49 protein-coding genes (1 of these 49 only partly in view) are annotated in these 57,671 nt (G+C 44.9%); 22 read left to right on the top strand and 27 right to left on the bottom strand.

Translation table 11 applies throughout. The features are described 5' to 3' along the window. A protein-coding gene (locus J7623_RS17615; protein WP_291922730.1) for a dienelactone hydrolase family protein crosses the window boundary here: on the top strand, positions 1-182 show its 3' portion. 610 nt of this gene lie to the left of the window's left edge; the window shows 182 of its 792 coding nt (coding positions 611-792); its start codon lies off the left edge, out of view; its stop codon occupies positions 180-182. Positions 183-235: 53 nt separating this feature from the next. Here J7623_RS17615 and recJ read toward each other — a convergent pair whose 3' ends face one another. Then, the gene (gene recJ, locus J7623_RS17620) at positions 236-1,948 is read right to left on the bottom strand and encodes a single-stranded-DNA-specific exonuclease RecJ (protein ID WP_291922732.1); all 1,713 of its coding nucleotides are present in this window, start codon (positions 1,946-1,948) and stop codon (positions 236-238) included. Between the two features lie 58 nt (positions 1,949-2,006). Then, positions 2,007-2,972, bottom strand: a complete 966-nt coding sequence (locus J7623_RS17625; RefSeq protein ID WP_291922734.1) for a polyprenyl synthetase family protein — start codon at positions 2,970-2,972, stop codon at positions 2,007-2,009. A gap of 313 nt (positions 2,973-3,285) precedes the next feature. Here J7623_RS17625 and J7623_RS17630 point away from each other — a divergent pair, with 313 nt between their 5' ends. The 3 genes from J7623_RS17630 (at position 3,286) to J7623_RS17640 (ending at position 8,934) form a co-directional block, all read left to right on the top strand. After that, on the top strand, positions 3,286-4,836 hold the full coding sequence (locus tag J7623_RS17630; RefSeq protein ID WP_291922737.1) for an OmpA family protein: 1,551 nt from the start codon (positions 3,286-3,288) through the stop codon (positions 4,834-4,836). A gap of 151 nt (positions 4,837-4,987) precedes the next feature. Next, positions 4,988-6,940 carry a KUP/HAK/KT family potassium transporter gene (locus J7623_RS17635; RefSeq protein ID WP_291922739.1) on the top strand — a complete coding sequence of 651 codons (1,953 nt, stop codon included), beginning with the start codon at positions 4,988-4,990 and terminating at the stop codon, positions 6,938-6,940. Between the two features lie 236 nt (positions 6,941-7,176). Next, a complete protein-coding gene (locus tag J7623_RS17640) occupies positions 7,177-8,934 on the top strand; it encodes a glycoside hydrolase domain-containing protein (protein WP_291922741.1) in 1,758 nt (585 codons plus the stop codon). A gap of 99 nt (positions 8,935-9,033) precedes the next feature. Here J7623_RS17640 and ftsZ read toward each other — a convergent pair whose 3' ends face one another. The 13 genes from ftsZ to mraZ all read right to left on the bottom strand — a co-directional run bounded on the left by ftsZ (position 9,034) and on the right by mraZ (position 25,808). Then, positions 9,034-10,881 carry a cell division protein FtsZ gene (gene ftsZ, locus J7623_RS17645; RefSeq protein WP_291922743.1) on the bottom strand — a complete coding sequence of 616 codons (1,848 nt, stop codon included), beginning with the start codon at positions 10,879-10,881 and terminating at the stop codon, positions 9,034-9,036. Between the two features lie 171 nt (positions 10,882-11,052). Continuing rightward, complete coding sequence (gene ftsA / locus J7623_RS17650; RefSeq protein WP_291922745.1) at positions 11,053-12,456, bottom strand: cell division protein FtsA; 1,404 nt, start codon at positions 12,454-12,456, stop codon at positions 11,053-11,055. Further along, positions 12,453-13,538, bottom strand: coding sequence for a hypothetical protein (locus J7623_RS17655; RefSeq protein ID WP_291922747.1), 1,086 nt, complete (start codon positions 13,536-13,538; stop codon positions 12,453-12,455). The genes ftsA and J7623_RS17655 overlap by 4 nt, the downstream gene beginning before the upstream one ends. Before the next feature lie 20 nt (positions 13,539-13,558). After that, the gene (gene murC, locus J7623_RS17660) at positions 13,559-14,914 is read right to left on the bottom strand and encodes a UDP-N-acetylmuramate--L-alanine ligase (protein WP_291922749.1); all 1,356 of its coding nucleotides are present in this window, start codon (positions 14,912-14,914) and stop codon (positions 13,559-13,561) included. Between the two features lie 18 nt (positions 14,915-14,932). Then, the gene (murG, locus tag J7623_RS17665; RefSeq protein ID WP_291922751.1) at positions 14,933-16,024 is read right to left on the bottom strand and encodes an undecaprenyldiphospho-muramoylpentapeptide beta-N-acetylglucosaminyltransferase; all 1,092 of its coding nucleotides are present in this window, start codon (positions 16,022-16,024) and stop codon (positions 14,933-14,935) included. Between the two features lie 40 nt (positions 16,025-16,064). Further along, positions 16,065-17,261, bottom strand: a complete 1,197-nt coding sequence (locus tag J7623_RS17670) for an FtsW/RodA/SpoVE family cell cycle protein (RefSeq protein ID WP_291922753.1) — start codon at positions 17,259-17,261, stop codon at positions 16,065-16,067. A gap of 89 nt (positions 17,262-17,350) precedes the next feature. Further along, complete coding sequence (murD, locus tag J7623_RS17675; RefSeq protein WP_291922755.1) at positions 17,351-18,691, bottom strand: UDP-N-acetylmuramoyl-L-alanine--D-glutamate ligase; 1,341 nt, start codon at positions 18,689-18,691, stop codon at positions 17,351-17,353. Between the two features lie 31 nt (positions 18,692-18,722). Further along, on the bottom strand, positions 18,723-19,982 hold the full coding sequence (gene mraY / locus J7623_RS17680; protein ID WP_291922757.1) for a phospho-N-acetylmuramoyl-pentapeptide-transferase: 1,260 nt from the start codon (positions 19,980-19,982) through the stop codon (positions 18,723-18,725). A gap of 89 nt (positions 19,983-20,071) precedes the next feature. Then, the gene (locus J7623_RS17685) at positions 20,072-21,538 is read right to left on the bottom strand and encodes a UDP-N-acetylmuramoyl-L-alanyl-D-glutamate--2,6-diaminopimelate ligase (protein WP_291922759.1); all 1,467 of its coding nucleotides are present in this window, start codon (positions 21,536-21,538) and stop codon (positions 20,072-20,074) included. Then, on the bottom strand, positions 21,539-23,647 hold the full coding sequence (locus J7623_RS17690; protein WP_291922761.1) for a penicillin-binding protein: 2,109 nt from the start codon (positions 23,645-23,647) through the stop codon (positions 21,539-21,541). A 286-nt stretch (positions 23,648-23,933) separates the two neighbouring features. Next, positions 23,934-24,314, bottom strand: a complete 381-nt coding sequence (locus tag J7623_RS17695) for an FtsL-like putative cell division protein (RefSeq protein WP_291922762.1) — start codon at positions 24,312-24,314, stop codon at positions 23,934-23,936. 102 nt (positions 24,315-24,416) lie between these two features. Then, positions 24,417-25,328, bottom strand: a complete 912-nt coding sequence (gene rsmH / locus J7623_RS17700) for a 16S rRNA (cytosine(1402)-N(4))-methyltransferase RsmH (protein ID WP_291922764.1) — start codon at positions 25,326-25,328, stop codon at positions 24,417-24,419. 12 nt (positions 25,329-25,340) lie between these two features. Beyond that, the gene (mraZ, locus tag J7623_RS17705) at positions 25,341-25,808 is read right to left on the bottom strand and encodes a division/cell wall cluster transcriptional repressor MraZ (RefSeq protein WP_291922766.1); all 468 of its coding nucleotides are present in this window, start codon (positions 25,806-25,808) and stop codon (positions 25,341-25,343) included. Between the two features lie 498 nt (positions 25,809-26,306). Between mraZ and bamD the strand changes: the two genes are divergently transcribed. The 10 genes from bamD (at position 26,307) to J7623_RS17755 (ending at position 35,484) form a co-directional block, all read left to right on the top strand. Further along, a complete protein-coding gene (gene bamD / locus J7623_RS17710; RefSeq protein WP_291922768.1) occupies positions 26,307-27,137 on the top strand; it encodes an outer membrane protein assembly factor BamD in 831 nt (276 codons plus the stop codon). Then, positions 27,106-27,447, top strand: coding sequence for a DNA-directed RNA polymerase subunit omega (locus J7623_RS17715; RefSeq protein ID WP_142683742.1), 342 nt, complete (start codon positions 27,106-27,108; stop codon positions 27,445-27,447). The genes bamD and J7623_RS17715 overlap by 32 nt, the downstream gene beginning before the upstream one ends. A 102-nt stretch (positions 27,448-27,549) precedes the next feature. Continuing rightward, the gene (coaBC, locus tag J7623_RS17720) at positions 27,550-28,773 is read left to right on the top strand and encodes a bifunctional phosphopantothenoylcysteine decarboxylase/phosphopantothenate--cysteine ligase CoaBC (protein ID WP_291922772.1); all 1,224 of its coding nucleotides are present in this window, start codon (positions 27,550-27,552) and stop codon (positions 28,771-28,773) included. Then, a complete protein-coding gene (locus J7623_RS17725; protein ID WP_291922774.1) occupies positions 28,766-29,695 on the top strand; it encodes a DUF4835 family protein in 930 nt (309 codons plus the stop codon). The genes coaBC and J7623_RS17725 overlap by 8 nt, the downstream gene beginning before the upstream one ends. Positions 29,696-29,711: 16 nt before the next feature. Continuing rightward, positions 29,712-30,200: a DUF4296 domain-containing protein gene (locus tag J7623_RS17730; RefSeq protein WP_291922777.1), complete on the top strand. Its 489-nt coding sequence runs from the start codon at positions 29,712-29,714 to the stop codon at positions 30,198-30,200. An 18-nt stretch (positions 30,201-30,218) separates the two neighbouring features. After that, a complete protein-coding gene (locus tag J7623_RS17735; protein WP_291922779.1) occupies positions 30,219-30,911 on the top strand; it encodes a CoA transferase subunit A in 693 nt (230 codons plus the stop codon). Positions 30,912-30,944: 33 nt separating this feature from the next. Next, positions 30,945-31,601, top strand: coding sequence for a 3-oxoacid CoA-transferase subunit B (locus tag J7623_RS17740; RefSeq protein ID WP_291922782.1), 657 nt, complete (start codon positions 30,945-30,947; stop codon positions 31,599-31,601). 150 nt (positions 31,602-31,751) lie between these two features. Then, a complete protein-coding gene (locus tag J7623_RS17745) occupies positions 31,752-33,137 on the top strand; it encodes a DUF5723 family protein (protein WP_291922784.1) in 1,386 nt (461 codons plus the stop codon). A 142-nt stretch (positions 33,138-33,279) separates the two neighbouring features. Continuing rightward, complete coding sequence (locus J7623_RS17750; protein WP_291922786.1) at positions 33,280-34,116, top strand: aminotransferase class IV; 837 nt, start codon at positions 33,280-33,282, stop codon at positions 34,114-34,116. Between the two features lie 57 nt (positions 34,117-34,173). Then, positions 34,174-35,484, top strand: a complete 1,311-nt coding sequence (locus J7623_RS17755) for a deoxyribodipyrimidine photo-lyase (protein WP_291922788.1) — start codon at positions 34,174-34,176, stop codon at positions 35,482-35,484. 54 nt (positions 35,485-35,538) lie between these two features. Here the strand turns inward: J7623_RS17755 and J7623_RS17760 are convergent, their stop codons facing one another. The 8 genes from J7623_RS17760 to mqnB all read right to left on the bottom strand — a co-directional run bounded on the left by J7623_RS17760 (position 35,539) and on the right by mqnB (position 45,645). Further along, complete coding sequence (locus tag J7623_RS17760) at positions 35,539-35,952, bottom strand: DUF4345 domain-containing protein (RefSeq protein WP_291922790.1); 414 nt, start codon at positions 35,950-35,952, stop codon at positions 35,539-35,541. Positions 35,953-36,168: 216 nt separating this feature from the next. Continuing rightward, complete coding sequence (locus J7623_RS17765; protein ID WP_291922792.1) at positions 36,169-37,317, bottom strand: TlpA disulfide reductase family protein; 1,149 nt, start codon at positions 37,315-37,317, stop codon at positions 36,169-36,171. A 6-nt stretch (positions 37,318-37,323) separates the two neighbouring features. After that, positions 37,324-38,781 carry a RagB/SusD family nutrient uptake outer membrane protein gene (locus J7623_RS17770; RefSeq protein ID WP_291922794.1) on the bottom strand — a complete coding sequence of 486 codons (1,458 nt, stop codon included), beginning with the start codon at positions 38,779-38,781 and terminating at the stop codon, positions 37,324-37,326. A 12-nt stretch (positions 38,782-38,793) separates the two neighbouring features. Beyond that, complete coding sequence (locus J7623_RS17775) at positions 38,794-42,285, bottom strand: SusC/RagA family TonB-linked outer membrane protein (protein WP_291922796.1); 3,492 nt, start codon at positions 42,283-42,285, stop codon at positions 38,794-38,796. Between the two features lie 95 nt (positions 42,286-42,380). Beyond that, positions 42,381-43,388 (bottom strand): FecR domain-containing protein, encoded by a 1,008-nt coding sequence (locus J7623_RS17780; protein ID WP_291922798.1) that lies wholly within the window; start codon positions 43,386-43,388, stop codon positions 42,381-42,383. A 123-nt stretch (positions 43,389-43,511) separates the two neighbouring features. Continuing rightward, entirely contained in the window at positions 43,512-44,120 is a 609-nt protein-coding gene (locus tag J7623_RS17785; protein WP_291922800.1) for a sigma-70 family RNA polymerase sigma factor, read from the bottom strand. Positions 44,121-44,151: 31 nt separating this feature from the next. Continuing rightward, positions 44,152-44,949, bottom strand: a complete 798-nt coding sequence (locus J7623_RS17790) for a 1,4-dihydroxy-6-naphthoate synthase (protein WP_291922802.1) — start codon at positions 44,947-44,949, stop codon at positions 44,152-44,154. A gap of 27 nt (positions 44,950-44,976) precedes the next feature. Beyond that, positions 44,977-45,645 (bottom strand): futalosine hydrolase, encoded by a 669-nt coding sequence (mqnB, locus tag J7623_RS17795; protein WP_291922804.1) that lies wholly within the window; start codon positions 45,643-45,645, stop codon positions 44,977-44,979. Positions 45,646-45,758: 113 nt separating this feature from the next. Here mqnB and J7623_RS17800 point away from each other — a divergent pair, with 113 nt between their 5' ends. The 3 genes from J7623_RS17800 (at position 45,759) to fabD (ending at position 47,845) form a co-directional block, all read left to right on the top strand. Continuing rightward, positions 45,759-46,172, top strand: coding sequence for a 6-carboxytetrahydropterin synthase (locus tag J7623_RS17800; protein WP_291922806.1), 414 nt, complete (start codon positions 45,759-45,761; stop codon positions 46,170-46,172). A 52-nt stretch (positions 46,173-46,224) separates the two neighbouring features. Further along, positions 46,225-46,812, top strand: a complete 588-nt coding sequence (folE, locus tag J7623_RS17805) for a GTP cyclohydrolase I FolE (protein WP_291922808.1) — start codon at positions 46,225-46,227, stop codon at positions 46,810-46,812. A 142-nt stretch (positions 46,813-46,954) separates the two neighbouring features. After that, entirely contained in the window at positions 46,955-47,845 is an 891-nt protein-coding gene (gene fabD / locus J7623_RS17810) for an ACP S-malonyltransferase (protein WP_291922810.1), read from the top strand. Positions 47,846-47,974: 129 nt separating this feature from the next. Here the strand turns inward: fabD and J7623_RS17815 are convergent, their stop codons facing one another. The 3 genes from J7623_RS17815 to J7623_RS17825 all read right to left on the bottom strand — a co-directional run bounded on the left by J7623_RS17815 (position 47,975) and on the right by J7623_RS17825 (position 50,514). Continuing rightward, positions 47,975-48,826, bottom strand: coding sequence for a GNAT family N-acetyltransferase (locus J7623_RS17815; RefSeq protein WP_291922812.1), 852 nt, complete (start codon positions 48,824-48,826; stop codon positions 47,975-47,977). 73 nt (positions 48,827-48,899) lie between these two features. Next, positions 48,900-49,367, bottom strand: a complete 468-nt coding sequence (locus J7623_RS17820) for a GNAT family N-acetyltransferase (RefSeq protein ID WP_291922814.1) — start codon at positions 49,365-49,367, stop codon at positions 48,900-48,902. A gap of 10 nt (positions 49,368-49,377) precedes the next feature. Further along, positions 49,378-50,514 carry a serine hydrolase gene (locus J7623_RS17825; protein WP_291922816.1) on the bottom strand — a complete coding sequence of 379 codons (1,137 nt, stop codon included), beginning with the start codon at positions 50,512-50,514 and terminating at the stop codon, positions 49,378-49,380. Between the two features lie 103 nt (positions 50,515-50,617). Here J7623_RS17825 and J7623_RS17830 point away from each other — a divergent pair, with 103 nt between their 5' ends. From J7623_RS17830 to J7623_RS17845, 4 genes are all read left to right on the top strand, one after another. Continuing rightward, positions 50,618-51,109 carry a DinB family protein gene (locus J7623_RS17830; protein ID WP_291922818.1) on the top strand — a complete coding sequence of 164 codons (492 nt, stop codon included), beginning with the start codon at positions 50,618-50,620 and terminating at the stop codon, positions 51,107-51,109. Between the two features lie 47 nt (positions 51,110-51,156). Further along, positions 51,157-51,852 (top strand): NUDIX domain-containing protein, encoded by a 696-nt coding sequence (locus J7623_RS17835; RefSeq protein WP_291922820.1) that lies wholly within the window; start codon positions 51,157-51,159, stop codon positions 51,850-51,852. Between the two features lie 75 nt (positions 51,853-51,927). Next, a complete protein-coding gene (locus J7623_RS17840) occupies positions 51,928-53,856 on the top strand; it encodes an ATP-binding protein (protein WP_291922822.1) in 1,929 nt (642 codons plus the stop codon). Between the two features lie 3 nt (positions 53,857-53,859). Next, positions 53,860-55,779: a hypothetical protein gene (locus J7623_RS17845; protein WP_291922823.1), complete on the top strand. Its 1,920-nt coding sequence runs from the start codon at positions 53,860-53,862 to the stop codon at positions 55,777-55,779. A gap of 72 nt (positions 55,780-55,851) precedes the next feature. Here the strand turns inward: J7623_RS17845 and J7623_RS17850 are convergent, their stop codons facing one another. Beyond that, positions 55,852-56,865 carry a beta-ketoacyl-ACP synthase III gene (locus J7623_RS17850; RefSeq protein ID WP_291922825.1) on the bottom strand — a complete coding sequence of 338 codons (1,014 nt, stop codon included), beginning with the start codon at positions 56,863-56,865 and terminating at the stop codon, positions 55,852-55,854. Between the two features lie 190 nt (positions 56,866-57,055). Here J7623_RS17850 and ruvA point away from each other — a divergent pair, with 190 nt between their 5' ends. Then, positions 57,056-57,643, top strand: a complete 588-nt coding sequence (ruvA, locus tag J7623_RS17855; protein ID WP_291922827.1) for a Holliday junction branch migration protein RuvA — start codon at positions 57,056-57,058, stop codon at positions 57,641-57,643. The last annotated feature ends 28 nt before the right edge of the window (positions 57,644-57,671 follow it).

A 57,671-nucleotide genomic window follows, 5' to 3' on the forward strand; every position in this document is an offset into this window, starting at 1 on the left:
TTTTTCATTGTGCGGATGACCCTACGGTTAATGTGAGCAATTCGCGTACGCTGGTAAATGCGCTAAAAGCGATGGGAAGCAATGTGCAGTATACAGAGTATCCTAATGGAGGTCACGATGCCTGGACGCGTACCTATGCTAACGCTGACGTATATACGTGGTTGTTGAAGCAACATAAATAGCGATTATTTTATGCAGTTGTTATAATGTGCTGTAATAAAATAGCTGTATGATATTAATTTTTGGAAGGCCGGATGTCAATTACTTTCAGTTGCAGAGAGGTTTGGCCGTTCCATTCATTTTCGTCCAGTGAAAACACCAGGTCAACTGGTTTTTTATCCGCCAGCAGCGGAAATTTTTCGGCCATGTAAAATCCGATACCGGACATAGTAGGGCCATATCTGCCCTGTTTTACTGAAAACTTGATATGCTCATCTTTTACAATTTTTGAATAGCCATTATCGACAAGGTTCCTGGCCAGGAAAACCGGGCGCAGATTTTCAGGTCCCAGTGGTTCAAATTGTTTGAGGATATTAAAAAACGCGGGCGTGATATCTGCAAATTGAATTTCAGAATCGATCACTATTTCAGGTACCAGCTGGTCCGGACGTATGCTGTTGGCTACTACTTCTTCGAAGCGCTCCTGGAATGCTTTCACATTTTCTGTTTTCAGCGTCATACCTGCGGCGTAAAAATGGCCGCCATAATTTTCGAGGAGGTCTTTACATTGATGAATAGCTTCGTATACATTGAAACCCATTACGGAACGGGCCGATCCGGCTACATGGTCATCGTTTGATTGAGTAAGGATAATAGTAGGGCGGTAATAATATTTATCAATGAGCCTGGAGGCTACGATGCCCACTACGCCTTTATGCCAGTGTGCCTGGTATAATACGGTGGATTTCCTTTTGGCGATATCGGCATCATTTTGCAACAGGGAGATGGCTTCCTGTGTAATGGTGTTGTCTATTTCTTTCCGGTCGAAATTATCGGCATGGAGTACTGCTGCGATAGCTGCGGCTTTTTCCACATCATTTTCAATAAAAAGATTCACTGCTTTCCTGGCATCATCCATTCTGCCGGCGGCATTTACGCGGGGGGCAATCACAAATACCAGGTTAGCGATGGTCAATTTTTCCTTTAAGGCACTGAGTGCAATCAGGGCTTTAATGCCAGGCAGCGGATCCTCATTTACTTTTACAAGGCCGTGAAACGCGAGTATCCGGTTTTCCCCGGTCATGGGTACAATATCCGCTGCAATGCTGGTAGCAACCAGGTCCAGGAATTTATTGGCTTCAGAAGCAGGTAGTCCTCTTTTTTGCGCAAAGGCACTGATCATCTTATATCCAATACCGCAGCCACTTAGTTCTTTGTAAGGATAGGGGCAGTCGGCTTGCTTAGGATTGAGAATGGCAACTGCCGGCGGTAATATGGCATCGGGAAGATGGTGATCGCAAATAATGAAGTCGATCCCCCATTCTTTGGCCACTGTAATATGATCGATGGATTTAATACCGCAGTCCAGTGCTATAATCAGGCTGAAGTCGTTGTCGCGGGCGTATTCAATACCCTGCATAGAAATGCCATATCCTTCCCGGTAGCGGTGTGGGATATAAAATTCGATATTATTGTAGAGCTTCTGTAGAAAAGCATACACAGTCGCAACAGCGGTACAGCCGTCTACATCATAATCTCCGTAAATCAGTATTTTCTCATGTTGGAAAAATGCCAGTTCAATACGGGAAATGGCTTTATCCATGTCTTTCATCAGCCAGGGATCATGGAGATCTTCAAGCGTTGGGCGAAAAAATTGCCGGGCAGCTTCAAAGTTGGTCACATTTCGTTGTACCAACAGCCGGCACAGCAACGGATGTATACGCAATGATGATTGAAGTAATTGTTCCTGATTTGGTTGATATGCCTTTACTGTCCAGCGTTTTTGCATTATTTTGTTTTAGTAAGCCTTTGGCTCTATCCGCATATTACATTATTTTTTATTCTTTCTAAAATGTTCTGTCGGTGGTGAATCTTACAAGCGATTCCAATCCTTTTCTGACGGCATTTTCAGGGAATTTATGTAAGATGGTAAGGGCTTCGTCGCGGTATTCAAACATTTTTTGCCTGGTGTAATCGATACCGCCGGATGATTTCACCAAACGGATGACTTCTTCTACGCGGTCTTTATCAGTATTATGATTTTTTACTATGTTAATAATTTTTCTCCTGGTTTCTGTGGAGGCATGTTCCAGGGTATAGATAAGGGGGAGGGTCATTTTTTTCTCCCGTATGTCGATGCCGGTAGGTTTACCGATTTTGGCAGAGCCATAATCGAACAGGTCATCTTTTATCTGGAAAGCGACGCCGACTTTTTCTCCGAACAGGCGCATCTGTTCAGTGGTATGTTCATCATTGCTGCTGCTCCACGCACCGGCGGCGCAGGCGGAAGCAAGTAATGACGCTGTTTTGCGGCGGATAATTTCAAAATAAATATCTTCTTTGATATTGAGTTTACGGGTTTTCTCAATCTGGAGTAATTCTCCTTCGCTCATTTCTTTCACGGCTTCAGATAAGATCTGTAAAGTCCGGAAGTCATTATTATTAAGCGACAGTAACAGTCCTTTTGACAGGAGGTAGTCGCCCACCAGGACGGCTATTTTATTTTTCCATAAAGCGTTGATAGAGAAGAGGCCCCTGCGTTCATTGGCATCGTCTACCACGTCGTCATGCACCAGGGTGGCGGTATGCAGCAATTCTACCAGCGCAGCGGCGCGGTAGGTACTTTCCTGGATATTGTCATTGAAAAGTTTTGCTGATAATAAAACAAACATGGGCCTGATCTGCTTGCCTTTGCGTTTCACAATGTAGTGCATGATCCTGTCCAGCAATGGCACATGACTTTTTACTGAATCTGCGAACTTACTCTCAAAATCCTGTAATTCTTTCCCTATCAGGTGTTTAATATCGTCCATGTATTAATAAAAAAGGATTGCTAAGCTAGGTTTTATAAATCACATTTTAACATTTTGGCCTTTAATTTGTATATGGAGTATAACATTCTTTTAACACGGCTTAAAGTTTCCTTTAACACAGGATATACATAAGTTTAACTTAACAGGATTTAAGGTATATAAATACTTTCATTTACGCTCTAGTTTTGAGGGACTTATCAATGAAAATAATATTGCAAGAAAAATTTGTATATTCATTTATGATATTTACCTTTGCTAGGTAAAAAACGGGTTATTAGTAAATTTTTAACAGTTTTTAATAAAAAAAACAATTATGGCAAGCAAAAAGTACTTATTACTGGCAGGCGCTGTGGGTTTACTATCAGCATCTTCTAGTTTTGCACAGGTTCAACCAACCGGCTACGATGCTCTGGATAGCACCAAAGTGTCTAGCAAGCGTATGGTACAACAAAATAACTTCACGAACCACCAATCAAATTTCCCGGCTAAACCGAGAGATATGTGGGAACTGGGTTTTAGCGGTGGTTTACACGTGATTGACGGAACTGTTCCTGCTCAACCAGGTTTTGGTGGCGGTATCTCCCTGAGAAAAGCACTGGGTCATACCTTCTCCCTGAGAGCTGAATACATCGGTTCTATCGATAAAGGCCAGGACTACAAACTGCGTCCAAACGTTCCAGCTGGTGGAATCAATCCATGGGCTGCTACCGCTGCTAAGAACGGTGGAATGATTGTTCCAAACTACAAATCTCAGAACCACCAACTGTCTTTGGACGTGCTGGCTTCTCTGAGCAACATCCTGTTCTACAGAGCTGAACCTAAAGTTAACTGGTACTTACTGGCTGGTTACTCTATCGTAATGGCTGACGTTGACGTTGACGCATTGGATGCAAACGGTAATGGTTATGACTATTCCGGTATTAACTTCGGTGCAAAACGTAGCGATATCCGCAAACAACTGAACAACCTGAGAGACAAGAAATATGAGCAAAATGCTCCTTCTCAGGGTAACAGAATTGCTATCGGACGTAAAGATGACAACCAATTACTCCGTCACGCTCTGGATCTCGGTACTGGTGTAGCGTTCAAAGTTTCTAAACGCTTCAACATCGGTCTGGAAGAAAAAATCACCATGCCATTTGATGCATACCTGGATGGATATCCTGGTCCTGGTGGTTCTACCAAAGATTTCTACTCTTACACCAGCTTACGTCTGAACTTCAACCTGGGTAACTCTTCTAAACGCGTACAGCCATTATGGTGGATCAACCCACTGGAATACGCTTACAGCGAGCTGAGCAACCCACGTCACATGAAGATCCCAGCTCCGGTTCTGCCTGATGCTGACGGTGATGGCGTAACTGACCAATTCGATCGCGAACCTAACACTCCAGCAGGTGCACCAGTTGATTCTCACGGTGTAGCTAAAGATACTGACGGTGATGGCGTTCCTGATTACAAAGACAAACAACTGATCACTCCAACTTACTGCCAACCAGTTGATGCTGATGGCGTTGGTAAATGCCCAGATCCAGAATGCTGCAAAAACCGTCCAGTAGAAGCTTGCAATAGCCTGGTTCTGCCTAGCGTTTCCTTCAAAGGTAGCTCTACCAAAGTTGGTAAAGATCAAGAAGCTATCCTGGCTTCTGTTGCTTCCAGCCTGAAATCTCATCCTTCTTGCAACGTACTGGTTACTGGCCACGCAGGTGCAAAAGGTAAGAAAGGTGGTGTTGATCTGAGCAGCCGTCGCGTTGATTCAGTAATCGACTACCTGGCTGACAAACAAGGTATCGACCGCGGTCGTTTCATCAAACAAAACACTCCTGGTGAGTCTGGCACTGTTGACTTAGCTCCAGCTAACTAATCAGTATCACTCATTAAGATGATAACTAAAAAGAATCCTCTCCCTTTTTCGGGAGAGGATTTTTTTTGCCCCGGATGCTCCATTAGAATTATTATTGGAGTGTCAATATTTACCCCTAATTTTGAAGGCTTTTTAACCAACTTATTATTACGTGGGAATAAACATTAACAAGGTCTCCCTGGCAGGTCTCGTAGTAGCACTTGGTATTATCTACGGCGACATCGGAACGTCTCCACTCTATGTTTTCAAGGCCATCGTAGGAGGAAACCCCATCAGCGACCTGCTCGTGATAGGCGGTATCTCTTGTATTATCTGGACACTTACCCTGCAAACCACCGTTAAATACGTTATCCTGACCCTCCGGGCAGATAATAAAGGAGAAGGTGGTATCTTTTCACTGTATGCATTGGTACGACGGCACGCCAGATGGACCGTTATTTTTGGTATGATCGGTGGCGCCGCACTGCTCGCAGATGGTATCATTACTCCTCCTATTACCGTTACCTCCGCCATTGAGGGGCTAAGAACGCTGGAAGTATTTAAAGATCTCGGCCAACTTACCATTGTAAAAATTGTATTGACCATCATCACGGGCCTCTTTGTTATGCAACAGTTCGGCACGGTGTCCATTGGTCGTATGTTTGGACCCATCATGGTATTATGGTTTTCTATGCTCGGTATCCTCGGTATTTCCCATATTGCCGACGACCTCAGCATCTTTAAAGCATTCAGCCCCCATTACGCTATTGAACTCTTAACCACTTATCCGAAAGGATTTCTCATATTAGGCGCTGTATTCCTGTGTACAACAGGGGCGGAAGCATTGTATTCTGACCTTGGTCACTGCGGTAGAGGAAACATCAGGGTATCCTGGATTTTCGTTAAATCCTGCCTTATTTTGAATTATTTGGGACAAGGCGCCTGGCTGCTCACGCAGAAAGGACAGATTATCCCGAAAGACCAGAACCCATTCTTTACCATTATGCCGGAATGGTTTATCATTTTTGGCGTATTAATAGCCACCCTGGCATCTGTAATAGCCAGCCAGGCATTGATATCTGGTTCCTTTACCCTCATATCTGAGGCCATGCGACTGAATTTATGGCCGAAAATGCGGGTAAACTACCCCACTGAAATGAGAGGACAGCTTTACATTCCTGGTATCAATACCATGCTGTTTGTAGGTTGTGCAGCTATCGTGCTGATTTTCCAGGAATCGTCCAATATGGAAGCTGCCTATGGATTATCTATCACTATCTGTATGCTCATGACTTCCTGCCTCTTTGCCTTTTATCTCTACACGAAAAGGGTCTGGGTGGGCTGGATATTATTATACCTGGTCGTCTATTTTACGATCGAATTTTCCTTCCTTTTCGCCAATATGGTGAAGTTTATGCATGGAGGGTATGTGACCGTAATTATAGCAGGCGCCTTATTCCTGGTGATGATCGTTTGGTTCAAATCCCGTAAAATCAAGAACCGTTACGTGGAATTTGTACGACTGGAAGATTACCTGCCTATTATCCAGGAATTAAGTAATGATACTTCTATCCCTAAATACGCTACCCACCTGGTATATATGAGTAGTGCCGATAATCCTAAGGAGATAGAACATAAAATCATTTATTCCATTCTCAATAAAAAGCCGAAACGGGCAGACATCTACTGGTTTGTTCACGTAGACGTAGTAGATGAGCCTTATTTGAGTGAATATTCCGTACAAACCATTATTCCAAACGAGGTGATACGTGTGGAATTCCGCCTTGGTTTCAAAGTGGAACAACGCATTAACCTGATGTTCAGAATGGTGGTGGAAGACATGGTACGCAACAAGGAAGTGAACATTACCAGCCGCTATGAATCACTAAGTAAAAACAATGTGGTGGGCGACTTCCAGTTTATTGTGATGGAGAAATTCCTGTCACATGACAACGATTTACCATTGTATGAAAGAATGATCATGAAGATGTACTTCTTCCTGAAAAAAATCAGTTTATCGGAAGAAAGAGGCTTTGGGCTGGACTCCAGTTATGTGACCATTGAGAAATATCCGCTGGTGGTAGCGCCTGTTACCAATCTGCAACTGAAGCGGATCGTACATTAACAGTAAGCATAAAGCATAAAGCGTAAAGCAAAAAGCTATTGAGGCGAATGATAGGAGCGGATGAGTATCTAGTGTACTCGCGCTTATCATTCGCCTCAATAGCTTTTTGCTTTCTGCTCTTTCCGTCTATCCTACAAATTGGATATTCCAGTTTTTTTTATAGATATTGGCAGATAAGGGGACCTGTTTCTGTAAGGGAATATTGATCCCGACTTCTGTAAAAAGCAAAATTTAGTATGGTGAACAAATTTTTTGGCGTGCTGGTAGTCCTGGCACTGCAACAAAACGTATGGGCGCAAACCAATCCTGCCGGGGATTACAGGGAATTGCCCGATCCAAAACCCGTTAATCAGGCCTCCTGGGATGCAGTTAAAGACACCCGGCTCCACGTAGCATTTGGAACTGCTGATACCCGTTATGAAAAACGAAATGCTCCTGATAACAGCCAAGCCACAGACTCCTGGAAAGCAACTGCCTGGAAAGGAGAACGTATTCACACCCAACTGGTGCTTTGGTCTACTGCGGCACAATCAGCGGTAACCGTGCAGGCGTCAGCGTTACAGGATGACAAAGGCCATCAGATTGGCGAGAACGCTATTACCACCGGATTTATAAGGTATGTAATGACGGACGGCCTGAATAAAGATGGCGGTGGCTGCGGATATCGCAAGCCTGGCGAATTTGATTCTTCCCTGGTTCCGGATGGTATTGATATCATTCATAGAAGAGATATCGCTGCCAAAAGCACACAGCCAGTTTGGCTGAGTATACAGGTGCCTGCCAATACGCCAGCCGGATTATATAAAGGCAGCGTAGCTGTAAAAAGCGGTACAGCCACTGTAAATATGCCTTACGAGGTAAAAGTGCTGGATCATACACTGCCAGCTCCGAAAGACTGGAGCTTTCATCTTGACCTCTGGCAAAGTCCTTATGCTATAGCGCGGGTATACGGCGTGAAACCGTGGAGTGAAGCCCATTTCAAGGCCATGAAGCCATACATCAAAATGCTGGCGGATGCCGGGCAGAAAGTGATTACAGCAACTATTATCTATGACCCATGGAATAGCCAAACAGAAGATATCTACGGTACCATGGTAAAATGGACCAGGAAGAAGAATGGTAGCTGGGTATATGATTACAGCATCTTTGATAAATGGGTACAGTACATGATGGATCAGGGCATCCATAAGGAGATCAACTGCTACAGCATGATTCCATGGAACCTGAAATTTTACTATTATGATGAAGCTACTGCAAAAGATACTTTTATTGTAGCGAAACCAGGTACCAGGGAATATACCGCTCACTGGCAACCTATGCTGAATGATTTTGTGAAGCATCTGAAAGCAAAGGGTTGGTTTAATATCACAGCAATAGCCATGGATGAAAGACCTATGGAAGATATGAAACAGGCCCTGGCCGTGATTCGTAAGGCTGATAAGGATTTCAAGGTATCGCTGGCTGGTTCTTACCACGCGCCGTTGGCCAATGAAATTCATGATTATTGTATTGCATTGAAGGAGTCTTTTCCTGAAGATGTGATGAAAGCACGCCTGGCGAAAGGGTTGCCTACTACTTTTTATACCTGTTGCACTGAGGGATTTCCGAATACTTTTACTTTCTCTCCGCCGGCGGAATCAGCCTTCATGGGTTGGCATGCGGCATTGAAAGGCTATACCGGTTATTTGCGCTGGGCATTTAACTGCTGGGTAGCAGCTCCATTGCAGGATTCCCGTTTCCGTACCTGGGCGGCAGGAGATACCTATTTCGTATATCCGGGACCGAGAACTTCTATTCGTTTTGAAAGATTGGTAGAAGGAATACAGGATTACGAGAAAATCAGGATATTGAAAGCGGAGTTTACCCGCACCAATAATTCCACTGCGCTAAACCAGTTAAACAGCATTTTGAAGCCATTTGAGGAAGAAACGCTCAAAAATACGCCAGCTGCGCAGGTATTGGGAGTGGCTCAACAAGCCTTGAATAATTTTTAACACAATTAGCAGTTGCTGCTCTTATTATCTGCAAAAAAAATCCTCCGGGGAACCGGAGGATTTTTTTTAACACAACTAAAAAACAATCAAATGTGTTCATCAATCGGGCTTTTTCCCATCTAAAAAAGTATTGATCGTATTGATTTCTGTATGGTTATTCTGGCCTGGCTCGCCGCTCACAGTGTAATTGGAGTAGAAGTGCTCAGCAGAGCCGGCACCGTTATCCAGGTTTACATTTCTACGCAGGTAAGCAGGTACATTTTCCAGTTCCGCGTTATTGTCCATGTTTTTCACATTGAAACTAATGCTGCGTAATTTGGCTACTCTTTCTGCCTGTTTGCGTTTCTGTTCTTCCAGGTCTTCATAAGCCTGTTGCATAGGCACTTCAGGAGGAGCAGGCGGTACATTTACAGCGCCTTCTTCTTCTTTATACACCATCTTCATTTCAGGAGAAGGAGTACCTGGTTCTACGTAAATATGAGACGGTCTTGTTAAATATCCGCCTGCAGCATTGCCAGCTTGTGGTTGAATGATATTTACATTCGGTTGTGGTGCATGTGCAGGAGGTATTTGTTGTACCGGCTGTTGAACAGGCTGCTGCTGCATTTGCTGTTGTTGCATTTGCTGCTGCATTTGTTGTTGGGCCTGTTGATATTGTTGTTGAATCTGCTGCTGGTCAGGTTGTTGTGGCTGTGCAGGTGGTACCTGTTGTATATTCAGCACATAGTTCTGACGGGCAGGAGCAATAGGCGCCTGTTGTTGTGGCTGTGGTGGTGTATAAGCTGTTACAGGTTCAGGATGGGTGATCACTGGTTCCATGAGACGAGGGGCCATCAGATCCTGTGGCTCCTGGAACAGCAGGCCCTGCGCCTGTTGTACGCCGCTCATTTTTTTTTCATCACCATCTTTACCTAACTGCATTACAATTTTAGGTTCTACGCGCTCCGGGCTGGAGGGTGTCATTTTTTGCTGTGTGATGGGTTTTTGTTCAAAACCGGTAGCAATGATGGTTACACCCAGTTGTCTGTCCAGTGTTTGATCGTAGCCTACACCAAGGATCACGTCGCAATCTTCTCCTGCCTGGCTTTGTACATAGGCCTGGATGATATCCATTTCATCCAGTGTATGTTCAAATTCACCTTCGGAAGAAGAGATGTTGATGAGGATCCATTTAGCACCGCGTATATCGTTATCATTCAGCAACGGAGAAGTTAAAGCGTCTTCGATAGCTCTTTGTGCACGGTTTTCGCCCTCAGCCAGTGCCGCACCGAGGATAGCCACGCCACCGTTACGCATAACGGTACAAACGTCGGCAAAGTCCACGTTGATCTGACCGGTAGAGTTGATTACATCTGTAATACACTTCGCGGCGGTAGCCAGTACGTTGTCTGCTTTTTCGAAGGCAGCCTTGAATTTCAGGTCACCGAATTTCTGGCGTAATTTATCATTGGAGATAATCAGCAGGGTATCTACATATTCTTTCAGGCGGGTCACACCTTCATCAGCCTGCAGCATCCTTTTCTTACCTTCATAGGAGAACGGTGTGGTAACGATACCCACCGTCAAAATACCCAGTTCCTTGCATATTTTGGCGATAATAGGAGCGCCACCGGTACCGGTACCACCGCCCATACCGGCAGTAATGAAGGCCATTTTGGTATTTACCTCCAGTATTTTTTTGATTTCTTCAAAGGATTCTTCTGTCGCCTGTTTTCCGATTTCCGGATTGGCACCGGCTCCCAGTCCCTGGGTCAGGTGTGGTCCCAACTGAATTTTGTTGGGAACAGGGCTATTAGCAATAGCTTGTGCATCCGTATTGCAAATAATGAAATTTACCCCGTCAATGCGCTGGCTATACATATGATTCACCGCATTACTTCCACCACCACCTATGCCGATGACTTTGATGATAGAAGATTTTTCCTTAGGAAGATCAAAATGTATCATGACTCTAAACTTTTATGGGTTAGTACGATAAATAATAATGAACTATTAAGAATTAAGTGCGTATATGCTTTACTGTTACTATGGTTCATTTGTCCTGTCATTATTAGTTTATCGGTTCTTAATTCTTATTTATTAACGTTTCGTTTTTGCAACAATTGCGCCATTTAACTTTTAAAGTTTTGCATCCTCTTCTTCCGTGAACATATCGATGATTTTTGTTTTCATCTTATCGAGGAAGTTTTTCAGTGAGGCGTTCCGTTCTTTCGCTTTCCTGTCCTGTATTTCCTGGCTGGTGGGGGCAGCTTCTTCTATCCAGTCGTCTGTTGGAGTTACTGACTGAGCAGCCTGTTCTTTGGCAAGATAGCTAGTATTAATTTTTACATAATTTTCTTCCAGTGCTTTACGATCATTTTCAAAATCATTATATCCTTTCAGGATCAGCCCTACGCAGGTTGCATACATAGGCTTGGTTAATTCGTCTATGTGGCCGCTTGCCAGGTGCTCATTGGGGAAACCTATACGGGCGCTTGCGCCGGTAGTATATTCTGTTAACTGTATGAGATGTTTCAGTTGAGATCCGCCACCAGTCAGGATAATACCGCCATTCAGCATTTTATTATCCATACCGATTTGTTTGAGATGATATACTACGAAATCGAGTATTTCACTCATGCGCGCCTGTATGATGTGCGCCAGGTTCTTCACTGAAATCTCTTTTGGGCTCTGACCTCTTAATCCCGGAATGGTGATATAGGCATTGCTTTTTGCTTCATCTGCCAGTGCATAACCAAATTGCACTTTCATCTGTTCTGCCTGTGTTTTTAATACCCCCAGTCCGTTTTTAATGTCGTTGGTAATGTTTTCACCGCCATAAGGGATTACTGCAGTATGTTTGAGGATACCTTCGTAAAACACTGCCAGGTCAGTGGTACCACCACCAATATCAACAATGGCTACACCTGCTTCAAAGTCCATGTCGCACATAACAGCGGCAGCGGAGGCCAGTGGTTGTAATACCAGGTCACGGATTTTGAGGCCTGATTTTTCCACGCTGCGGTTAATGTTACGGATGGCGTTTTTGTCGCCGGTAATGATGTGGAAGTTGGCGCCCACCTTCACCCCAGACATACCAATAGGGTAGGTGATATTCTGCAAACTATCCACAATATATTGCTGCGGGATCACATCGATGATCTGATCGCTCGCGGGAATAACTGTTTTATACTGATCGTTGATCAGCTGGTCAATATCTTTCTGGGATATTTCTGCATCGGTGTCGTTACGCACAATGTCGCCGCGGGTTTGCAAACTTTTGATATGATGACCGGCTATACCAACATATACTTCGTTAATCTCCAGGTTGGGGTTGGATGCATAACAATTTTCGAGTGCTTGCCTGATCGCTTTTATGGTTTGGTCTATGTTCAGCACCATACCGTGCTGCACACCAAACGATGTAGCTTTACCGAATCCCAGGATTTCCAGTTTCCCGTATTCATTCTTCCGTCCTGCTATGGCAGCAATCTTCGTAGTACCTATGTCGAGTCCTACAATGATGGGAGCTTCCTGATTCATGGCGTTGTTTGTTTTTTTGATGTGTTAACAGATTTATTCCCTGGCTTATACACTGCTTTAGGTTGTTGTTTGGCTGGCGCAGCTACTTTCTCTTTTTTCTTCTCTTTCACGGGCTGCGGCTTAGCCTTTGGTTTTGCTGCGGGTTTCGGTTTTTCAACCGGTTTGGCAGCTACTGCATGTTCCGGTTTTACTGGCGCCGGTGCACTTGCAGTGGAGTCTTCTGTGTCTGAAATAGGTGGCTCATCTGCTCCGGCCAGTTTCAAACTATCTGTTTTGAGCACTGGCTGTAAAGGCGCTACACCATCTTTACGGGTACATACGACTTCGTCGTCAAAAGCGATGTTGATCCGTGTATAGTTATTCCAGCCCACTTTATTCAATCCTTCTTTGTAAAAAGCCAATAGCTTGGTAAATTTTTTATCGATATCTATTCCTTCTCCAAAAGCAATCACCTGGTCTCCCAGTTTAGGTATAAACTCAAATCTCCGGTCTTCCGTGATCATCAGTTGTTCCACCTGCGCCATCCAGAAAGGGTCATTACCGATATACGTTCCCATATCTACGATTTGCGCGGATAAAAGGCTGTCAGCTTTTTGCAGCTTTTCTGCATCTGTAGGAAAGCCGGTGAATACGGGTACCCTGGCGGCGTAGCGACTGGACACCGGAATATGTTCTCCTGCCGCATCCAGGTAAAAGCTATTACCGGAAAAGGTAAACACCCTTGCTACCGGCTCACGTTGTGTTATTTTGACGTTCAGTCGTTGTCCGTTATCAAAATAAATTTCCGCGTTCTTTACCCATGGATCCTGATCTACGAGTGCTTCCAGTTTGGAGATGTTGATCTCGCCGATACGTTTACCGATCGGGTTCAGACTTTTGTCTTTCGTGAGCAGGGATTTGATGTCTTTGGATTCAATAAAAAAATTATCGTCTTTCCCTTCAAATTTCACCTGGATACTCTTGCATTTACCAGCGTCTTTATCCTGTATAGCCGCTACCAGCAATACTACAAAGCCAGAAAGCGCCATTCCCCAGAGGAGAGCGATGCCCAGACGTTTTAATATTGTGGTGGTTTTAGACAAGTATTTTCAGCTTTATATTGTTATTGCTTTTTTAATAAATCTGCTATTGGTTCTCTGAACGTATCAATATCGCCTGCACCTGCGGTGATCAGCAATGACAATTCTTTACCACTGAGATATTCAAGTAACTTTTCCTTCGGAACGATGGTGACCGGCGTTGTCATCTTCTCTGCTATCATCTCACTGCTCACTCCTTCTATTGGCAGCTCACGTGCCGGGTAGATAGGGAGGAGAATCACTTCGTCTGCCAGGGAAAGACTTTCCGCAAAACCATCTGCCAGATCGCGGGTACGGGTAAATAAATGTGGCTGGAAAACAACTGTACATTTTCTACCCGGGAATAGCGCTTTAGCGCTGCTGATCAATGCGCGTAATTCTTCCGGATGGTGTGCATAATCATCTATATAAACAACTTTGTCAGTTTTTATTACATATTCAAACCTGCGTTTGATACCCTGGAAATTAGCCATGGCAGCTCGTATCTTATCAGCCCCAATTCCCAGCAGATGTGCTACGGTGATAGCAGCTACTGCATTCTCCACGTTGTGCATACCACCAATGTGCAGTGAAATATTGTCGATCATCCAATCCTGCTGCATCACGTCAAACTCGTATCCTCCGTTGTGCATGCGGATGTTAGCGGCATAGGCGTTGGCAGCATCGTTTTGTAAACTATACAACAACTTATTGGTAGCATTGAGTTCTTTATTCCGATGCAGGCCGAACTTAGCAATCAGCGTGCCATTGGGCTTAATATTGTGTGTATATTGAATAAAAGCTTCTTCCATTGCTTCCGGAGTACCGTATATGTCCAGGTGATCTGCATCCATGGCAGTCAGCACCGCTACATCCGGACTTAATTTCAGGAAGGACCGGTCGTATTCATCTGCTTCGATCACCGCAACCTGTCTGTCGCTGCTCCAGAAATTTTTATTATAGTTTACACTGATGCCTCCCAGGAAAGCATTACAGCCATATCCGCTATCGGTCAGCAGGTGGGCAATCATCGTAGAAACGGTGGTTTTACCATGTGTACCAGCTACGGTGATAGCGAACATTGCGCGGGTAATCTCCTGCAGTACGTCACTACGTTTTACTACTTCATATCCATTATCACGGTACCATTGTAATTCTGTATGACTGGCTGGTATCGCCGGCGTATACACTACCAGGTTCGCAGCTTTATCTACTTCGTTCACATCGTCTTTGTAATGAATTTGCATACCTTCTGCTTCCAGTTTGCTGGTAAGCGGGGTGGCAGTACGATCATAACCACTCACATGCACTCCTTTTTCATTAAAAAAGCGTGCAATGGCGCTCATGCCAATACCACCGATACCGATGAAATAAACTCTTTGTATGCTATTCAAATCCATATATGCTGCTAAAAAACACTAAATAATTTCCAATACTTGTTTTGCAATCACCATATCTGCATTGGGATTGCCCAGTTTACCGATATGATTTTCCAGTTGTTCCATCAACGCCCTGTTTTGCAGGAGGCTGAACAATACACTGCTTAATTGTGATTTTACTTCGTCATCCTTAATGATTAAACCGGCTTGTTTGTTCACCAGGTTCATGGCGTTGGAAGTTTGATGATCTTCCGCTGCAAAAGGATAAGGCACAAAGATCACAGGCTTTTTCACGACGCATAATTCTGCGATGGCCAATGCACCGGCTCTTGATAACACTACATCTGCGGCTTTGTAGGCGAAGTCCATCACGTTGATGAAATCGTATACTTTGATATGCGACTCATAAGGTGCTGCTGCTGCTTTTGCAGTTTCGTAATAGGGCTTTCCTGTTTGCCAGATGAGCTGTATGTCTTTATCCACGATGGTTTTCAGCAAAGGCTGCAATCCTTCATTAATGGATTTAGCCCCCAGGCTGCCGCCCACTGCAAAGATGGTTTGCTTGTCGGTGCGTAATCCAAAGTGATGCAGGGCATCTTCCCGGGTAACGGCCGATTGTGAAATATTGTTCCTGACAGGGTTTCCGGTCATTACCAGTTTATCTGCCGGGAAAAATTTTTCCATACCATCGTATGCTACGCAAATCTTCTTTGCTTTCCTGCCTAATATTTTATTCGTTTTACCTGCAAAGGAATTTTGTTCCTGTATCAGGGTCGGAATACCATTTTTTTGTGCCCGGTTCAGCATCGGGAAGCTGGCATATCCGCCTACGCCCACTACTGCATCCGGTTGAAAGTTCTCCAGGATGGCTTTTGCACGACGCAGGCTTTTCCATATTTTGAAAGGCAGCAAAATATTTTTGAAGATATTGCTGCGATTAAAACCTGCTATTTCCAGTCCTTCTATCGGATATCCTGCCTGTGGCACTTTCTCCATTTCCATTTTCCCGGTAGCACCTACAAATAAGATGTTGATGTCCGGTTGCAATTTTTTCAACGCGTTCGCGATCGCTATTGCCGGGAAGATATGTCCTCCGGTACCGCCGCCTGCTATGATCACTTTGCGTTGCATATACTAATACTAATTGCGATTGATGCTATATAAATACGTATTAAGCGACTGCAGCGTTTTCTGCATTCGCCATTACTCTTTCCAAACGTTCTTTTTCTGCCTGTTTTCCTTCCATTTCTTCCACATTCCTGGATACACTCAGGATAATACCGATGGCCATACTGGTAAATAAAACAGAAGACCCTCCCATACTCACCAGTGGTAGCGTAACCCCTGTAACCGGGAACAGATGCACGTTTACAGCCATATTGGTTAATGCCTGTATAACCAATGTTACACTGAGTCCTACTGCCAGGAATGCTCCAAAAGCATAAGGACATCGTTTATAAATGCGGATACTTCTCAACAACAAAATCATATATGCCGCCAAAATCAGGAACGCGCCAAACATGCCATATTCTTCAATGATGGTAGCATAGATATAATCGGAATAGGCGTGCGGCAGGAAGTTACGTTGTGTACTATTGCCCGGGCCTTTACCTAAAAAGCCACCGCCTGCAATGGCGATGTTAGCTTGTTGCACCTGGTAAGGCATTTCCGTATGATCACCATGTATGAAGTTGTCGATACGTTTTTCCCAGGTTTTGGTACGCATTTCCATACTGGTTACTTTCGCCACCAGGAATAACAACATCACCAACAGGGCCCCTGCTGCCACCATGGAAGCCAGGAACCGTAGTGGTACCCTGCCGATAAAGCAGAGCAACATACAACTGGCACCCAGTAACAGGGCGGTACTCATATTGGCCGGCATAATCAGTGCGCAGATAATGCCTACCGGTATGATGATGGGAAGAAATCCCTTTTTAAAATCTGTGATCAGGTTTTGACGCCTGGATAATTGCCTGCTTACATACATGAAGATGGCGAGTTTAGCCACATCCGATGTCTGGAAGGTAAGGTTGATGATTGGTAAACTGATCCATCTGCTGGCGTCATTGAGATGCCGGCCGAAGGCCAGGGTGTATATCAGTAATGGTATCGACAACAGGAAGCCTATCTGTGCCACACGGGAATAGATGGTATAATTCACGCGGTGGGCAAAGTAAATGATGACCAGTCCCATCGCCAGCACCGTAAGCTGCTTCAGGAGATAATACTCCGTATGGCCGCCCCGTTCGCGGTAGGCGAGAGAGCCGGTAGCACTATATACGGCAAGGAGGCTTACCAGCGATAGAAAGAATACTATCGTCCAGATAACCTTATCACCTTTTGTTCTATAGAGCAATCCAGTCATTTTTAGCTTTTAGCGTTTAGCAGTTAGCTATTAGCTTTCCTGCCGTTTGTTGTTAGTTTTTTGTTTTACCCATTTATTATGATCCCCTTTTACAAGGCTTTTACTTCATCTTTGAATTTTCGGCCCCTGTCTTCGTAATTTTTAAAAAGATCGAAGCTGGCGCAGGCCGGGGATAATAACACGATATCACCTTTGTTGGCCTGTTTAAAGGCTTCCTGTACGGCGTCATGCATGCTGGTGGTATTGATCATTACAGGCGTATCATTAGACAACGCTGCAAAGATGGGAGTATTGTCTACTCCCAGGCAAACGATGGCTTTTACCTTTTCTTTCACCAGGTCGCGGATGGCGTCATAGTCGTTACCTTTATCCACACCGCCCATGATCAGGACAATGGGTTTATCGAAGCTTTCCAGTGCAAACCAAACGGAGTTTACATTAGTAGCTTTACTATCGTTAATAAAATCGACACCTCTCACGCTCGTCACATATTCCATCCGGTGTTCGAGGCTTTCAAATGAGGTAAGGCTTTCCCGGATTTTTTCGTTTCTAATATCCATGGTTCTGCCTGCAATTGCTGCTGCCATCGAATTATACAGATTGTGTTTTCCCTTTAATGACAGGTCATACATTGACATGATAACCGGATCTCCGTTGACATCGATGTGCAACTGGTCGTTGGCAATAAAGCCGCCTTCTTTCAGTGGTTTCATGATGGTAAAAGGTATTGATGCTGAATAAATGGGTTGCTGCGCTAAATGTCGCATGATCTCAGGATCGTCCATGCAGTAGATGAAATAGTCTTCTGCTGTTTGATTCATGGCGATTCTGAATTTGGAGGCTACGTAGTTTTCCATTTTATAGTCGTAGCGATCCAGGTGATCAGGCGTGATGTTCAGCAGGATGGCCACATTGGGTTTAAAGTCCTTAATGTCATCCAGCTGGAAGCTGCTGATTTCAATCACATAATACTCCGCCGGTGCGGTTGCCACCTGCCTGGCATAGCTGATACCAATATTCCCCACCATGGCCACATTCAGTCCTGCGGTTTTGAAGATGTGGTAGGTGAGGGCAGTAGTGGTACTTTTGCCGTTGCTGCCGGTGATGGCAATAATCTTTTTACCTGTCGAGAAACGGTAGGCCAGCTCTATTTCGGAGATCACGGGTATGCCTTTTTCGCGTACCTTTTTCATCAGTTCCGACTTTTCAGGGATCCCGGGGCTCTTAACGATTTCGTTGGCCTCAAGGATAATATCCCAGGAATGATGTCCTTCTTCAAAAGAGATCTGGTTTACCGCCAGTTCCTGTTTATAGTTATCTTTTATTGTTCCTCCGTCAGATACAAATACATCATATCCCTGCTGTTTTCCCAGCAAGGCCGCGCCAATTCCACTTTCACCGGCTCCTAATATGATGAGTTTATGTGCCATTTCGTATATTCTTCTTTGTTAGTATAATTTATTATCTCATTTTCAGTGTCGCAATGGCTACTACCACACACATGATGGTAACAATCCAGAAGCGAACTGATATTTTACTTTCATGATAACCCACTTTCTGATAATGGTGGTGGAGGGGCGACATTTTCAGAATACGTCTGCCTTCACCATATTTCTTCTTGGTATATTTAAAGTAAGATACCTGCAGCATTACAGATAATAATTCTACCAGGAATACGCCACAGAAGATGGGTATCAGCAATTCTTTCCTTACAATAATAGCCAGGGAAGCGATAATGCCACCTAATGCCAGGCTACCGGTATCTCCCATAAACACTTGTGCCGGGTAAGCATTGTACCAGAGGAATCCGATACAGGCGCCTACAAATGCGGCGATGAATATGGACAGTTCACCCAGGTTGGGGATATACATGATGTTCAGGTACTCCGCAAACTGGATATTACCGGATACATAGGCAAAGATGCCGAGGCCTATCCCAATAATGCCTGAAACACCCGTTGCCAGCCCGTCCAGTCCATCCGTCAGATTAGCGCCATTAGATACCGCGGTAATAATGAAGATGACGATCAGTATATAAAGAACGAAAGTGTATTTCTCAGCACCCGGAATCCAGGAAATCAGTTTTGAATAATTGAATTCATGGTTCTTTACAAAAGGAATGGTGGTAATAGGAGTTTTTACATCCACAAACCGGTGTCCATCACGGGTTACACGTTCAGGATGGGTAGTGATTTGTCTTTCATAGGGAGCCAGTTTTTTTGCCCCCATTACTTCACGGGATACTACCACATCATTGTTGAAGTACAGGGTACAGCCAACAATGAGGCCCAGTCCTACCTGCCCCATGATTTTAAATTTTCCTGCCAGTCCCTCTTTATTCTTTTTAAATACTTTGATGTAGTCGTCCAGGAAACCAATGAGTCCCAACCATACAGTGGATAATAATATCAGCCAGATGTATACATTCGCTACCTGTGCAAACAATAAGGTCGGTATCACGATGGCGGAGAGAATGATCAGTCCACCCATAGTAGGGGTACCTTTTTTGGAGTTTTCTCCTTGCAGACCCAGTTCACGAATGGTTTCACCAATCTGTTTTTTCTGCAGAAACTTAATAATCCGTTTACCAAACAGCAATGAGATCACGAGCGACAGCAGTAATGCCATCGTTACACGGAAAGTGATATACTGAAACATACCACCGCCGATGACGCTGATCTTAAATTCTGTTTTCAGGTAATTTAAAAAATAATATAACATAAGTTTTAGTCGTAGCCCACCTGCTGCTGTTCAGTCAGACAAGCTTTTAAGTCATTGGATTATTAAGTATTTCAGTTTCAGTTTTAATTTTATTTCTCCATCAGCTTCATCATGTCCACCAGTACTTCTTTATCATCGAAATGATGTTTCACTCCTTTGATTTCCTGGTATTTTTCGTGTCCTTTACCGGCAACGAGGATAATATCTTCCGGGCCTGCGAGGGAAAGAGCAGTTTTAATTGCTTCTTTCCGGTCGGTAATAGACAGTACTTTCTTTTTCAGGTGAACAGGAATACCTGCTTCCATTTCATGGATAATGGCCACCGGGTCTTCCGAGCGGGGATTATCTGATGTCAGGATTACACGGTCACTGTTTTCCACGGCCACTTCTCCCATGATGGGGCGTTTGGTGGTGTCTCTGTCGCCGCCGCAGCCTACTACAGTGATGACGTGTTCGTTGCCTTTGCGCAGATTTTTGATGGTAGCCAGTACATTTTTCAACGCGTCTGGTGTATGTGCATAATCTACGATGGCGATAATTTGTTCCTTGTCAGAAACGATATAATCGAACCGGCCTTCTGCGCCTTGAATGTCGCTGAGGGCCTGTAGTACTTTTGCTTTATCGATGCCCAGTAATATGCCGGCGCCATAAACGGCCAGCAGGTTATAGGCATTGAATTCACCGATCAGGCGGAAATGGACTTCGGTATCACCTACGAGCATCACCAGTCCGGTGAGATTATTTTCCAGGATCTTTCCTTTGAAATCAGCCAGGGTGCGCAGGCTATAAGTAGCTTTTTTCGCTTTGGTATTTTGCAGCATCACCATACCTCTTTTATCATCGAGATTAGTGATAGCAAAAGCGTCTGCCGGCAGGTTGTCAAAGAATGATTTTTTCACCCGGATGTATTCATCAAATGTTTTGTGATAGTCCAGGTGGTCGTGGGTGATATTACTGAAGATGCCTCCCGCGAATTTTAATCCTGCTATACGTTGCTGGTGGATAGCGTGAGAACTTACTTCCATGAATACATAGAGGCAACCGTCTTTTACCATTTGCGCCAGCAGGGCATTAAGACTGATAGGATCCGGTGTGGTATGTGTAGCCGGTATAACGGTATCGCCTATCTGATTTTGAACTGTAGATAATAGTCCACAGTGATATCCCAGTTTGGTAAACAAACGGAACAGTAAGGTGGCGATGGTTGTTTTACCGTTAGTACCTGTAACGCCTACCAGTTGTACTTTATGTGACGGGTTATCATAGAAGTTGCCTGCCATGATACCGCTGCTGTTGGCGCTGTTGCTTACCTGTACATAACATACATTTTCTGTGCGTTGGTCAGGTAATGTTTCGCAGATTACAGCTACCGCACCTTGCGCAATTGCTTTATCGATGTAGGCGTGTCCGTCTACATGTACTCCTTTCACTGCAATGAAAGCATCGCCGGCTCCGATGGCACGGGAGTCGATGGCCAGGGCGTTGATGGCAATGTCTGTATTACCATGCACCGCCTGGATGCTTACATTATACAATATGTCTCGCAGCGTCTTCATCTAGCTCAGTTCTATTACGATAGTTTGTTCGTTTCCTAATTTTGTTCCGCCGGGGAGTGATTGTGTTTTCACTTTTCCGGCACCTTTTACCACTACTCTTAATCCTGCATTTTCGAGGAGGTAGAGTGCATCTTTCAATCCCATTCCGGTAACATCCGGTACAGCGCCTTTCATCTGTGTTACCTGTTGGAAGGCAATTTTACGATCTGTTACCTTCGCGCTTACCCAGCTGTTATTGGCTGGGGAGCTGTTTACCGGCAGCTGCAGGGTACCCAGGATTTGTTTCCATTCACTTCCTTTTCCATTTTTCAGGGCGAGGAGGGTATCCAGTTGCACGGTGGCCTGCATGGGTTTTTGTTTTTCCACTGCGATGGCATATAACTTATCTGCCACTTCTCTAAACACCGGACCCGCAACGCCTGCGCCGTAAAAGCGCAATGCATGCGGTTTATTTTTTATTACTACCACGCAGGTATACTGTGGATCTTTTGCCGGGAAATAGCCGGCAAAGGATGATTGGTAGATCTTGTCTGCATATCCGCGGTTGCCATTAGCCACGAGTGCGGTACCTGTTTTAGCAGCGAAAGCGTAGTAGGGGGTCCGCAATTTTTTCGCGGTACCATCTATGGGTACACCTTCGAGCATGGCCTGTACTTGTTTCAGCGTGTTTTGAGAACAGATGCTATCCATGAGTACAGTAGGCTCAAATTGTTTTACTACCTGGCCATATTCCTGTATGGAATTGACGAGGTAGGGTTTCATCATTTTACCGTTGTTTGCTACAGCGTTGTACAGCATGCAGGTTTGCAACGGGCTGATGAGCACTTCATATCCGAATGCCATCCATGGCAGGGATGTGTTGCTCCATGTTTTGGAAGCAGTGGTTTTAATTACTGGTCTTCCTTCGCCTATCAGGTCTATACCGGTGCTTTGATCGAGCCGCAATTTTTTCAAATGGGCGACAAAGTTATTCGGTTGCCGGTTATAAAACTGGTAGGCCAGTTTTGCCATTCCCACGTTTGAACTGAGTTCAAAGGCGTGTTTGATGGTTACATTTTGCGGGCCCGGGTGGGGTTCTGAATCGAAAACGGTTCTGCGTCCAACCTGCCAGCGGCCACCATCCATGTTGACCATGGAGTTCATGGTAGCGTATTTATCTTCCAGCACAGCGATAACGGTTGCCAGTTTAAAAGTGGAACCAGGTTCTGCTACCTGCAGTGCATAGTTCATATTTTCCCAGTAGCCGTTGCCATCGGGTTGTTTACCGAGATTGGCGATGGCTTTTATTTTGCCGGTTTTTACTTCCATGAGGATACAGGTACCTTGGTCTGCTTCATTTTCCACCATCATGTTCATGAGGGCTGTTTCCACAATATCCTGCATATTAACATCGATGGTAGTGACTACATCGCGACCGTTTTCCGGTTCAATATCGTAACCATCAACGGGAACGTAGGTACCTCCGGCAATGCGGCGCATCAGTCTTTTACCGGTAACGCCTTTCAGGTAATCGTTGTAGGTTCTTTCGAGGCCTACGCTTTGGGAATTTTCGCGGGCTAGTCCGATGGTTCTGTTGGCAAGCAGTTTAAAGGGGTTGATGCGCTTACTTTTGGATTCAGCGATCATGCCACCTTTATTTTTGCCGAGGCGAAACATGGGGAAGCTGCGTAGTTCCTGGTATTGATTAAAGGGAACGTCTCTTTTCAGCAGGAAGTAGCGATCCTTTGATTTATATCCTTCTCTCAGTAATTGTTTATAGGCGATTTTGGTGCGGTCACCAAATACTTCAGACAATTTGTAAGAGAGGGAGTCCAGGTTTTCTTCGAATACTTTTCCGTTTTTATCGCGGAGCCCATCGGCGGCGAAATCGATGCGGATATCGAAATAAGGAATGGAGGTCGACAGCATTCTGCCTTCTTCTGAGTAGATAGTACCTCTTTCCGCATCGAGGGCCACGTAGCCGGTGTGCAGGCTATCGGCCATGCTGCGCCAGTAGTTGCCTTGTACTTGCTGGATATAGAATACTTTTACCAGGATGGCTACGCCAAACAGCGCCATGCCTATCAGGCACAGATACACTCTCCACAATATATCCTTTTTTACATCCATTGTTTTAGCTGTCAGCTTTTAGCCATTAGCTTTTAGTTTGTTTTGCTTTAGCTGTCAGCTCTGGCTGTCAGCCTTTAATATTATCTTGTTTTCAGCTATTAGTTTCTACATCAATGCCCTCAACCAGGGGCGGCTAAGGGCTAAAAGCTAATTGCTAAAAGCATATTAGAAAGATACCTGACACTGGCTGCATTTGTATTTGAGATGCTTGCCATTGATTTGATTTACCAGCATCCCCGACCTGAGTTCTGGGTCAGGCGGGCAGCGTCAGGCATCAGTATTAAAATCATTTTTCTGCTTCCTTTTTCAGCACAATCTTTTGTGGAGGGGAGCTGAGTTGTTTAAGGCCCAGCGGCTCAACAGATTTGCTGACTTCACTCATTTTGCTGCGAAACATGAGCTCACTTTTCACATTGATGTACTCCCACTTCAGCTCTTTTATTTCTTTTCCAAGTTTGTTGATACGTCTGATTTTTTTTTCGGCGAGGTGACTATTAGCGATATAGATCAGGGCCAGGACAGCTAAGAAGCCGATGAAGGGCATGTTTTGTACCAACGCTCTGTAGTTGATGCGCAACCGCCATTCTTTTCGTTGTTCCGGGGGAAGGCTATTGGTTTCTTCCGCCGGGATTTCCTGGTTTGTTTCTATAGTTTCTTCCTGCAACACGCTCTATGCCTTTTTAAAAAATTGACAATATAAACCTGAACGCAAATCAAACAGATGTGTAAATAGGATAGGGTAGGATGTGGTGCGCGGTTTAAAGTCGCGTCACGCTAGTTTTTCGGCCACCCGCAGTTTTGCACTTCTGGATCTCCCATTGAGCTTTAATTCTGCATCGCTGGCGGTAACCGGTTTTTTTGTGATTAATCTGAACAATTTAGGGGGTGTTTCTTTCGCAAACGGATCTTCGGGTGCTTCTTCGAACCTTCCTGTCTTCATAAAATTTTTCACCATCCTGTCTTCCAGCGAGTGGAAGGTAATGATGGCGAGTTTGCCTCCCGGTTTAAGTACGTTGGTAGCTTGCTCCAGTAAATCTTTCAGAGCGCCCAGTTCATCATTTACCGCGATGCGCAAAGCCTGGAAAACCTGAGCCAGGTATTTTTGCGGATTGCCTTTTACGATGGGCTGGATCACGGATTTAAATTCTGCGATGGTGCGCAGGGGGTGTGTTTTACGTTGCTTTACAATTGTTTGTGCGAGGGTTTTGGCATTAGTGACTTCCCCATATTCCTGGAAAATCAGTTGTAACCTTGCTTCTCCCCAAGTAGCCAGCAATTGTGCGGCGGTAAATTCGGTTCTCGTGTCCATTCGCATGTCCAGATCGCCATCAAAGCGAATGCTGAATCCTCTTTCGGCGGTGTCAAACTGGTGCGATGATACGCCCAGATCTGCCAGTAATCCATCTACCTGTTCGGCTTTATGTAATTTTAAAAAGCGTTGCAGGTGACGGAAGTTTTGTTGTACAAAAGTTACGCGTTCGTCTATGATCCTGTTACGGTAAGCATCTTCATCCTGATCAAATACTATCAGCCGCCCTTTTTCACCCAGTTTCTCCAGTATGGCGCGTGAATGTCCTCCACCTCCAAACGTCGCATCTACATAAATCCCTTCCGGGTTAATCTGTAGCAGTTCCGTTGTTTCCTGTAGCAGAACGGGTAAATGATATTGTTGTTCGCCCATGTGCTCCCCTCTTTAAATTGAAATATTGTTATCTCCTCCTCCCATTACCTGTTGTGCCAGATCACTGAACGCTCCTGGTGAGAAATTTTCAAAGAACTCCTGGTATTTAGCTTTATCCCAGATCTCGATTTTATTGGATGCTGCTGCCAGCACAATATCTTTTTCCAGATTGGCGTAAGACAGCAGGTTTTTTGGTACCAACAGTCTTCCTGCACTGTCTAACTCCAGAATAGTGGCCCCGTTCAAAAAGTACCGCCTGAATTCCCTTACTTTTGGGTCAAAGTCATTCAACTTGCTGATACGTTCAAAAATTGGCTGCCATTCATTCATGGGATACAGGGACAAGCATTTTTCAAACCCTCGGTTAATCACAAACTGTCCTCCGGCCCCGTCTGATAACTGCTTTTTAAAACCAGCAGGTAACAGAAAGCGTCCTTTTGCGTCCAGCGTCGATTCATATTCACCGAGAAATCCTGTCATACCATGGGGCAAAGTCCTTGAAAATCCATTTTCTAACACAAAATAACACTTTTTCCCACTTTTTAACGAAAAAATGCTTTATAAATTTTTTCCACAGATGGGATTGCCTGCATAGGAGGCCATCTACCTTCGTTTATGCACCATTTCTGTGCATTCTTAAATTTTACATGTGGATAACATGTTTATATTGTCCGTTTAGATGTTTATATCGTGTGAGTTGCCTGTCGGACGGGTTATTCCGGAAAGGAGGGCCGGGTGGGAAAATGATTCGTTTTTTTATTTATGCGTTCGTTTTTTTTCTAATTTGAATCTTTTTCGCCCCCATTTTTGTGTTAGAAAGTTAATTTTCCACAACCAGGTGGAAAAATGTCAGCAACTCCGGTGGCCATGAAAAACCTCGCTTTCAGCGATTTAATTCCCTCTTTTGCAAAATTTTAACAGCAATCAACATCTCTCTGCCTTACATTTACATTTAATTCTTAATTTTGCCACTCTTTTATGCGGAAATTTTTATTGTACATCACTGTTCTTGCGGCAATCATAGCTACCTCCTGTAATAACCAGTTGCGTAGAATAGAGAAAAGCAACAACTTTGAAAAGAAGCTGGATTACGCCAACCAGCTGTTTAAAAAGAAAAAATACAATACAGCAATAACACTGTATACCGACCTGGTACAGGTGTATAAGGGTACAGACAAGTTTGAGCCAATGTATTATAATTTCGCATACTGCTCTTATTACGTAAAAGACTACGTTCAGGCGGCATTCCAGTTTAAGAATTACCTGGACCTGTTTCCTAACAGCCCAAGAGCCGTGGAGATTGACTATATGCAGGCCTACTGCTACTATAAGCAATCCCCGAAAGTATCCCTGGATCAGTCTAATACCATGAAGGCCATTGCTGCCATGCAAACCTTCATCAACAACTATCCAACCGCTGAAAAAGTGTCGGAAGCCAACCTGGTTATTGAGTTGTGCCGCCGTAAGCTGGAAAAGAAAGAATTTAACAGCGCCGAACTGTATTATAACCTGGGCTTCTTCAAAGCCGCCGGTATTGCCTTCAAAAACCTGATGCGCAACTACCCCGACTCTGATAAAAGCGATGGATACAAAGTAATGGCCATCAGATCTTATTATAATTATGCTAAAAACAGTATTCCGGAGAAACAAAAGGAGCGCTACGCCACCGTTTTAGACGAATACCTGGATTTCGCGGATCACTACCCGAACAGCAAATTGAAGGTTGATGCCGAAAAATTTTATACCTTAGCGCAAAACAACATTAAAACACTGGATAATGAGCAAATTAAAGCGAAGTCTAACCAGTAGCCTTAATCCCTGGGTAGAAACCAAAAATACTACCGACATTAAGAACAGAACTGGTAATTTATATGAGTCTATTGCCGTGATAGCCAAACGCGCCAATCAGATCAATATTTCCGTGAAAGAGGAGCTCCATTCCAAACTGGAAGAGTTTGCCAGTCATACTGACAACCTCGAAGAAGTGCACGAGAACAAGGAGCAGATTGAGATTTCCCGTTTTTATGAAAGACTGGCAAATCCAGCAATCCAGGCTACACAGGAATTCCTGGACAACAAAATTTATTTCCGCAAGAACGATGACGATTTGTTTAGCTAATCCGCCACACATTATTTTGTGAGGTGCGCGATTGCGAAAAATAAAAATATTAATTTCATGGCGGCAGAATGATTTCTGCCGCTTTTGTTTTTATATATGTCCATGGACGCTATCAAAATGCTACAAGGAAAGAAAATCCTGCTGGGGGTATCCGGCAGTATTGCCGCCTATAAATCGGCTACCCTGATTCGCCTGCTGGTAAAGGAAGGCGCAGAAGTAAAGGTAATCATGACCCCCGCCGCAGCCGATTTCATCACCCCCCTTACCCTCGCCACCCTCTCTAAAAACGAGGTGCCGATGAATATCAGCGACCATAGCAGCTGGAATAATCACGTAATGCTGGGCCGCTGGGCAGACATCATGGTGATTGCTCCCGCTTCTGCCAATACCATCGCTAAAATGGCGCAGGGACACTGTGATAACCTGCTCCTCGCCGTATACCTCTCGGCTACCTGCCCGGTGGTATTTGCCCCCGCCATGGATGAAGACATGTGGCATCACCCGGCTACCCGCCACAATGTGGAAAAACTGATCTCCTATGGTCATCAGCAAATACCCATTGGCTCCGGGGAATTGGCCAGTGGCCTTTTCGGAGAAGGTCGTATGGCAGAACCCGAGCAAATAGTAGCCTGGCTGCAAACCCATCTGCCGAAGGCAAACCCACAAAATAAGCCGCTTACCGGAAAAACAGCTATTGTTACTGCAGGACCTACTATTGAACATATAGATCCGGTAAGATACATCAGCAACCATTCCAGTGGGAAAATGGGTATTGCCATTGCAGAAGCCCTGGCAGATGCCGGCGCCAATGTACAACTGGTACTGGGTCCCACTTCCCAGCAAACCTCCCATACCGGCGTAACCACCACCCGCATACAAACTGCACAGGAAATGTTTGACCGGGTAACCGCGCTTTATCCAACTGCCAATATTGTGGTGGCTGCCGCCGCTGTAGCCGATTACCGCCCGGCGAATGTGGCCGATAAAAAAATTAAGAAAGGAGAAGCCCAGCTACACATAGATCTCGAAAAAACACCCGACATACTCCGCTCATTAGGCGATACCAAAGGCCCACAGCAACTGCTGATCGGCTTTTCCCTGGAAACGAACAATGAAAAGGAATATGCCCTCAAAAAACTGCGGGAGAAGCACCTGGACATGATTGTAATGAATTCGCTCGCGGATGCAGGCGCCGGGTTTAACTATGATACCAACAAAGTAACGCTGTTTGACAAATCCGGGAATGAACGTAGTTTCCCGCTGAAATCAAAACAGGCCGTGGCACAGGATATTGTTTCTGCTATAATTGAACTGCAACATGCATAACCGTTTCCCGTTCTTCCTGCTCATGGCAGGCGCATTTGTATTATTCTGCTGCCGTCCCGTTCAGGCCCAGGAAATCAGGGCCAATGTATCTGTGGTGGCTGCCCAGGTACAAGGAGTAGATAAAAAGATATTTACCACCCTGCAGAATTCCATCCGCGAATTCCTCAACAACCGGCACTGGGCCAATGATGCCTTCACCCCGGCAGAAAGGATAGAATGCAATTTTTTACTGAATATAACCGGTACTGCCGGCTCGGATACCTACAAAGCTTCACTGACCATACAGGCCACACGGCCGGTGTATAACAGCAGCTATGTTACCAGCCTGCTGAATATACAGGATAACAATGTGCTTTTCCGCTATGCAGAATTTCAACAGTTGGAATACAGCGATACGCGTATTGTAGGCAATGATCCGCTGGCATCCAATCTCACGGCTATTCTTGCGTACTATGTAAATATCATCCTCGGCCTGGATTATGATTCTTTTTCTCCACGCGGTGGTGATTTGTATTTCAAGAAAGCACTGAATATCGTTAACAATGCACCGGATGGGAAAGACATTTCCGGCTGGAAAGCCTTCGAAGGAAACCGTAACCGCTACTGGTTGCAGGATAATCTCCTGAATGCGAAATTCCTGCAGTTCCATGATGTGATGTATCAATATCACCGGGATGGCCTGGATGTAATGTATGATGATGTGAACAAAGGCCGTGGCGTAGTGCTGAACTGCCTGAATATGCTCTATTCCATTCACCAGGATATTCCGAATTCTATGCTGATGCAGGCATTCTTCAGCGCCAAAGGAGGAGAGTTACTGAAAATATTTTCCAAGGCTATGCCACAGGAAAAAAGCCGTGCCGCGGAACTGCTGTCACAGATGGATGTACCGAATGCACAGAAGTATCAACAGATGAAATAAACAGCTATAAGCTATAATGAATAAGTTAATGACGAAATACACCGCCCTGACTTTGATCGTATTGTTTTTGTTCGCCTGCGGTGATGGGGACAAGGTGCCGGGTCAATATATCTCTAAAGAAAAAATGAGTAATATCCTGGAAGATATGTCGATTGCAGATGCCTATAGTAGTGAGTACCAGGCGGGTAGTTATTCTCCCAATTATGATTCTGTCAGACAGGAAAAGGTAAAGATTTATTACAAGCAGATCCTGGACATCCATAAAGTAAGTGTGAAGGAATTTATGGAGAGCTACCGATATTATGAAAGTCATCCCAGCCGGTTAAAAGAAGTACTGCAAATGGCGCAAGCCAATGTTGCCGCCAAGAAGCAGCGTCTGGGTAACCCAATAGAGGAAAATGCGCCAGTGCGTTATCGCCTGAGAACCATTTTCCCTTATGCCGACAGCGTGCTGTTACTGCCGAGGATCGATACTATCCGGCCTTTTGTTAAGCGGCAGTCTTAATCTATAAAACACCAAAACATGAACAAAGTAATCGCTAATGCCGACGAAGCCTTACAAGATATCCGGGATGGAGCGGTACTGATGCTGGGAGGATTTGGATTGTGTGGTATTCCGGAAAACTGTATTGCTGCCCTGGTAAAAAAAGGAGTAAAAGAACTGACCTGTATTTCGAATAATGCAGGAGTAGATGATTTCGGCCTGGGATTGTTGCTGAAAACGCGGCAAATCAGGAAAATGATGTCATCCTATGTAGGCGAAAACGCCGAATTTGAAAGACAATTATTAGCAGGAGAACTGGAGGTAGACCTGATTCCGCAAGGCACCCTTGCTACCCGCATCCAGATGGCGGGTATGGGTATTCCTGCTTTTTTCACACCTGCCGGCTACGGTACTGAAATCGCAGAAGGAAAAGAAGTCCGTGAATTTAATGGCAAGCCTCACCTGATGGAAATGGCGTTACACGCCGATTACGCCATTGTAAAAGCCTGGAAGGGTGATACCCTGGGTAACCTCGTTTTTCGCAAAACGACGCGGAATTTCAGCTCTTCTATGGCCAGGGCTGGGAATATTACCATTGCAGAAGTAGAGCATCTGGTACAGCCGGGAGAACTGGATCCTGACCAGATTCATGTACCGGGCATATATGTGCACCGCATTTTCCAGGGTAGTAATTATGAAAAACGGATCGAACGCCGCACGGTGAAGATCTAGTGTTCACATTTTCCACGCTTCAAATTTTACATAATGTCGCTCGATAAATATGGCATCGCCAAAAGAATAGCACAGGAGCTGCAGGATGGTATGTATGTAAACCTGGGTATTGGTATTCCTACCCTCGTTTCCAACTATATCCCTGCCGGTATTTCTATAATGCTGCAGTCTGAAAACGGGATACTGGGCATGGGCCCTTATCCTGTTACAGAAGATGTTGACGCTGATTTAATCAATGCGGGTAAAGAAACGGTGACGTTGCTGCCTGGGGGAAGTTTCTTTGATTCTTCCGAAAGCTTCGGTATGATCCGCGCCGGAAAAGTAGATCTCACTGTATTAGGTGCTATGGAAGTTTCTGATAAAGGAGATATTGCCAACTGGAAAATTCCCGGTAAAATGGTAAAAGGAATGGGAGGTGCCATGGACCTCGTGGCGTCTGCACGTAATATCATTGTGGCCATGATGCATACCAATCCTAAGGGAGAAAGTAAATTGCTGCCGCAGTGTACCCTGCCGCTGACCGGTGTTAACTGTGTGAAAAAGATTGTGACAGAGCTGGCCGTATTAGATGTTACGCCCGATGGCTTTAAGCTGCTGGAGCGTGCGCCCGGTGTTAGCGTGGACGAAATCCGTGCTAAAACAGCTGGTAGAATAATCATTGAAGGAGATATTCCGGAGATGAAAATCTGATAAGGTAACTAATGTATATACGTACACGTGCCCCTGCTCTTCAAAAGCGGGGGCATTTTTATTTTTACAAATAGTCGTGCATATACTATAGAATAAATTTTAATGTTTATATTTTTGCCATATTTATACCTAACCTACAATAGTCACACTATGAAAAAGATTTTTACATTCCTTCTATTGTCATGCTGCGCCACCACTTATGCCCAGGATTTTGCGGGCTTCCGTACCAGTAGTTATGCAGGCGTAACTGCCGTTTTCTCCAACCCCGCCAATATTGCGGATAGCCGTTACCGTTGGGACGTAAATTTATTTGGTGTAAATGCCAGCGTATCCAACAACCAATTCAAATATAAGCTGGGAGATATCGGATCAGCTTTTAATGAAGATACGCTGAAGAACCAGTTTTTCGGACAAGGCAAAGGATTAACCAAAGCGCTCGTAAATGTAGGTGTAATAGCTCCCTCTGCCATGTTCAACGTAGGCAGGTTTGCTTTTGCCGTCACTTCCCGCGTACGTGTAGTCGCTAACGTTACTGACCTGGATGGCAAATTCACCGATAAAATCATCAATAACGGGTCGTCTGATGCAGACTTGCCTTACAACATTGCTTCCAACAGCAATATGCGTGTAAGCGTGAATGGATGGGCGGAATATGGCGTATCAGTAGCCCGTGAGGTATTGAGCATGGGACCTCACTACCTGAAAGCAGGGGTGAGCCTGAAATACCTTTCCGGTGCAGGTAATGGTACCATCAATGTAGATCACCTGCATGGTACTATGAATGTAGATAAGGTCAGGCAGGATGTTTATCTGACTAATGCTTCCGGAAAAGTGGGAATGAACTTCGCAGGTTTCAACATCTCTGATTTTGACGCCGCAGATGTGCTTAAATTTACCGGCCATGGTGTGGGTGCTGAATTAGGTGCGGTATATGAGTATCGTCCGGAGAGTGAGCTTAATGGCGTCAACAAGTATAAATTCCGTATAGGTGTTTCCCTGATGGATATTGGTAAAATCAGGTATGAGCGTGATGTAACCCGTAGCGGCACCTTTACTATTGGTATTCCTGCCGGTCAGCAGTTTTCTATGAAAAACCTGGAAGATGTTAAAATAGATAACTATAAAACGGAGTTAGGTAAATATCCTCAGTACTTTACACCAGCAGCGGATAATAATAGCTCTTCCTATTCCGTGAGTTTGCCAACTACTTTACAGGTGAACGGCGACTATCACATCCGCGATGCTTTCTATGTAAACATGGATGTACAGTTGTCGTTGGCAGGTGGTAAAAACAAGCCTTACAATGCGCAATATTTTAACGGCTTTAGCATTACTCCCCGTTATGATGGCCGGATATTCGGTTTCTTCCTGCCTGTCAGCTACAATGAATTGTCGAAGCTGAACGCTGGTGCCAGCTTCCGTGTAGGACCATTATTTGTTGGTTCCGGTAGTGTATTAACTGCATTGCTGGGTTCTTCTCATCAGGTAGATGGCTTTGTGGGGGTGCGTTTCGGCGGCTTGCAAAAGCGTAAATAATTTTAAAAAGGGATTTCCGGATGGCTTTAAAATCAGATATTTGTTTCAACAATACATACCACTTTGAAACAAAATCCGGAAATCCCAAACTTCGCAAATCCCCAAATAAGTGGTACCTTTCATCTTGCTAAAATAGTTCGAGGTGCAAGTTGGATTTCTTTGTTACAATGGTAAATACATTCCTGCGGCTGACCCGATTTTTACTGCCGATAATCGCTCTTTCCGATACGGGGATGGATTTTTTGAGACCCTGAAAGTATACCAGGGGCACGTACTGATGGCAGACCTGCATTTTGAAAGATTGCTGGCCAGCTTACATTTGCTGCACTTCGATATTCCCTCTCATTTTACCAAAGCATTTTTTATAAAGCAGATTGTGGATCTCTGCAACAAAAATAATGTATCACACCTGGCCCGGGTGCGGTTGGCTATCTTCCGCTCTGATGGCGGGTTGTATGATCCGGTGAATAATTTACCCAACTATATCATTCAATGTTGGGAGCTCAGCAAAACAGTTTTGGAATTAAACGAGAACGGTTTAGTGATCGATGTTTTTCCGGATGTAAAAAAAAGCTGTGACAAATTATCTTCTATCAAATCCAATAACTGTTTACCTTATGTAATGGCCGCAATGTATGCTAAACAGCACCGGCTGAATGAAGCGATTTTAATGAATCAATATGGTCGTGTGGCAGATAGTACCATCGCTAATTTGTTTATAGTAAGGGACAAAAAAATATATACGCCGCCACTTTCTGAAGGTGGCGTTTGTGGTGTAATGCGGAAGTATTTACTGAAAGCAGAACTTCCTTTTAAAGTGGAAGAAAGACCACTTGATATTGATGACCTCGAGAATGCGGATGAAATCTTTTTAACGAATGCGATCTATGGCATTCGCTGGGTGGGCCTTTTCCGTGATAGCAGTTACGGCAATGCCACCGCTGCTATTTTACATGAACTGTTAGCCGTTAGCTTTTAACTGTTAAAGAAAGCAGCGGGTATTGTAATGGTGGCCGCTAAAAAAATAATCATTAGCATGGAACAGCACGTTAGTCTTTGTTGGTTTCGCCGCGATCTGCGGCTGGATGACCAGGCCGCTTTTTATTATGCGTTACGCGCAGGGTTACCGGTAGTACCGGTATTTGTTTTTGACACCAATATCCTGGATGACCTGGAAGACAAACAGGATCAGCGCATGATATTTATCCATGCAGCATTAGAAGAAATGCAGCAGCAGTTGAAAGCTTATGGCAGCACAATGGAAGTGTTTTATGGCACACCGGAAGCTGCATTTTCACATTGGATGTCAAAATACAATGTAGCATCGGTATATGCCAATCATGATTACGAGCCCTATGCTATTGACCGGGATGCGGCTATCAGTAAGCAAGTTGCCGAAAAAGGCGCTTCTTTTCATACTTATAAAGACCAGGTGATACTGGAAAAAAATGAAGTATTGAAAGATAACGGGGATCCATATACGATTTTTACACCGTACAGTAAACGATGGTATGATACTGTGACGGATTTTCATCTCAAACCATATCCCTGTAAAAAATATTTCAAACAATTGTATCAGCAGTCGAGGTTGAATATTCCCTCCCTGCATACCATGGGGTTTAAAACCGGCGCAGCACAATTTCCTTCAAAAGAACTACCGGAGGCATTGCTGCAACATTACGATACCACCCGCGATTTCCCTGCGGTGAATGGTACTTCACGGCTGGGTGTTCATTTACGTTTTGGTACCATCAGTATTCGTGAATTGATGCAACATGCCATGCAGTTGAATGCCACTTTTTCCAAAGAGCTGGTATGGCGGGAGTTTTACCAGATGATCCTCTGGCATTTTCCGCATGTAGTGGGACATTCTTTTAAGCGGGAATATGATAAAATTGCATGGCGTAACAACCAGGCAGAGTTTGAGCGCTGGTGCAAGGGTGAAACCGGCTACCCCATTGTAGATGCCGGAATGCGGGAATTAAATGCTACTGGTTATATGCACAATCGTGTGCGGATGATTACAGCCAGTTTTTTAACGAAACATTTATTGATAGACTGGCGCTGGGGAGAAGCTTATTTTGCTGCCAAATTACTCGACTATGATCTGGCTGCCAACAATGGCGGATGGCAATGGGCGGCTGGTTCAGGTTGTGATGCGGCGCCTTATTTCCGGGTGTTTAATCCTACCCTGCAAACACAGAAATTTGATAAGGATTTGCAGTATATCCGCAAATGGGTACCGGAGTTTGAATCGTTTGATTATGTAAAACCCATTGTATCGCATGAAGTAGCGCGGAAGCGCGCATTGGAAGTTTATGGGCAGGCATTGAAGAAAAGCAGTTAATATCAAGGGACTCCTTCTGTAAAAGAAGAAGCCCCTGTTCCATTAAAACTACCACTATATTTTTGAGAAACCAGCTTTCTGCAAACGCAGCCACAGCAAAGCGCCCATTATAAAAAACACACTTTCAATCACCAGCCATTGTGTACCAAATGCCCCCAGCGGCCCTTCTATAGCCCATGTAATGATACGGGACAAGGCATATAGTCCCCAAAGCCAGCATAAAAAAGTAACACCCTGCTGTATATCCTTGATAGCCCAGCGTACCAGCATAACAGTGATCGTAAGTCCTACACCACCGTATACACCCCTGATGGAACTAAAAGCGTCATTGTTAGGCAGCTTCACCTGTACCAGGTCCATTACCGCCTGCGGACTGAAAAAGCCCATCATACTCACCATAAAAAAGCTTCCCGCAGAAAGGAACAGGTATATGCGGGACAAGACATTGATTGTTCGGGATTGCTTCATATTTGCACGTTTATGATGCAAAATTGGTTGCAGGGCATTTATAAAATCTTTGTGTGTACCAAGATTTTTATAGAGCTGAAAGCATAAAGCGGAAAGCAAAAAGCTATTGAAGCGATTAATCAGAGCGGATCAATAAATTTTTAATACTCGCTCCTATTAATCGCTTCAATAGCTTTTTGCTTTCCGCTTTATGCTTTCAGCTTTATTGTAAGTCCCTTATTTCAGGACTTCTGCCAGTTTGCTGTCCAGTGCAGTATGGTCTTCACCACCACCGCCAAAACGGGCTACAATCACACCTTTGGGATCCACCAGGATTTGAGTGGGTAAGGAATGAATGCCATAATGTTCGCTGACATCGTTGGGATTATCAGCACCTTTCATTATTTTATCCATATCCAATCCCCGCAGTATATGTTTCCATACACCTATCCCATCTTTTTCCACGGCTTTTTTCCAGGCGTCGTGGTTGCGGTCATCATCGGAAATGCTGATGATTTCCAGTCCTTTATTTTTGTACGTCTTGTATAACTCCAGCAAGTGTGGATTACCGGCACGACAAGGAACGCACCAGCTGGCCCAGAAATCGAGCAGCACATATTTCCCACGGAAATCAGCGAGTTTTAATGGTTGGTCGTTGATATCTTTTTTGCTGAAATTAAATGCAGTGCTGCCCGGAGATCCGGCTTCCAGTTGTTTTATTTCCTTGTTGATTTTCATCCCGTCCTTGCTTTTTTGTAAAGCAGGGCTCAGGCTGTAAAAATAGTATTTGGCAGAATCCAGTGACATTTTGCCTACTTCAAAACGCATCAGGTATACACTGAGAAAAGCGTTGTGATGCTCGCGGATAAATTTCCGGGACAGCTGACTGTGGGTTTCGAAATAGGGTTCCAGTTGTTGGCGGATAGCACCTGCTTTATCATGATCTTTTTCGTTTTTGAGTGCCTCCAGTAAAGGTTTATACTGCACGGTAGCGGCTTCTTTTTCTGCTTCCAGTTTTTGGTATTGGTCATTGGTAACGGACCCTTTCAGTACAATGGTGGTAAGATCACCATTTTGTATGTTGACGGTCATAGGAACAGGTTCCAGGAACAGGGAGGCCTGTTCCTTTTTATTTCCGGTCATGAATCGGCTTAATACTGCGGAGATCATGCCCGAAGAAGGTTGTGCCAGTGTGCCGGTAAACGTGAATTTACCGTTTACTACGGCAGCACTATCTGTGATAAACTTTTCCCCGTTGTTGTACTGCAGGTAATATTTAACGGGTGCATTGCTGCCGGCATCGCCGGTAATACTGAATTTTTTCTGTGCAGTAACTAACTGCGACATGGCTAACGTTAACGATAGTACGCTGATTATTTTACTCATATACTATTATGGATTTTGTGTAAGATTAGGATTGAGGGTAATTTCTTCCTGTGGTACGCGCAACAGTATTTTCGGACTGGTAGCTGGTATCGTCATGGCGCCGCTGCCAATAGAAGCATAGTTTCTCACCATGGGTAGACCGTTGCGGAAATAGTCGAAGGAATTATGACCTTCGAAAGCCAGTTCTATACGGCGTTGCAGCAGTATTTCATTGAAGAGTGCTTCGCCGGAAAGGTCCACGGATGGCAGTCCTGCCCGATTACGGATGGTGTTCAGGTCTGCCAGCGCTGCGTCTTTATTTCCCAGTTTAGCATTGGCTTCTGCACGATTCAGGTACACCTCTGCCAGTCGCAGGTAGCGGAAAGGCGACTTGCTAAAGAGCGCGGTATAATTGAGCATGTATTTTACCGTTGCAATGGTGTCGGTGGTTATGCCGGGTGTAATATTTACCACATAGTGAGAAGAACGCAGGTCTGTTGGATCTATCAGCGACAACAGCGGCGCAGAAGGACGGTAATAGCCTCCATCGTACCCGATGCGGGTTGGATACGCATATAACTGGGCAATAGAAGAGTTGCCATAGTCCATGTTGCCGGCAAAAATATCTTCCTGGTTGTTTTTGTTATTGCTGCTGTAATACGTGCGATAAGCTGCATTTTGTGATAAAGTAAATTTATTGCTACCAATGACCATCGTAGCATTATCCACTGCTTTTTGATTGAAAGCGGCGGCAGGCTGCTGGAAGGTGCCACCCATATACAGGTATACACGCGATAGTAACGCTGCTGCACCCTGTTTGCTGGCGAAGCTACTGGATTTATTCTGTGAAAATAAAGGCATAGCAGTTTCCAGGTCGTTGATGATCTGATCATACACCGCTTTTACACTGGCGCGTGCAGGCTTATAATCAGGGGCGTTATTAGCCGTGGTGATCAGCATTACGGCCGGACTGTTGGCAGCGTCCTGGTAGTAGGGTTTGCCATAGAAGCGTACCAGGTTAAAGTATACAAAAGCACGGACAAACAGCGCTTCTGCTTTCGCCTGTAGGATGATCGGATTTTTTTCATCTTTTGCTACATGGTCAAGCAGTTTGTTGGTATGAAGAATAGTGAAATAGCTTGCCCGCCAGAGACTGTAGGTCCAACTATTATTCTTATCGGCGGAGTTGATATAGTTAAATGCATCGGCATATTTACTCAGCAGCGGATCGAAAGAGTGGATGTTATTACCCATTGCTTCCGGCAGGAACATGGTAACACCGCCATAGCCAAACGCATCATTTTCCATGCCTACACCGGTGGTAATCATCTGGTATAAGGTGAGGGTGGCCTGGGTAAATCCGTCCGGTGTAGAGAATTGTAATTGTTCGGTAGTAACGTTATGCGGACGTAGATCGTCCAGTTGTTTATTGCAGGCACTTAAAGCGAAGATGCTGCAGAATGCGATTAATATTTTCCGGTTCATGTTGGCAGTAGTTTAGAAAGTTACGTTGAGACCTGCGGTGATACGTCTTGGATTGGCGTTGTCAATACCAACACCGGCAAAGCTGGTGGAGCCGATGGTAGCACCTTCCGGATCAGCACCTACGTAGTCTTTATGTTTGATGACAAATACATTATCCATACTCACGAAAACGCCTGCACGTTGTGCGTGGAATTTAGATAATGTCCTGGATGAAAGATCATAACCCAGCCGGATGTTGCGCATACGTATATGGCTGGCGTTGCCAAACATCAGGGAGGAATTAGTACTAAATACTCTCCATTGATTCATTTTACTACTATATACATCCGGGTAATTGGCGTTTTTGTCGCCGGGTTGTTGCCATATTTTTTGAGATGCCTGCCAGGCGACGTTATTTCTGCCGCCCATAGGTGCGGTTGGATCCTGGAAGTTATTGATAATGCTCATGCGGGTGTAGTTGCCTACCTGGAACCACATTTCTGCACTAAGTGAAAATTGTTTATAAGTAAAGGTATTGGTGAAGCCGCCAAAGAATTTCGGAGTAGAGGAGCCCACTACCCGGAAGTTACGAAGGTCTGCGTAATTGCCCATTCCTTCTACTTTTTGCAACTTCCCGGAGGCATCATAGTTCTCGAATAAAGGCGCGCCATTATCAGGATTTACGCCTGCATAGTGTACGGCTCTGATGGTGTTAATATCTTCTCCCACATAGTGGTAGAACGCCCGGCTGTAGTTATCCAACAGGGAGTCGTTATAAAGTTTCTGTATCTTGTTTTTATTAAAGCTGATGTTCAGGTTGGTGGTCCAGGTGAAGTTTTTACTATCAATATTCTTTGTATTGATCATCACTTCCAGGCCTTTGTTTAGTACTTCTCCTATGTTTTGATATTGAAGGAAAGAACCTTGTGCAGAGCTTACATATACCTGCTGCAGCAGGTTTTTACTAAGTTTGGAATATAGGTCGATGTTTACCTCTACGCGTTTCCATAGCCCCAGGTCAATGCCGAGGGTATTATTCACCGTAGTTTCCCAACTAATATTTGGGTTTTCCAGTTGTGTGATTTGCACGCCTATTCCGCCAATATTATCATATGGATTTGGATTGGGGCTGCCGTAGAGTGTTTGGTTCAGGTAACCATCGCCTACATCTCTTCCGGAGGTGCCGTGCACTACGCGTAGCTTTAATTGATCAATGTTTTTCACATCTGCCAGAAAAGCTTCCCTGTTGATCATCCAGCCGGCGCTGAGCGCATAGAAAGTACCATATCTTTTATTGCGGCCGAAGTTGGTAAAGGCATCTGTACGCAAGGATCCGGCAGCGAAGTAGCGGGATAAATAATTATAGTTCAGCTCCCCAAAGGCGGAAAAGCTGGCCCGCTCTGCGTAGGTACCATTGGGACGGATAGGGGTACCATATACATAGCTGATAGCGTCGCCAATATTTTTAGCAGCGCCTGCATTGCGTTCACCAGGCAACATATTGAAGTAATCGTTTGCTTGTGTTTCGCTGTGACGTTTTGCCCACTCTGTTCCGGCCAGGAGGCTAAAGCTATGATCGTTGAATTGTTTGGTAGCAGTTACTGTATTGGTAGAAGTAAAGTTGTAATAGCGGCCATCTGTAATAGAAAGCGTTCCATTCACACCTGCTTGTCCGGGTGAAAAGAGATATGGGTAGCCACCATATTTACCGGAGAAACTTCGTGGATCCAGGTAGGCGTTATAGTGCGTATTAATATAATCGATGGTATTGGTGGTTTTAACACTTAACCAGGGTAATATTTTATAACTGAGCCATCCGGTGCCGGTAAAGTGCATATTGTCTGTAATGGCAGTATTATCGAACTTTTTCTCTCCCAGGAAATTTTGAGCGTAGGTAGTATAAGGTACACCGAAGTTGCTCGATTGTTTTACCGGGATGCTGTCTGCCATGGAGCCGTCTGTTTTGTAAGGAGTAACAAAGGGCTGCGTCATATACAATGAGGGCGTGCCGGTACGGGCAATGGTTTTATCGATGATGGCACTGGTGTTGATACCACCACTCACTTTTTCAGAGAATCGCTGTTCAATATTCAGGCGCAGGTTACGACGGTCAAAAGTATTTCCAAAGTTGATGCCTTTTTCTTTATACCAGTCGAGGCCCGCGTATACAGTGGTTTTATCGTTTCCGCTGGTAATGCCCAGGCTGATATCGGAGAAGTTGCCATCATTGAATAATGCTTTTTCCCAATTGAAGTCTTTTGATTTATCCTCATCCGTATAAATTCTGCGTTGGTTAATAAAGTCTGCAGCCGTTAGGAATTGTGTGTGCAACGATGGTGTTTCTTCCCATTTGCGTTGCATCAGTTTATCCATTGCAGCAGTGGCTTCGGTGGTATTCATCATATGGATGGCGCGATTTTGTTTGATAGCGCCATAGCGGGTATCGAGGGTTACGTGTACACCACTGTTTTGGGTTCCTCTTTTAGTGGTGATTACAATAACACCCTGTGCTGCACGGGAACCGTAGATAGCGGTAGAAGCCGCATCTTTCAGGACGGTAATGCTTTCAACATCCGCGGGGTTTACCACGTCCTGTAAGGATGTGGCAGTAGAAATCACCCCATCTATCACGATCAACGGGCCGAAATAAGAGCTGGTGCCGGAAGGCAGGGAGGAAACACCACGGAGTAATACCTGTCCTTTAGCGCCTGCATTGGCACTGGGTTCTACGATATACATACCGGTAGTTTTCGCTTTCAGCATGGATAAAATATTAGGAGAGGAAACAGTGCTGCGCAGTTGACTACCGGAAATTTTTTGTACAGCGCCGGTGAGTTCTGCAGCCTGTTTGTTACTATATCCCATTACTACTACGCTACCGAGGCTGGTAGCATCTTCTTCCAGCACAATATGATTGTCTGTGCCGGAAATGGCCAGCGTTTTAGGGCGATAACCAATTGTGGTAATAGTTACCGGGTGTCCATCTTCAGTGGTGATTGCAAATGCACCATTGGCGTCTGTTACAGCGCCTTTCCCGGTAATCATGTCGCGAATGGTGGCTGCAGGAAGTGGCTGACCTTTGCGGTCAGTAACAATTCCTCTTGCCGGGCGATGCGGGGACGCGTATACGTTCGATTGTGCATCTCCGGAATACTTATCTGATGGCTGCCCGGAATATTTGCCTGACTGATCAGGTTTCATCACGCCAATCATATTTCCACTGAGTTTGAACTCCAGTCCGGAAGCGGCTTCCAGGTCAGCCAATAATTCTTTAATACTTCTTTCTTTGTCGGGAAGTGTAATAGATTTGGTAGGCAAGGTTCCCGCCACATAAAAGAACTTCACCTGGAAAGCAGCTTCAATTTTACGGATGGCTGCCTGCATAGAAATATTTTGCAAGTGAACTACTTTTTTCTGCTGTCCGAATAATGTCATACTCATCATTAGCAGCAACAATAACAAAGTGAACTGTCGTGTAACAGCAATGCTAAACAGCGCACGAAGGCGCGCATAATTAAAAGTCATGCGTCAGTTTTTAAATGTAATGGTTGATATGGTCATCACAAACGCCGGCAGCTTGTGATGATCCCGATTTAGCGATTTTGGTGGAAACGCTTGTATTAAAATTGAATCGTTACTTTATCCGGTTGTATTTGAAAATCACATCCGGCAGTGAAACAAAAAATGTTCAGTACTTTTTCAAGTTTATCATTATCGAAGGCTCCTGAGAACCGTTTGGCATTCAACAGATTTCCTTTTATTTCGAATGGTATTCCATACCAGTTTTCGAGTTGATCAACTACTTCCCGCACACTGGCATTGCTGAATACCAGTTTACCAGTTCTCCAGGTATGCAGCGCAATGGTATCAAATGATTGTTTGGTCATTTTCCGTGATGCTTCATTCCAACGGGCCTGTTCCCCCGGGCTGAGTGTAGTGGCGCTGCTGCGGCCATTATTTTCACTTACTTTCACCTTGCCGCTGAGCAATGAAACACTGGATTGTGGCTCGTAAGGATATGATTTTACGAGAAAGGAGGTACCCAGTACGGTGGTACGTATTTCTTTGCTGGTAACCACAAACGGATCATCGGTATTACCCGTTACATCAAACAGGGCTGCGCCTTTTATCAGTTCAACATGACGATGTTTGTGACTGTAATCGGAAGGTATCCTGACGCTGGTATTGGCGTTAAGGAGTACGGCAGATCCATCTGGCAGCGTGAGCATTTTCCGTTGTCCCCATTCACTGGAGTACACGAGGTAAGTGACGGGCGCGGGTGTGGGCTGACGCATTTTCCAGAGTACGGTAAGGCCTCCCAGCAGGGCTACCACAGCGGCGGCGCGCCAGGCATAACCACGCCAGTTGATACGATGCACGGGTGCAGCTATGGTGGCTTTTACCGCCTCCTGTAAGCGCGTGCGTTGTGTGGCTTTATCATTTTCTGCGGCGCTGGTATTGATGTTATAGTATAACGCTACCGCTGCCGCCACCTTTTCCTGTATTTCAGGATGTTGCGCGATATACGCTTCCCATTGCTCAATAGCTCCGGCGTTATTACGACGGATATATTGCAGAAAGGTATCATCGAGTAACAGGTCTAATTCCGTTAGGTCCTTTGGCAGCATTTCCCATCCATTTTAAAAGTAGAGCGACAATCTTTTCCGTTTTACCAGGTTGGCACCGGTAAATATCTTGATTTCGATATTTTTTATTTAAAAGGCGATTTCTTGAAAAAAATCTAAGGGGATTTATAGGGGAAGTAACAGCAGCAACATTTTCAGATTCAGCTTGCCTGATTTTAAATCTTCTTCCAGTGACAGTTTGAGCGTTTTTAATGCTTCGTACAGATGATTGTAGACCGTGCGGTGTGTAAGGCCGGTGATGTTCACTATTTCTTCGTAGCTCCGTTCTTCGTAAAAGCGAAGGTTGATTAATTCCTTTTGCCGGGGACTCAGTAAAGTGATGGCTTCCTGAATGCGTCCTACGGCTTCTTTGTGTTGTTGTTGCTGTATCAGTAATTGTTCACTGGAGGGAGTATCATCGCCGGGTTCCTGATTCATCCACAGCGACAGTAGTCCGTTGTCTTTTTTCTCCTGTTGCAGTTGCAGTAGCAGCCTGCGTTTGAAGGAGGTGATAATATAGCTCTTTACGTTGCTGACCGTTCCCAGGCTTTCTTTTTTCTCCCAGAGATAAAGGAAAACCTGTTGAATGCAATCTTTCACGGGTTCACTGTTGGTGCAGATTTTCAGGCCCAGGAAGAGGAGCAGATGATAATACTGATCATACAATGCGTATAATGCCTGCTCTTCTCCCTGGCGGAACCTGTTCCATAGTTCTGTATCCTTGTTTTCGATCATACCGCAACAAAAGAACAAAAAATCAGTTGCTTTAACGACGTATTTTTTCAGCGGCCGTCATGAGAGCGGCTACAGCAGCTTTTCCTTCGCTGCCCAGGTCAAGGCTGAAATCATTTACGTACAGGTCGATATGCTGGCGCATCACAGATTCGTCCATTTCCTGTGCATGTGATTTTACGTAGTCCGAGAGCTGTGGATAAGTAGTGTAGCTGTTCTGCAGGCTTTGGTGAATGAGGCTGTCCAGTTGGGCCCGGGTAGCTTCCGGTACATCTTTACGGATAAAGATACCTCCCAGCGGAATAGGATTGCCGGTGGTTTTTTCCCAGTATTCGCCCATGTCCATCAGCTTTACGAGGCCTTTCTGTTGGTAGGTAAAGCGGTTTTCGTGGATGATCACACCTGCATCTGCATCACCGTTCAGTACCGCATTTTCAATTTCAGAGAAGACCATTATCTTTTTCTTTTTTGCTTCCGGAAAAGCAATAGAGAAGAGGAGATTGGCAGTGGTGTTTTCGCCGGGAATGGCGATGGTCATATTTTTCAGCTCTTCCAGCGGGATATCTTTTTTAGCGATCAGCAAAGGTCCGCAACCGCGACCCAGCGCACTGCCGCTATTGAGCAGTTCGTACTGATCTTTTACTTTCAGGTAAACCGCGAAGCTCAGTTTGGTAATGGAGAGTTTGCCTTGTAATGCCCAGGTGTTGAGTGTTTCCACGTCTTCCAGGTGTGTGTCAAAGGTAAAATCCTGTGTGTCAATTTTGTTATTCACCAGTGCATCAAAAATAAAGGTATCATTTGGGCAGGGTGAAAAACCTAAAGATAAATGCATATGCTATCAAAATTTTATTGTCTGTTGTTAAATGCCGGCCAATGTATGCACCGTTTTTATCAATTCTTCGTTGAGTGTTTTTACGGCGTGTGGGATTTTCCACTTGCTTTTATCCCTGACTTCAACATAGTTGGAGAGGCTTCTGAGCTGGAGGAAGGGTATTTTTTCCAGCAGGCAGGCATAATGAAATGCGGCGCCTTCCATGCTTTCTACGTCGGGGTCATATTTGTGCACCAGTTTTTGAATGGTGGCTTCGCTGCCGCTCACCAGGTTTACGCTGATGCCGGTGGCAATGGGCAGGGGAGGCAGTTCCGGGAGGCCTGCAAAAGTGTTTTCCAGGCTGGTGCCGGTGAAAGGCACCTGGTCGGGTTGCCAGAGTTGTATATCAAATAAATCTTTAAACTGATTGTTATCTTCTGCCCCGAGGTCAGCGAGGTATTCTCTTTTGATGGTGACCACCTGTCCAAGCTCCCAATCGTGGCGGAAGCTCCCGCCAATACCGGCTTGTATAGCGATATCCGGTTTATGCAGGACCAGGTGGTGGCCCAGGCTGAAAGCGGTGTGCATCATGCCAATGCCGGCAATGAGGAGATCTATCTCACAATGAGCGGCAGATAAGGTGTTGCGGTGCTCGTCCAGGTATTGTAAAAAAGGCTTTATTTCCAGTGTGGTAGCCGCGGTAACCAGTATTTTCATAGGGTAAAAGTACGGCAAAAATGCTTGCTCCCATGTAAAACAATTGACAGGAATGAGGATAATTTGGGGCTACTCATTTAATAGTGGTATTTTTGCGAAAATTTTTTGCAATAATGATTTATTTAACGCGAGTAGAGAACTTTAATGCGGCGCATAAGTTATCTAACCCGGCCTGGAGTAAAGAAAAAAACGAAGAAGTTTTTGGTAAATGTGCCAATGAAAACTGGCATGGTCATAACTACGAGCTGCACGTCACTATAAAAGGCAATCCTGATCCTGAAACGGGTTTTGTATTCAATGCCAAAACTTTAGGTGTAATTATCCGGGATTCGGTTATTGAGAAGATAGACCACCGGAATCTGAATATGGATGTGGATTTTATGGCAGGTAAATTTACTTCTGCTGAAAATCTTTCTATCGCTATCTGGGATCAATTAGCCAAACATTTACCAGCAGAAGTACAGCTGCATTGTATTAAGTTGTACGAAACCCCTCGCATATACGTAGAATATTACGGAGGAAAGTAGGGAAGATGGAGCGTATATGTCAGCCTTTGAAATTTACTAAAATCATATAAGAATGGCGTATAATAAGATTGATAGTTACGACGAAAAGATCACGTCCGGTCTTGTAGAAAACTATAAAGAATGTCTACACCTGTTAGGAGAAGATCCTACCAGGGAAGGATTGGCGAAAACGCCTGAGCGTATGGCCAAGGCGATGCAATTCCTCACCCAGGGGTATCAACAGGACGCACGTGCCATCCTGGAAGGCGCTAAGTTTACTGAATCATATAGCGAAATGGTGATCGTAAAAGACATAGAAATATACTCTATGTGTGAACACCATATGTTGCCATTCTTTGGAAAGGCGCATGTAGCCTATATCCCTAACGGGTATATCACTGGTCTGAGCAAATTAGCCAGGGTGGTAGATGTATTTGCCCGCCGCTTACAGGTACAGGAACGGTTAACACACCAGATCCTGGATGCCATACAGGATACCTTACAGCCGGAAGGCGTAGGCGTAGTCATAGAGGCGCAACACCTGTGTATGATGATGCGTGGCGTACAAAAACAAAACTCTATTACCACTACTTCCGCTTTCAGCGGCCAGTTTCACCATGGTGATACGAGAGCAGAATTTATGAAACTGATTTCCAAATAATATCAGTCATCCGATTATTTAGGGATTTTCGTTCCCCCCGCTTACGGTGAGGGGAACGAAAATCCCTAAATAGTTTTGTATTTCTTTTGATTGTATATTTGGAAAATTTTAATCTGAAAAGCTAAAACAATAAAATATCCACATGAAGCATGCTTACGTATTTCCCGGACAAGGTTCACAGTTTCCGGGTATGGGCAAAAATCTGTACGAGACGAACGAAAAAGCGAAAGCGCTTTTTGAGCAAGCCAATGAAATTTTAGGTTTCCGCATTTCTGATATCATGTTCAATGGTACGGAAGAAGATCTGAAGCAAACCAAAGTTACACAGCCCGCCGTATTCCTGCATGCTGTTATCGCTTTCCTGTGCACGGAACATTCCCAGCCGGAAATGGTAGCAGGTCACTCCCTGGGTGAGTTCTCTGCCCTGGTAGCGAACGGTGTACTGTCATTTGAAACAGCATTGAAACTGGTGGCTATCCGGGCCAACGCCATGCAGAAAGCATGTGAGCTGCAACCATCTACCATGGCAGCAGTACTGGCCTTGGATGACGCTAAAGTAGAAGAAATATGTGCTGCTGTTACCGCCGAAACCGGCGAAATAGTAGTGCCAGCCAATTATAACTGCCCTGGTCAGTTGGTGATTTCCGGTACCATCAAAGGAGTGGAAATTGCCTGCGAAAGAATGAAAGCTGCCGGTGCTAAACGTGCCCTGGTATTGCCTGTAGGCGGTGCTTTCCACTCTCCGTTAATGGCACCTGCCAAAGAAGAATTACAGGCGGCTATCAACACTGCTACCTTTAATACTCCAAGCTGCCCGGTATACCAGAACGTGGTAGCCACTGCGGTAACTGATCCTGCGCAGATCAAACAAAACCTGATTGATCAGTTAACCGGTGCGGTAAGATGGACACAGTCCGTTCAGGCCATGGTAGCTGATGGTGGTCATGAATTCACCGAAGTGGGCCCAGGTAAAGTATTACAGGGATTGATTCAGAAGATCAATAAAGAAACGGTTGTAAACGGAATCAATTAGAAGATAGAGCAGAAAGCATAAAGCTGAAAGCAAAAAGCTATTGCAGCGAATGACTATTGCGGATATTATTAATACGCTTTGATCATTCGCTGCAATAGCTTTTTGCTTTCAGCTTTTTGCTTTCAGCTTTTACAGCGTCAGCACCATCTCATACTGCGATAAATAATGCGCCAGTCCTGCCTGTTGGAGGAAGGTTCTTATTTCCGGGAGATGATCATCAATATTGATAATTGTAAAAGGACCACCCAACTGATCGGCTGCATATTGTAATAATGCACTACCTACTCCTTGTCTGCGGAAACGCGGATTCACTGCAATATTTCTGATCCGGCGTGTATCTCTGTGTACGCTGATATACCCGGCAATTTCTCCATTAATAGCTGCTTCCCAGGTAGTGGTGAAAACACCTTCCCGCTGAATGCTATCAACGGTATTGGACCAGGTAGGCGCCATATCCATAAAGGTGGCCAGTGTAGCCCAGTCCGGCGTTTCATTGGCCTGTATAGTAATATTGGAAGGCGTTTTATGTGTTGCCACCATGCCTTTGAACGAATGGATAAAGCGGGCTTTCTGGAACCCGCTATTCGTATAGGCTTTGATAGCGGGCAAATTAGTGCTGATTACTTCCAGTACTATTTTGCGGATGCCGCGTTGTTGATATACCGGGATAAAACGCTCATACATTTTCTGCACCAGGTGTTGTCCGCGATAGGTAGGCACTACACCCGTACCACCGTTGTATAAAACAGTAGGATGTGTGAGATGATCTACCGCATGTAAAATGAACCCGCCTAATTCATTGCCGGCGAAGGCGCCGATAGAAAAATTTCGTTGCAGATTTTCTCCCTGTATTTTCTGCTCCATAATAGAAGGGGTGAGATGCAGGGGGACTATATAATCGCTGAAGGCTACGTTAAAGGTATCACAGAGCTGTGGCGTGGTTACATGTTCGAGTGTTCTGAAATCCTGAATGAAGATCATAGTAAAATGGTATGTCATCAATATTAGCAATGATTGATGACATACCATTCCGGAATATTATGAACGGAAAAAATCACGTTAGTTCTATTGCCACATTAATCCACTCCGGATCAAATTTAGTCGTGTATTTTTTGTAGAAGTTGATGGCAGGGGTATTCCATTCCAGCACCTGGAACAGGACGCCACTGAACTGTTGTGCTTTTGCTTCTTTTATCAGTTCATCGAGAAGCATTTTACCGATGCCTTTGCCCCGCCATTTTTCTGTTACAATAAGGTCTTCCAGGTACATACGGCAGCCTTTCCAGGTGGAGTAGCGGGTGTAGTAAAGCGCCATGCCATGTATTTCTTCCTGGCCGTTAATAATGGTAGTGGCTACAAATGCTTTCCATACCGGGTGTGGGCCAAAGCCGGCATCTTCCATTTGTGCTAATGTTACCGTTACTTCTTCCGATGCTTTTTCATATGCTGCCAGTTCACGGATTAATTTCATCAAAGCCGGGCAATCTTCTTTTCGTGCAACCCTTAACGTTATATCTTCCATAGCTGTATAATTATTCGAGTGAGTCTACTATTTGTTTCAGGATGCCAGGCCACCAGTCCGTTTTTCCCCAGCGTTTGCCGAAACGTACAACAACTGCCTGTTTGCGGGGAGAAATATAGATGAATTGTCCTTTTGCACCTAACGCAAAATAATCAAAATTGTGGGGATCTGCCTGGTATCCCCACCACAGGTATTTGTAGTAACCGGAAGGACTGGCTGCCCATTTGCACAGTGGCGGCGATAAGCGCGACAGGTACTTTTGGGTATCTGCCTGGTGATCAGGTGGCCGTACAGACTCCGCCATCCAGGCTGCCGGGATAACCTGACGACCATTCACCACACCATTCTCCAGGCACATGGCGCCGAAGCGTACAAAGTCCATAGCCCGGGCATTGAAGCCGCTTTCCATTTTGGCAAAACCGGAAGCGTGGCTATCCATGCTCCAGGAAGCATCGGCTTCAGCACCGATATGCTGCCAGATTTTTTCCTGGAAATATGCCGGCACAGATTGGCCGGTGGTTTTTTCCAGTATCAGTCCCAACAGCAGCAGGTTATAGTTGTTGTAATGATAAGTACTTCCGGGCGTTTCTACCAGTTTGGTGTGAAGCGCCTGTTCCCGCAGATGTGTGCCGTAATATACCCGGGCATCATCTGACCATGGTGTTACGCCTTCCCGGTACTGTAACCCCGAACACATTTGCAACAGGTGCGCGACGGTAATATCCCGTAGCCCCGGCAGGTCATACTGCGGTATATATCTCCCTATAGATTCCCGGATACTATGGATAGCACCTTCTTCCAGGGCAATACCAACCAGGGCAGATACCATGGATTTGGCCACAGAAAAAGACGTGTTAACAGACGTGCCTGTATAGCCGGAAAAGTAAGTATCCAGGAGTAGCCGGTGGTGCTGCATCACAATACAGGCCGTAGATCCGGTTTGCTGTAACAGATCTGCCAGGGTTGTTTCCTGTGGGCGTCCTTGCCAGCTATGTTTAATGAGAGGTGCCTGCCACGCTGCAGTCGCATTTTCAAAATGCCTGATGGCACCATTACGCAATATAGGGGCAGAGGGAAAGTATTGGTAGTCGGTAATCCGCGGATTGTTCCTGATAATACACCGGCTTAAATAGGTAAGCGTATTCATGGTATCAAGGTTATAGGGAAAGCAAATATCGTATGCTAAAATGAAAAACAATATTGTAATTTGTAGGTTGTTTGCGGCAGGAAGGTATTAATCTCTTTTTTACATGAAAAATATGCTTGTGCATTTTACAGCTTACAACTACTGGGCAAACCAGCAGTTGGTAAAAGGGTTGCTTAAACTAACGGAAGAACAGCTGGACAAGCCTTTTGGGGCCGGGGTGGCCACCATCCGTTCTGCGGTGTACCAATTGTGGCAGGAAGAAAGTACCTGGTATCAGCGGCTGCAGCTCACGGAAAAAATTTCGGATCCTACGATGGATTTCGGTGGTACTTTTTCAGCTGCCTGCGATGCCTTACTCAAACAATCACGGTTACTGGAAGAATGGGTACAGCAGGCCAACCAGGCGAAGCTAAATCATACCATTGCGTATACACTGAAAAAGAGCGAACACTATAAAATGGGGGTGCAGGATGTCATTATCCAGGTATGTAATCATAGTACCTTTTACCGGGGACAAGTGGTATATATGTTAGGGCTGTCTGGTATTGGAAGGCTACCCGTTACTGATTACAGTCGTTTTAAACCTAAAAAGTAGGTTGATTTTATTATTTTTACCAGAATATCTGCGTTTAAAGTTCCTATATGAATGCTGCTTCTTTTTATGCGAAAGCCCCGAAACACCTGGTGGCAGTTGATTGTATCATCTTTGGCTTTGATGAAGGCCGGTTGAAGTTATTGATCATGCAACGTAAGGTGGCCCCTATGGCCGGCGAATGGTCGCTGGTAGGAGGCTTTGTGCAGGAAGATGAAAGCACCGATGAAGCTGCTGCCCGTGTACTGGAACTCACTACCGGATTAGACGATATTTATATGAACCAGCTGCATTGCTACGGCAATGTAAACCGCGATACCGGCGCCAGGGTAATATCCGTGGCCTACTACGCACTCATACGCATTAAAAATCACGATAAACCACTGGCCAGGGAACACGGTGCGCACTGGCTGGAACTCCACGAAATTCCGGAACTGATTTTCGACCATGGAAAGATGATAGAAGATGCGCTGGCCGCACTTCGTAATAATGCACAATTCCACCCCATTGGTTTTGAATTATTGCCGGAGAAATTTACGCTCTCTCAACTAAGAAGTCTTTACGAAGAAATTTATCGGAAAACCCTTGATAAACGCAATTTCCGTAAGAAGATATTATCACTGGATGTAATGGAAAAGTTAGAAGAGAAAGACAAGACTTCTTCCAAAAAAGGTGCACACCTGTATCGTTTTGACCCTGAGAAATATGAAGCACTGAAACGCAAAGGCCTGGTGTTTGAAATCTAAGGGAACAAAATGAACAAAATGGATGACAGTCAGGATAGTAAATAAAACTATTTTACGGCCTGCTGATTCCCATTTATGGTATGGATACGCCATGCAGGCCTATATTGCCTGCTGTTCTTCTCACAGGCATTGTGCGCCCAGCATAATGATATTATAGCAATTAAACATGCATTGTCCGGGATCACGGATAGTACCCGCTATGTGGATGCCCTGAACAGGTTATCAGCACTCTATATTCCCCGGCAGCTGGATAGCAGTGGCAGCTATGCAAAAGCGGCGAATGATATTGCCAGCAGGATTCATTACGACAATGGTCATCGCGAGGCAATGCGGGGCCTGGGCCGCTATTATGCCCTGCGTCCTCACCGCTATCTTTCCTTTTTATTTTATGAAAATGCCCTCACTGCCTGCCGCGCTGCAGGCGATTCAACAGGCGTAGCCATCTCCCTGATGAACCTCGGTACCTATTACCAGTATGCAGGAGATCATGCTACTGCGCAGCATTATCTGAACAGGGCATTAAATGTATCCTGGAAATCAGGATTGGACTCCTTACGGGCTTGGGTACTGGTAAATTACTACCTGGTAAATGCAGCTGATACCGCCGCGCTGCAGTATGCCAGGAAAGCGCTGAAACAGGCAGTGGCACTCACACACAAATACCAGGACCAACTGGGAATGCTGTATGTGCAATTATTTGAAGCACATGAATTTTTGCGCGCCGGGGAAATAAAACAGGCGGAAAATAAGCTCCTGAAAGTGATCAGTGCGGCCGACAGCGCCGGGCTCAATTATATTGCCATGTATGCCAGTGCACAACTAACAGGTTATCGTATCTGGCAACAGAAAGCGGATTCATTGCACTACCAGCAGCAATCGGTGAATTATGCGGTAGCGGGCGGATACACCGGGTTAGTGCTGCCGGTGGTGACCACTTTGTACAATTGGTATGACCATCGCAAAGATGCTGACCGGGCAGCCCACTACAGTCGTATAGCGCTTCATATCATGCAGCAGCAGCAGGATGATATGCTGGCTGGCGAAGCGGATTACCTGGCCTATGCTTTTGGAGATGAACTGAAGGATTCCCTGGAAATGCAGCACCACACACAGCAGGAACAATTGGAAGATGCCAGAAGTATGAATTATTTCTGGTATTACCAGGTATTGATTATTACTGCCATCGCCGTATTGCTGGGCATTTTGCTGGTCTATTATATCCGGGCTTACAGGTTGTCCCGTGTAAACCAGGCCCGCATGGCCGGTTTACAGGAAGAGATCCGCAAGGGAAATAAGGCATTGCAGGATAATGATGATTTTAAGAACAAGCTGATTTCCATGATTGCACATGATTTCCGCACGCCGTTGCATAACATCGTGAACATTACCGGGTTCATTGATGATCAGGCATTGACCGTGCCTGAAGCAGCAGACATGATCCTGGAAGTGGAGAAAACAGCCACCACTACCCTGAGCGTATTTGAGGAAATATTGAGATGGATACGCACGCAGCTATCGGGCTTCGTTTATCACCCCGAAGCCTTGCTGCTTACAGATATGATAGATGCCACCACCCGGAGCCTGCAACATTTAATAACGGAAAAAAAACTGCAACTGGTGATCGATATTCCACGGGAAACTACCGTGCTGGCGGACTTTGAAATGCTGCAGTTTATTCACCGGAATTTTTTACACAACGCTATTAAGTTTTCTCCGGTGAAGGGAACTATCACTATAAAGGCTATACGAAAAAATGGCAGGCTCACCGTTTTATTTATGGATGAAGGGCCCGGTATTGACGCAATGGTATTACCCTCGCTATTTGCCTGGAGCAATACAGCCTATGAACAGGAGCGATCCGGCAAGGGCGCCGGACTGGCATTGATCATCTGTAAAGACTTTATGGACAAAATGAATGGAGAAATAAATGCGTATAATAATGAGCAACGTGGGAGTACGTTTTATTACCAGCTCCTGGAATTCATTGATAGAGGTAGAAACTAAATAATGGGAAAAACGGGTAGTGGTATACGTTATACACAATGGATAAGCAGCATCTGCCTGGCTGTTGCCTTGTTATGCACAGTGGGCAAGGTTCGCGGGCAAAGTCCACAGTTGCCGGAATTAATGCAGGAATTGCAGGCGCAGCGCGACAGTAATGAGTACGTATTAACGTTGGGAAAAATAGGAGCGTTGTATATGATGATCAACCTGGACAGCAGCTTTTACTATGGTTCCAGGGAGCTGGAAATAGCCAGCAGGCTGCACGACAAAAGAGGCATGGCCGATGCCTACGATGTGATCAGCTTTGTGTATGCATTAAGGACGGATTTTAATATAGCAGGCATTTATGGGTATAGGGCGCTGCAACTGCATAAAGCTTTGTCTGACAGTGCCCGCATGTGTGCTACATTAAGCCACCTGTATCTCTACTATCGTAATATGGGTAGGCCGGTAGAAGCGGGTAATTATTTTTATGAAGCTTTTCATATGGCCACCCGCTTACCTCCTTCCGCCGACTCTATTTACAGTGTGTTACTGGTAAATTATGGAATGCGGTTTAATAGCGATAGTACCCGTAAGGACTCCGTACAATGGGCCTGGCGTATGGCTGGGCAGAAAGCAAAAAAGTATCCGAAAGGGAGAATAGGATTGTATGTAGATGCTTTTTGTGCAGATACATTGGTGGCACAAGGCCGGGGGAAGGAGGCGGAAAAGAAAATTAATGAACTGGCTGATATTGCGTTGAAAAAGGGATTGCCCTATGTGGCAATGGATATTTATAACCGCCTGGAAACCTATGAGCAGTTGGGGTATAAGGTGGATATTGCCTATTACAGGGAATTGTCTTATGAGTTAGCGAAGCAGGCCGGATGTATTGAATTGAACCTTCCAACAGTGGCGGCTTTATTTGATTATTATGAGCAGCACGGAAACAAGGAGAAAGTAAATTATTATAGTAAAGAAATCATGCGCATGGCCGGACAAAATCGTTACCAGTCGGATGGATTCAAAATTAATTACATCGATTACTTTCTGAAAGAACAGGCATTACAGCAGTTAACCCAAAGTGTGATGAAGCAGCAAAGGGAGCTGGAGGCGAGAAGGGTCAAAAAGCAGCAGAGCCAGTTTGTGATGATCGGGTTGTTCATCATTGTGATATTGTTATTCATATTACTTTTCAGCCGTTATGGTCAGTATGTGGCTTCGCAGGAACAGGAGCGGCAACTGGCTGGTAGCTATGCGGATATTTCCCTGAAAAGTGTGGCATTGCGGGCGAATGATGAGTTTAAGAATAAACTGATTACCATTATCGCCCATGATTTCCGGGCGCCCCTGTATTATATTTCCAATGTGGCCGGCCGGTTAAAGGATTATGAAGATGATCCCGGCACTATGGCTGCTTTGATAAAAAAGATCGCGGATGTTTCCGGAAGTACGCTGGCTGTTTTTGATAACATTCTCAAATGGATTAGGCTGCAATTGGCGGGTTTTGTGTATAAGCCGGTAGATTGTAACCTGTATGATACCATGCAGGCGGCGTTGAAGCAGGCGAATGGCGTGGTGGCAGAAAAAGGGCTTGTGATGGTGAACCTGGTACCGGAAGAAATGACGCTGCCAGCGGATGTGGATATGCTGCGAACCGTTCACCTGCATTTATTGCGGTTATCAGTGCATTATGCACAGCCAGGAAGCCTGATCATAATGTCGGCCTGGGAAAGTGAGGGTGTGGTGTATAGTCGTATGATTGCGGATACCGGTGGCGATGCAGTGAGTATTGTAAAAGGATTATCTGACTGGCAGCAGGATATGTATGCGGTCAGTTATGCGATCACAAAGGATTTTATGGGCAAAATGAGGGGAGGGCTGCAGGTAACAGAAAGTGAAGGGAAGTTCCTGGTATTTTTAGGTACCTGGAAAGCGTAATATAGATACCGGATACCTGTACCTGGCATCTATGTGTTGAAACGCGGTACAGGTATCCGGAAATGTTATTATTTATTTTTTGCCATATTGTTCGCCATCGTAAGCCCAGCGAATATAGTTGGCTCCCCAGGTAAATCCACCACCAAAGGCCGCCATCATGATGTTGTCGCCTTTTTTGAGGTATTTTTCGTAGTCCCAGAGGCATAAAGGAATAGTACCGGCGGTAGTGTTACCATAGCGGTGAATATTCATCATTACTTTTTCGTCTGGTACGTTGATATACTGGGAAGTAGCGCCAATAATGCGTTTGTTGGCCTGGTGAGGTACCAGCCATGCAATATCATCAGCACTGAGGTGATTGCGTTCCATGATATCTTTCGCAGCGCCGGCCATATTGGATACGGCATATTTGAACACCATTTTACCTTCCTGGTATACGTAGTGTTCACGGGCGTTTACGGTGTCAATGGTAGCTGGTTTCACGGAGCCACCTGCCTTCATGTGGAGGTACTCACGGCCATGGCCATCGCTTTTCAGGATGCTGTCGATCAGGCCATATCCTTCGGTATTGGCTTCCAGCAGTACGCCGCCGGCACCATCACCAAAAATGATGCAGGTAGTCCTGTCGGTATAGTCAATGATAGAGCTCATTTTGTCGGCACCAATCACCATTACCTTCTGGTAACGGCCACTTTCAATGAAGCGGGCGCCGGTGTCCAGTGCGTATAAGAAGCCGGAGCAGGCAGCACTGATATCAAAGCCAAACGCATTAATAGCACCGATTTTATCGGTTACCACGTTGGCAGTAGCCGGAAATGTCATATCCGGGGTAACGGTGGCCACAATTAACAGGTCAATTTCTTCCGGGGAAATACCTCTCTTTTTGCAGATTTCGAGAGCTACCGGTACGCACAAATCAGAAGTTCCTTTCCCTTCTCCTTTCAAGATTCTTCTCTCCGAAATGCCCGTCCGGGTTATTATCCAGTCGTTAGTTGTATCTACTAATTTTTCTAATTCCTGGTTGGTTAGCACGTAGTCCGGAACATACCCACCCACCGCTGTAATGGCGGCCGTTATTTTATTCATATAAACTAAATATGTGTTTAAAACGAGGCGTAAAAATACGATATAAACGTATATTTCCTAAAAAAGTCGAATATGACGAACTTTAAGGATTGACAATCCGTTAAAAGTTAGCATCTTTGCCCCGGTCTACTCAAATACATTATTAATCTATTTCCAAAAGTTTAATTAAATTACTGAACCTTTACCTTGTATGATTGCTTATCTGAATGGAAAATTGGCCTATAAGTCACCAGCTCTTGTTCATCTGGATGTGAATGGAATCGGTTATGAAGTACAGATCAGTCTTAATACCTATTCAAGGATACAGAATTTGGAAAGTTGCAAATTGTTAACCTTCCTCCAGATCAAAGAAGATGCACATACCTTATATGGCTTTTTTGAAGAAGCAGAAAGAAGCCTGTTCTTACTGCTGATCAGTGTTTCAGGTGTAGGAGCCAGTACCGCCCGTATGATGTTGTCCTCTTTGCAACCAGAAGATGTACAACGTGCTATTATGATGGAGAATGAGCGGATGCTTGAAAGCGTGAAGGGAATCGGCGCTAAAACAGCCAAAAGAATTATACTCGAACTGAAAGATAAAATTGCGAAACACAAGGACACCGGCACACATTTATCTGCAACTGTAAACAATACAATGCACGAAGATGCGTTAAATGCTCTGGTAACTCTAGGCATAGCCCGGAACATGGCGGAATCGGCGATTCAGAGAGTTATGAAAAATGAGCCACTATTGCAAAACTTGGAAGAGCTCATCAAGAAAGCCCTGAAAAGTTTATAATAAATACATAAAATCCTCTATAAAAACC

The sequence above is a fragment of the Chitinophaga sp. genome, assembly GCF_017745275.1.
In the GTDB taxonomy this organism is placed as follows: Bacteria; Bacteroidota; Bacteroidia; order Chitinophagales; family Chitinophagaceae; genus Chitinophaga.

Coding starts and splice junctions, on each gene's coding strand:
- recJ (WP_291922732.1), bottom strand. CDS start 1,948: ATGCAAAAACGCTGGACAGTAAAGGCATATCAACCAAATCAGGAACAA.
- J7623_RS17625 (WP_291922734.1), bottom strand. CDS start 2,972: ATGGACGATATTAAACACCTGATAGGGAAAGAATTACAGGATTTTGAG.
- J7623_RS17630 (WP_291922737.1), top strand. CDS start 3,286: ATGGCAAGCAAAAAGTACTTATTACTGGCAGGCGCTGTGGGTTTACTA.
- J7623_RS17640 (WP_291922741.1), top strand. CDS start 7,177: ATGGTGAACAAATTTTTTGGCGTGCTGGTAGTCCTGGCACTGCAACAA.
- ftsZ (WP_291922743.1), bottom strand. CDS start 10,881: ATGATACATTTTGATCTTCCTAAGGAAAAATCTTCTATCATCAAAGTC.
- ftsA (WP_291922745.1), bottom strand. CDS start 12,456: ATGAATCAGGAAGCTCCCATCATTGTAGGACTCGACATAGGTACTACG.
- murC (WP_291922749.1), bottom strand. CDS start 14,914: ATGGATTTGAATAGCATACAAAGAGTTTATTTCATCGGTATCGGTGGT.
- murG (WP_291922751.1), bottom strand. CDS start 16,024: ATGCAACGCAAAGTGATCATAGCAGGCGGCGGTACCGGAGGACATATC.
- J7623_RS17670 (WP_291922753.1), bottom strand. CDS start 17,261: ATGACTGGATTGCTCTATAGAACAAAAGGTGATAAGGTTATCTGGACG.
- murD (WP_291922755.1), bottom strand. CDS start 18,691: ATGGCACATAAACTCATCATATTAGGAGCCGGTGAAAGTGGAATTGGC.
- mraY (WP_291922757.1), bottom strand. CDS start 19,982: ATGTTATATTATTTTTTAAATTACCTGAAAACAGAATTTAAGATCAGC.
- J7623_RS17685 (WP_291922759.1), bottom strand. CDS start 21,538: ATGAAGACGCTGCGAGACATATTGTATAATGTAAGCATCCAGGCGGTG.
- J7623_RS17690 (WP_291922761.1), bottom strand. CDS start 23,647: ATGGATGTAAAAAAGGATATATTGTGGAGAGTGTATCTGTGCCTGATA.
- rsmH (WP_291922764.1), bottom strand. CDS start 25,328: ATGGGCGAACAACAATATCATTTACCCGTTCTGCTACAGGAAACAACG.
- mraZ (WP_291922766.1), bottom strand. CDS start 25,808: ATGACAGGATTTCTCGGTGAATATGAATCGACGCTGGACGCAAAAGGA.
- bamD (WP_291922768.1), top strand. CDS start 26,307: ATGCGGAAATTTTTATTGTACATCACTGTTCTTGCGGCAATCATAGCT.
- J7623_RS17715 (WP_142683742.1), top strand. CDS start 27,106: ATGAGCAAATTAAAGCGAAGTCTAACCAGTAGCCTTAATCCCTGGGTA.
- coaBC (WP_291922772.1), top strand. CDS start 27,550: ATGGACGCTATCAAAATGCTACAAGGAAAGAAAATCCTGCTGGGGGTA.
- J7623_RS17725 (WP_291922774.1), top strand. CDS start 28,766: ATGCATAACCGTTTCCCGTTCTTCCTGCTCATGGCAGGCGCATTTGTA.
- J7623_RS17730 (WP_291922777.1), top strand. CDS start 29,712: ATGAATAAGTTAATGACGAAATACACCGCCCTGACTTTGATCGTATTG.
- J7623_RS17735 (WP_291922779.1), top strand. CDS start 30,219: ATGAACAAAGTAATCGCTAATGCCGACGAAGCCTTACAAGATATCCGG.
- J7623_RS17740 (WP_291922782.1), top strand. CDS start 30,945: ATGTCGCTCGATAAATATGGCATCGCCAAAAGAATAGCACAGGAGCTG.
- J7623_RS17745 (WP_291922784.1), top strand. CDS start 31,752: ATGAAAAAGATTTTTACATTCCTTCTATTGTCATGCTGCGCCACCACT.
- J7623_RS17755 (WP_291922788.1), top strand. CDS start 34,174: ATGGAACAGCACGTTAGTCTTTGTTGGTTTCGCCGCGATCTGCGGCTG.
- J7623_RS17760 (WP_291922790.1), bottom strand. CDS start 35,952: ATGAAGCAATCCCGAACAATCAATGTCTTGTCCCGCATATACCTGTTC.
- J7623_RS17765 (WP_291922792.1), bottom strand. CDS start 37,317: ATGAGTAAAATAATCAGCGTACTATCGTTAACGTTAGCCATGTCGCAG.
- J7623_RS17770 (WP_291922794.1), bottom strand. CDS start 38,781: ATGAACCGGAAAATATTAATCGCATTCTGCAGCATCTTCGCTTTAAGT.
- J7623_RS17775 (WP_291922796.1), bottom strand. CDS start 42,285: ATGACTTTTAATTATGCGCGCCTTCGTGCGCTGTTTAGCATTGCTGTT.
- J7623_RS17780 (WP_291922798.1), bottom strand. CDS start 43,388: ATGCTGCCAAAGGACCTAACGGAATTAGACCTGTTACTCGATGATACC.
- J7623_RS17785 (WP_291922800.1), bottom strand. CDS start 44,120: ATGATCGAAAACAAGGATACAGAACTATGGAACAGGTTCCGCCAGGGA.
- J7623_RS17790 (WP_291922802.1), bottom strand. CDS start 44,949: ATGCATTTATCTTTAGGTTTTTCACCCTGCCCAAATGATACCTTTATT.
- mqnB (WP_291922804.1), bottom strand. CDS start 45,645: ATGAAAATACTGGTTACCGCGGCTACCACACTGGAAATAAAGCCTTTT.
- J7623_RS17800 (WP_291922806.1), top strand. CDS start 45,759: ATGATTTATTTAACGCGAGTAGAGAACTTTAATGCGGCGCATAAGTTA.
- folE (WP_291922808.1), top strand. CDS start 46,225: ATGGCGTATAATAAGATTGATAGTTACGACGAAAAGATCACGTCCGGT.
- fabD (WP_291922810.1), top strand. CDS start 46,955: ATGAAGCATGCTTACGTATTTCCCGGACAAGGTTCACAGTTTCCGGGT.
- J7623_RS17815 (WP_291922812.1), bottom strand. CDS start 48,826: ATGATCTTCATTCAGGATTTCAGAACACTCGAACATGTAACCACGCCA.
- J7623_RS17820 (WP_291922814.1), bottom strand. CDS start 49,367: ATGGAAGATATAACGTTAAGGGTTGCACGAAAAGAAGATTGCCCGGCT.
- J7623_RS17825 (WP_291922816.1), bottom strand. CDS start 50,514: ATGAATACGCTTACCTATTTAAGCCGGTGTATTATCAGGAACAATCCG.
- J7623_RS17830 (WP_291922818.1), top strand. CDS start 50,618: ATGAAAAATATGCTTGTGCATTTTACAGCTTACAACTACTGGGCAAAC.
- J7623_RS17835 (WP_291922820.1), top strand. CDS start 51,157: ATGAATGCTGCTTCTTTTTATGCGAAAGCCCCGAAACACCTGGTGGCA.
- J7623_RS17840 (WP_291922822.1), top strand. CDS start 51,928: ATGGTATGGATACGCCATGCAGGCCTATATTGCCTGCTGTTCTTCTCA.
- J7623_RS17845 (WP_291922823.1), top strand. CDS start 53,860: ATGGGAAAAACGGGTAGTGGTATACGTTATACACAATGGATAAGCAGC.
- J7623_RS17850 (WP_291922825.1), bottom strand. CDS start 56,865: ATGAATAAAATAACGGCCGCCATTACAGCGGTGGGTGGGTATGTTCCG.
- ruvA (WP_291922827.1), top strand. CDS start 57,056: ATGATTGCTTATCTGAATGGAAAATTGGCCTATAAGTCACCAGCTCTT.